Annotated in this window: 52 protein-coding genes, 1 tRNA gene and 2 pseudogenes (2 of these 55 running past the window's edge); 24 read left to right on the forward strand and 31 right to left on the reverse strand. The window is 37.6% G+C overall.

The features are described from left to right. The 4 genes from H6F45_RS02970 to ureC all read left to right on the forward strand — a co-directional run. Nucleotides 1-850: the 3' portion of an AAA family ATPase gene (locus tag H6F45_RS02970; RefSeq protein WP_137667604.1), read on the forward strand. Its footprint begins 320 nt before the window's first position; 850 of the gene's 1,170 nt are visible here — the last part of the coding sequence; its start codon lies beyond the left edge, outside the window; the stop codon is at nt 848-850. Next, nucleotides 847-1,503 (forward strand): DUF4276 family protein, encoded by a 657-nt coding sequence (locus H6F45_RS02975; protein WP_096565124.1) that lies wholly within the window; start codon nt 847-849, stop codon nt 1,501-1,503. Before H6F45_RS02970 ends, H6F45_RS02975 begins: the two co-directional genes overlap by 4 nt. An 18-nt stretch (nt 1,504-1,521) precedes the next feature. Beyond that, nucleotides 1,522-1,827 carry an urease subunit beta gene (locus tag H6F45_RS02980; RefSeq protein WP_137667605.1) on the forward strand — a complete coding sequence of 102 codons (306 nt, stop codon included), beginning with the start codon at nt 1,522-1,524 and terminating at the stop codon, nt 1,825-1,827. Between the two features lie 64 nt (nt 1,828-1,891). Next, nucleotides 1,892-3,619 (forward strand): urease subunit alpha, encoded by a 1,728-nt coding sequence (gene ureC / locus H6F45_RS02985; protein ID WP_190346411.1) that lies wholly within the window; start codon nt 1,892-1,894, stop codon nt 3,617-3,619. A 187-nt stretch (nt 3,620-3,806) separates the two neighbouring features. Here the strand turns inward: ureC and H6F45_RS02990 are convergent, their stop codons facing one another. The 5 genes from H6F45_RS02990 to psbB all read right to left on the reverse strand — a co-directional run bounded on the left by H6F45_RS02990 (nt 3,807) and on the right by psbB (nt 10,464). Next, entirely contained in the window at nt 3,807-4,541 is a 735-nt protein-coding gene (locus tag H6F45_RS02990) for an HAD family hydrolase (protein WP_190346412.1), read from the reverse strand. A gap of 50 nt (nt 4,542-4,591) precedes the next feature. Continuing rightward, complete coding sequence (locus H6F45_RS02995) at nt 4,592-6,787, reverse strand: tetratricopeptide repeat protein (RefSeq protein WP_190346413.1); 2,196 nt, start codon at nt 6,785-6,787, stop codon at nt 4,592-4,594. A gap of 579 nt (nt 6,788-7,366) precedes the next feature. After that, complete coding sequence (locus H6F45_RS03000; protein ID WP_190346414.1) at nt 7,367-8,398, reverse strand: 30S ribosomal protein S1; 1,032 nt, start codon at nt 8,396-8,398, stop codon at nt 7,367-7,369. A 330-nt stretch (nt 8,399-8,728) separates the two neighbouring features. Next, complete coding sequence (locus H6F45_RS03005) at nt 8,729-8,836, reverse strand: photosystem II reaction center protein T (RefSeq protein WP_013192567.1); 108 nt, start codon at nt 8,834-8,836, stop codon at nt 8,729-8,731. Nucleotides 8,837-8,934: 98 nt separating this feature from the next. Continuing rightward, nucleotides 8,935-10,464 carry a photosystem II chlorophyll-binding protein CP47 gene (gene psbB, locus H6F45_RS03010; RefSeq protein ID WP_137667609.1) on the reverse strand — a complete coding sequence of 510 codons (1,530 nt, stop codon included), beginning with the start codon at nt 10,462-10,464 and terminating at the stop codon, nt 8,935-8,937. A 557-nt stretch (nt 10,465-11,021) separates the two neighbouring features. Here psbB and H6F45_RS26860 point away from each other — a divergent pair. The 9 genes and pseudogenes from H6F45_RS26860 (at nt 11,022) to H6F45_RS03055 (ending at nt 20,404) form a co-directional block, all read left to right on the forward strand. Next, entirely contained in the window at nt 11,022-11,153 is a 132-nt protein-coding gene (locus tag H6F45_RS26860) for a hypothetical protein (protein WP_277876950.1), read from the forward strand. 136 nt (nt 11,154-11,289) lie between these two features. Then, nucleotides 11,290-12,367: pseudogene (locus H6F45_RS03020) on the forward strand (transposase). A 24-nt stretch (nt 12,368-12,391) separates the two neighbouring features. Then, nucleotides 12,392-12,541 (forward strand): annotated as a pseudogene (locus tag H6F45_RS26340) (type II toxin-antitoxin system Phd/YefM family antitoxin); the annotation flags it as partial. Beyond that, nucleotides 12,538-12,744, forward strand: a complete 207-nt coding sequence (locus tag H6F45_RS03030; RefSeq protein ID WP_190346415.1) for a Txe/YoeB family addiction module toxin — start codon at nt 12,538-12,540, stop codon at nt 12,742-12,744. The pseudogene H6F45_RS26340 and the gene H6F45_RS03030, both read left to right, overlap by 4 nt. Nucleotides 12,745-12,844: 100 nt before the next feature. Continuing rightward, the gene (locus tag H6F45_RS03035; RefSeq protein WP_137667612.1) at nt 12,845-13,414 is read left to right on the forward strand and encodes a Uma2 family endonuclease; all 570 of its coding nucleotides are present in this window, start codon (nt 12,845-12,847) and stop codon (nt 13,412-13,414) included. 79 nt (nt 13,415-13,493) lie between these two features. Then, nucleotides 13,494-15,155, forward strand: coding sequence for an ABC transporter substrate-binding protein (locus H6F45_RS03040; RefSeq protein WP_190346416.1), 1,662 nt, complete (start codon nt 13,494-13,496; stop codon nt 15,153-15,155). A 198-nt stretch (nt 15,156-15,353) separates the two neighbouring features. Continuing rightward, nucleotides 15,354-16,379, forward strand: a complete 1,026-nt coding sequence (locus H6F45_RS03045; protein WP_137667614.1) for an ABC transporter permease — start codon at nt 15,354-15,356, stop codon at nt 16,377-16,379. 277 nt (nt 16,380-16,656) lie between these two features. Continuing rightward, nucleotides 16,657-19,710, forward strand: coding sequence for an N-6 DNA methylase (locus H6F45_RS03050; RefSeq protein WP_190346417.1), 3,054 nt, complete (start codon nt 16,657-16,659; stop codon nt 19,708-19,710). Between the two features lie 34 nt (nt 19,711-19,744). Continuing rightward, nucleotides 19,745-20,404 carry a hypothetical protein gene (locus tag H6F45_RS03055; protein WP_190346418.1) on the forward strand — a complete coding sequence of 220 codons (660 nt, stop codon included), beginning with the start codon at nt 19,745-19,747 and terminating at the stop codon, nt 20,402-20,404. Nucleotides 20,405-20,482: 78 nt separating this feature from the next. On the opposite strand, the gene H6F45_RS03060 is transcribed toward H6F45_RS03055, so the two are convergent. Further along, entirely contained in the window at nt 20,483-21,598 is a 1,116-nt protein-coding gene (locus tag H6F45_RS03060; protein ID WP_190346419.1) for an ABC transporter permease, read from the reverse strand. A 188-nt stretch (nt 21,599-21,786) separates the two neighbouring features. Further along, nucleotides 21,787-22,662, reverse strand: coding sequence for an Npun_R2479 family HD domain-containing metalloprotein (locus H6F45_RS03065; protein ID WP_096565103.1), 876 nt, complete (start codon nt 22,660-22,662; stop codon nt 21,787-21,789). A gap of 395 nt (nt 22,663-23,057) precedes the next feature. On the opposite strand from H6F45_RS03065, the gene H6F45_RS03070 reads away from it, so the two are divergent. Then, nucleotides 23,058-23,129, forward strand: a tRNA-Gly gene (locus tag H6F45_RS03070). A 108-nt stretch (nt 23,130-23,237) separates the two neighbouring features. On the opposite strand, the gene H6F45_RS03075 is transcribed toward H6F45_RS03070, so the two are convergent. Both H6F45_RS03075 and H6F45_RS03080 read right to left on the reverse strand, forming a co-directional pair. Then, complete coding sequence (locus H6F45_RS03075; protein ID WP_190346420.1) at nt 23,238-25,232, reverse strand: WD40 repeat domain-containing protein; 1,995 nt, start codon at nt 25,230-25,232, stop codon at nt 23,238-23,240. Between the two features lie 436 nt (nt 25,233-25,668). Beyond that, nucleotides 25,669-26,685 carry a sulfate/molybdate ABC transporter ATP-binding protein gene (locus H6F45_RS03080; protein WP_137667618.1) on the reverse strand — a complete coding sequence of 339 codons (1,017 nt, stop codon included), beginning with the start codon at nt 26,683-26,685 and terminating at the stop codon, nt 25,669-25,671. A 715-nt stretch (nt 26,686-27,400) separates the two neighbouring features. Between H6F45_RS03080 and chlP the strand changes: the two genes are divergently transcribed. Next, nucleotides 27,401-28,621, forward strand: a complete 1,221-nt coding sequence (gene chlP, locus H6F45_RS03085; protein ID WP_347237698.1) for a geranylgeranyl reductase — start codon at nt 27,401-27,403, stop codon at nt 28,619-28,621. Nucleotides 28,622-29,000: 379 nt separating this feature from the next. Here chlP and queA read toward each other — a convergent pair whose 3' ends face one another. Further along, on the reverse strand, nt 29,001-30,125 hold the full coding sequence (gene queA / locus H6F45_RS03090) for a tRNA preQ1(34) S-adenosylmethionine ribosyltransferase-isomerase QueA (protein ID WP_190346421.1): 1,125 nt from the start codon (nt 30,123-30,125) through the stop codon (nt 29,001-29,003). Nucleotides 30,126-30,360: 235 nt separating this feature from the next. On the opposite strand from queA, the gene H6F45_RS03095 reads away from it, so the two are divergent. Beyond that, nucleotides 30,361-30,750 (forward strand): hypothetical protein, encoded by a 390-nt coding sequence (locus H6F45_RS03095; RefSeq protein ID WP_096565090.1) that lies wholly within the window; start codon nt 30,361-30,363, stop codon nt 30,748-30,750. 94 nt (nt 30,751-30,844) lie between these two features. Here the strand turns inward: H6F45_RS03095 and H6F45_RS03100 are convergent, their stop codons facing one another. Continuing rightward, nucleotides 30,845-31,351: a YraN family protein gene (locus H6F45_RS03100; RefSeq protein ID WP_096565088.1), complete on the reverse strand. Its 507-nt coding sequence runs from the start codon at nt 31,349-31,351 to the stop codon at nt 30,845-30,847. A gap of 29 nt (nt 31,352-31,380) precedes the next feature. Between H6F45_RS03100 and H6F45_RS03105 the strand changes: the two genes are divergently transcribed. After that, a complete protein-coding gene (locus H6F45_RS03105; protein WP_096565086.1) occupies nt 31,381-31,884 on the forward strand; it encodes a pentapeptide repeat-containing protein in 504 nt (167 codons plus the stop codon). A 311-nt stretch (nt 31,885-32,195) separates the two neighbouring features. On the opposite strand, the gene H6F45_RS03110 is transcribed toward H6F45_RS03105, so the two are convergent. After that, the gene (locus H6F45_RS03110) at nt 32,196-33,131 is read right to left on the reverse strand and encodes a DMT family transporter (protein ID WP_096565084.1); all 936 of its coding nucleotides are present in this window, start codon (nt 33,129-33,131) and stop codon (nt 32,196-32,198) included. Nucleotides 33,132-33,437: 306 nt separating this feature from the next. Here H6F45_RS03110 and H6F45_RS03115 point away from each other — a divergent pair, with 306 nt between their 5' ends. Continuing rightward, a complete protein-coding gene (locus H6F45_RS03115) occupies nt 33,438-33,788 on the forward strand; it encodes a hypothetical protein (protein WP_137668382.1) in 351 nt (116 codons plus the stop codon). Nucleotides 33,789-33,882: 94 nt separating this feature from the next. On the opposite strand, the gene H6F45_RS03120 is transcribed toward H6F45_RS03115, so the two are convergent. Continuing rightward, entirely contained in the window at nt 33,883-34,881 is a 999-nt protein-coding gene (locus H6F45_RS03120) for a cyanophycin synthetase (RefSeq protein ID WP_137668381.1), read from the reverse strand. 394 nt (nt 34,882-35,275) lie between these two features. Between H6F45_RS03120 and H6F45_RS03125 the strand changes: the two genes are divergently transcribed. After that, entirely contained in the window at nt 35,276-35,512 is a 237-nt protein-coding gene (locus tag H6F45_RS03125) for a hypothetical protein (RefSeq protein ID WP_137668380.1), read from the forward strand. A 189-nt stretch (nt 35,513-35,701) separates the two neighbouring features. Here the strand turns inward: H6F45_RS03125 and H6F45_RS03130 are convergent, their stop codons facing one another. Then, the gene (locus H6F45_RS03130; RefSeq protein WP_096565076.1) at nt 35,702-36,382 is read right to left on the reverse strand and encodes a phosphorylase; all 681 of its coding nucleotides are present in this window, start codon (nt 36,380-36,382) and stop codon (nt 35,702-35,704) included. Nucleotides 36,383-36,661: 279 nt separating this feature from the next. On the opposite strand from H6F45_RS03130, the gene H6F45_RS03135 reads away from it, so the two are divergent. From H6F45_RS03135 to H6F45_RS03150, 4 genes are read left to right on the forward strand one after another with little or no spacing between them, the layout of a single operon-like run. Continuing rightward, nucleotides 36,662-38,404: an asparagine synthase-related protein gene (locus H6F45_RS03135; RefSeq protein WP_190346422.1), complete on the forward strand. Its 1,743-nt coding sequence runs from the start codon at nt 36,662-36,664 to the stop codon at nt 38,402-38,404. Nucleotides 38,405-38,408: 4 nt separating this feature from the next. After that, complete coding sequence (locus H6F45_RS03140; protein ID WP_137668378.1) at nt 38,409-39,707, forward strand: AAA family ATPase; 1,299 nt, start codon at nt 38,409-38,411, stop codon at nt 39,705-39,707. A gap of 14 nt (nt 39,708-39,721) precedes the next feature. After that, nucleotides 39,722-40,306, forward strand: a complete 585-nt coding sequence (locus H6F45_RS03145) for a hypothetical protein (protein WP_137668377.1) — start codon at nt 39,722-39,724, stop codon at nt 40,304-40,306. Between the two features lie 52 nt (nt 40,307-40,358). Beyond that, nucleotides 40,359-40,820, forward strand: a complete 462-nt coding sequence (locus H6F45_RS03150) for a DUF29 domain-containing protein (RefSeq protein ID WP_190346423.1) — start codon at nt 40,359-40,361, stop codon at nt 40,818-40,820. A gap of 16 nt (nt 40,821-40,836) precedes the next feature. Here H6F45_RS03150 and H6F45_RS03155 read toward each other — a convergent pair whose 3' ends face one another. The 16 genes from H6F45_RS03155 to H6F45_RS03225 all read right to left on the reverse strand — a co-directional run bounded on the left by H6F45_RS03155 (nt 40,837) and on the right by H6F45_RS03225 (nt 54,878). Then, nucleotides 40,837-42,135, reverse strand: coding sequence for a hypothetical protein (locus H6F45_RS03155; protein WP_190346424.1), 1,299 nt, complete (start codon nt 42,133-42,135; stop codon nt 40,837-40,839). 75 nt (nt 42,136-42,210) lie between these two features. Further along, nucleotides 42,211-43,446 carry a decarboxylase gene (locus H6F45_RS03160; RefSeq protein ID WP_190346425.1) on the reverse strand — a complete coding sequence of 412 codons (1,236 nt, stop codon included), beginning with the start codon at nt 43,444-43,446 and terminating at the stop codon, nt 42,211-42,213. Continuing rightward, complete coding sequence (locus H6F45_RS03165) at nt 43,413-45,128, reverse strand: asparagine synthetase B family protein (protein WP_190346426.1); 1,716 nt, start codon at nt 45,126-45,128, stop codon at nt 43,413-43,415. Before H6F45_RS03165 ends, H6F45_RS03160 begins: the two co-directional genes overlap by 34 nt. A 2-nt stretch (nt 45,129-45,130) precedes the next feature. Next, entirely contained in the window at nt 45,131-45,748 is a 618-nt protein-coding gene (locus H6F45_RS03170) for a DUF3859 domain-containing protein (RefSeq protein WP_190346427.1), read from the reverse strand. Between the two features lie 464 nt (nt 45,749-46,212). Further along, nucleotides 46,213-46,974 carry a phycobilisome rod-core linker polypeptide gene (locus H6F45_RS03175; protein ID WP_096565065.1) on the reverse strand — a complete coding sequence of 254 codons (762 nt, stop codon included), beginning with the start codon at nt 46,972-46,974 and terminating at the stop codon, nt 46,213-46,215. Between the two features lie 147 nt (nt 46,975-47,121). Further along, a complete protein-coding gene (locus H6F45_RS03180) occupies nt 47,122-47,865 on the reverse strand; it encodes a phycobilisome rod-core linker polypeptide (protein WP_096565063.1) in 744 nt (247 codons plus the stop codon). Continuing rightward, complete coding sequence (locus H6F45_RS26865; protein WP_272110720.1) at nt 47,847-47,969, reverse strand: hypothetical protein; 123 nt, start codon at nt 47,967-47,969, stop codon at nt 47,847-47,849. The genes H6F45_RS03180 and H6F45_RS26865 overlap by 19 nt, the downstream gene beginning before the upstream one ends. A gap of 7 nt (nt 47,970-47,976) precedes the next feature. Further along, nucleotides 47,977-48,816, reverse strand: coding sequence for a phycobilisome rod-core linker polypeptide (locus H6F45_RS03185; protein ID WP_096565061.1), 840 nt, complete (start codon nt 48,814-48,816; stop codon nt 47,977-47,979). 187 nt (nt 48,817-49,003) lie between these two features. Continuing rightward, the gene (locus H6F45_RS03190; RefSeq protein WP_096565059.1) at nt 49,004-49,612 is read right to left on the reverse strand and encodes a HEAT repeat domain-containing protein; all 609 of its coding nucleotides are present in this window, start codon (nt 49,610-49,612) and stop codon (nt 49,004-49,006) included. 109 nt (nt 49,613-49,721) lie between these two features. Continuing rightward, nucleotides 49,722-50,546 carry a HEAT repeat domain-containing protein gene (locus H6F45_RS03195; RefSeq protein WP_137666389.1) on the reverse strand — a complete coding sequence of 275 codons (825 nt, stop codon included), beginning with the start codon at nt 50,544-50,546 and terminating at the stop codon, nt 49,722-49,724. 10 nt (nt 50,547-50,556) lie between these two features. Further along, nucleotides 50,557-50,799 (reverse strand): phycobilisome linker polypeptide, encoded by a 243-nt coding sequence (locus H6F45_RS03200; RefSeq protein WP_096565055.1) that lies wholly within the window; start codon nt 50,797-50,799, stop codon nt 50,557-50,559. A gap of 50 nt (nt 50,800-50,849) precedes the next feature. Continuing rightward, nucleotides 50,850-51,710 carry a phycobilisome linker polypeptide gene (locus tag H6F45_RS03205; protein WP_190346428.1) on the reverse strand — a complete coding sequence of 287 codons (861 nt, stop codon included), beginning with the start codon at nt 51,708-51,710 and terminating at the stop codon, nt 50,850-50,852. Nucleotides 51,711-52,066: 356 nt separating this feature from the next. Continuing rightward, a complete protein-coding gene (gene cpcA / locus H6F45_RS03210) occupies nt 52,067-52,555 on the reverse strand; it encodes a phycocyanin subunit alpha (protein WP_096565051.1) in 489 nt (162 codons plus the stop codon). Nucleotides 52,556-52,658: 103 nt separating this feature from the next. Further along, nucleotides 52,659-53,180, reverse strand: coding sequence for a phycocyanin subunit beta (locus H6F45_RS03215; protein ID WP_096565049.1), 522 nt, complete (start codon nt 53,178-53,180; stop codon nt 52,659-52,661). Nucleotides 53,181-53,741: 561 nt separating this feature from the next. Beyond that, nucleotides 53,742-53,936, reverse strand: a complete 195-nt coding sequence (locus H6F45_RS03220) for a hypothetical protein (RefSeq protein WP_190346429.1) — start codon at nt 53,934-53,936, stop codon at nt 53,742-53,744. 21 nt (nt 53,937-53,957) lie between these two features. Next, complete coding sequence (locus H6F45_RS03225; RefSeq protein ID WP_190346430.1) at nt 53,958-54,878, reverse strand: RluA family pseudouridine synthase; 921 nt, start codon at nt 54,876-54,878, stop codon at nt 53,958-53,960. A gap of 1,068 nt (nt 54,879-55,946) precedes the next feature. On the opposite strand from H6F45_RS03225, the gene H6F45_RS03230 reads away from it, so the two are divergent. Further along, nucleotides 55,947-57,026 (forward strand): response regulator, encoded by a 1,080-nt coding sequence (locus H6F45_RS03230; RefSeq protein ID WP_096565045.1) that lies wholly within the window; start codon nt 55,947-55,949, stop codon nt 57,024-57,026. A 59-nt stretch (nt 57,027-57,085) separates the two neighbouring features. Here H6F45_RS03230 and cobA read toward each other — a convergent pair whose 3' ends face one another. After that, nucleotides 57,086-57,671, reverse strand: partial view of a uroporphyrinogen-III C-methyltransferase gene (gene cobA / locus H6F45_RS03235; protein ID WP_096565043.1) — the 3' portion only. It continues 161 nt past the right edge of the window; only the last 586 of its 747 coding nucleotides appear in the window; the start codon falls outside the window, past its right edge; its stop codon occupies nt 57,086-57,088.

The following is a 57,671-nucleotide window of genomic DNA, read 5'->3' on the forward strand; positions in this document are numbered from 1 at the left end:
ACGAGTAGAATCATCTCAACCTTTTAGCGATAAATATAGTAATCCATACATATATATGGATATTCAAGGTAATAAAGGAGTGGTGCAAAATCCTGATACTAAAAAATTTACACAGCAAGAAATTGCCTTAAAACGACCTAATCAACTTGCTTTAAGTGCAATGACAAATCCATCATTAGAAACTTTATATAACTTACGTGACTATATTCGAGAATGGAGATTTTATAGTTCATTTAATATAGCAAATGATAAAATTCGGAAATCAGTACCCATTGAACAACAACCGATTTTACATGAGGATGCAGGTAATTTAAGTTCAGTTCTTTTCTCTTTAATGACTGAACATATAACAGCATTTGATGAACTACAACAACATTTACGTTCTGTCATTCCTGGTTTTAAAGGTTTAAAAGTAAAAGCACGAGGGGGACCAGGAGAAGTTATAGCATTTTGGCAAGAATCAGGAGTTGATCAAGAATTAAGTTTAGCTGATTTATCAGATGGAATTTTGCGGTTAATTTGTTGGATTTGTTTATGTGTACAACCAAATCCACCATCTTTAATTTGTATTGATGAACCAGATCAAGGTGTACATCCCCGTACACTTCCGGTTCTAGCTGGTTTATTTGAAAAAGCATCTGAACGCACACAAATTTTATTAGCAACTCACTCATCTTATTTTCTCACACAGTTTGATATTTCTCAAATTGCTGTACTTAGAAAAGAAAATGGAGAAGCAAAATTTATTAAGCCTGGAAATTCGCCAATTTTAATTGATATGCTTGATGATTTCGGTTCAGATGAAATAGAACAATTACACCGTAGCGATGAACTAGAGAGACTTCCATGAGAATTTTAGTTTATGTTGAGGGGACATCTGATAAATCAGCAATGGAAGCATTACTAGCACCATTAATTGAAGAGAAACTAAACCAGGGTATAAGTATTGAATTTTTTGCTGTTAAAGGTAATGATAATAGTAGAGGTGGAGATGCTAAAAAAGATTTATTAACTCAAACTCCAATTAGAGCAGTGAATATTCTGAAAAATCAGCAAGATTCAACTGTAGTTATTATACCTGATTTATATCCTAAAAATAAAGGGTTTCCTCATGAAACCTGTGCAGAATTAGTACAAGGAATTTTCAATAATTTTGAACAAGCATTACACCGCAAAGGAATTAATGATCGCCGATTAGAAGAACGCTTGAAAGTGTTCTGCTTTCAGCATGATTTAGAAGCATTAATTTTAGCTGCTGAAAGTGAATTATCAAGTATCCTTGGCATTAATAATATAACACAAACATGGACAATCCCAGTTGAAGACCAAAATCATGACATTCCACCTAAAAGAATAGTAGAGGAGATATTCAAAAACTATGGTAAACGTTATAAAGAATCTATAGATGCACCAAGAATTTTAGGAATTGCTAGATATCAAGATATAGCAGAACTATGTCCACAAGCTTTTAAACCCTTTGTACAATTTTTAGAAAATTTGTAAATTAGGAGACATCCAGTTATGATCCCCGGAGAAATCATTACCCCCCCAGGAGAAATCGAACTCAACGTAAATCGTCCCACCACTAAATTAATAGTAGCAAACACCGGAGACAGACCCATACAAATTGGTTCACACTTTCACTTTTATGAAGTCAATAACGCCCTACAATTTGACAGAGAAAAAGCACGAGGAATGAGATTAGACATCCCCGCAGGAACAGCAGTCAGATTTGAACCAGGAGACGAAAAAGAAATCACCCTTATTCCCCTAGTTGGTAGTCGCCAAATATACGGATTCAACAACAAAATAAACGGAAAACTCTAAACCTCTCTCTTAAACCTCTCTCTGCGCCTCTGCGCCTCTGCGTGATAAAAAAAGGATAAAAAAAATGCCCTACAGAATGAACCGCCGCGCCTACGCTGACACCTACGGACCAACAGTAGGCGACAAAATCAGACTAGCAGATACTGAACTATTTATAGAAGTAGAAAGAGATTTTACAACTTATGGTGATGAAGTAAAATTCGGGGGTGGTAAAGTAATTAGAGATGGCATGGGACAATCTCCAATTGCTAACGCCGATGGTGCTGTAGACTTAGTAATTACTAATGCTTTGATTCTCGATTGGTGGGGTATTGTAAAAGCAGATATCGGCATTAAAGATGGCAAAATTCACAAAATTGGTAAAGCCGGAAATCCCTATATTCAAGATAATATAGATATTATTATTGGACCAGGAACAGAAGCATTAGCCGGTGAAGGAATGATACTCACCGCAGGGGGAATAGATACCCACATCCATTTTATCTGTCCTCAACAAATAGAAGTAGCGATCGCCTCCGGTATCACTACTATGATCGGTGGAGGAACAGGACCAGCTACGGGAACAAATGCCACAACTTGCACACCAGGACCATGGAATATTTACCGAATGCTGCAAGCTGCTGACGCTTTCCCTATTAACTTGGGATTTTTAGGAAAAGGTAATACCAGTCAACCCCAAGCACTGAGGGAACAAGTAGAAGCCGGGGTAATAGGGTTAAAACTCCATGAAGATTGGGGAACAAACCCTGCAACTATTGATACTTGTTTAACCATTGCCGATGAATATGATGTACAAGTAGCAATTCACACTGATACATTAAACGAAGCCGGTTTTGTGGAAGATACCATCGCTGCTTTTAAACATCGTGCTATTCACACCTACCACACCGAAGGCGCTGGGGGAGGACACGCACCGGATATTATTAAAGTTTGTGGACAAACCAACGTTTTACCATCTTCTACTAACCCCACCCGTCCCTATACAGTTAATACCTTAGATGAACACCTAGATATGTTAATGGTGTGTCATCATTTAGATCCTAGCATTCCCGAAGATGTTGCCTTTGCTGAATCCCGTATTCGTAGAGAAACTATCGCTGCTGAAGATATTCTGCACGATTTAGGCGCGTTTAGTATGATTGCTTCCGATTCTCAAGCAATGGGAAGAGTAGGAGAGGTAATAATTAGAACCTGGCAAACTGCCCATAAAATGAAAGTTCAACGGGGAACACTCTCCCCTCACCTTGTAGGAGAGGGGTTGGGGGAGAGGTCAGACAATTTCCGCGCTAAAAGATATGTTGCGAAATACACAATAAACCCAGCCATTACACATGGTATTGCTGACTATGTTGGTTCTGTGGAAGAGGGAAAAATTGCTGATTTGTGTTTATGGCAACCTGCGTTTTTTGGTGTCAAACCAGAAATAGTTATTAAAGGGGGAATGATTGCTTGGTCACAAATGGGTGATGCTAATGCTAGTATTCCCACACCTCAACCTGTGCATACTCGCCCGATGTTTGGCAGTTTTGCCGGTGCGCGTCATGCAACATCATTAACGTTTGTTTCTCAAGTCGGTTTAGAAAGAGAAATTCCCCAAATGTTAGGCTTAAAAAAATCAATTGTTGCGGTTTCGGGAACTCGACAAATTACTAAGCGAGATATGAAATTAAATGATGCCTTACCGCAAATTGAAGTAGATCCAGAAACTTATGAAGTTCGTGCAGATGGGGAATTATTAACCTGTGAACCTGCAACGGTTTTACCAATGGCGCAAAGATACTTTTTGTTTTGACTCCTCTACGGGCGAAGTAGGGGCGAAGCATTCGGAAAATAGCCTGTTCAGAAAATTTATAATTAGTCGCCCGAATGCTTCGCCCTTACAGGAAAATAGGCTTGGAGAAAAATTGATAATTTGTCGCCCGAATGCTTCGCCCCTACCACTCCTGACTCCTGACTTTTGACTCCTGACTTTTGATTTTCTATGCTTCTAAAATCTGAATTTCATTAAGTTGATTAATTACCACATCTGCACCTTTAACATTATCTGTATTATTAACCCAAGTAATACCAATACAACCGGCAGCTTTAGCATGACGCGCCATTTGCATATCACCCACTGAATCGCCTACCATCAAAGTAGCTCCCGGTGGTATGCCTAAAGTTTGGCAAGCCTGTAAAAATAATATTGGATCCGGTTTACTCGGACCTTCATCAACTCCCATTTCTAATTGCAGGTAATCTCTGAGATGATGAGTGATGACAAATTTTTGCACTTCCCCAGTGGTTGCGGCTGAAAGAATACCCAGTTTTAATCCTGCTGCTGATAGTGATCTTAAAACATCCAAGACACCTGGGAAAAGAGGTGCGGGAGTTTGACTCACATATTGATCAGCTTCTGCTAAGGCTTGACGAGCAATTTTTAAAGACTCAAACCAACCTCTTCCAGTTTCAGCTATGTAAGCAGCAGCAGCTACTTCGGTTTCTTTGCGACTAGCTACAGACATTAAACCAGCAGGATCTAAAATATTGCCATTAATACCAAAAGCCATTAATAAAGGTTCGCCAATACCGGGAATTTGCGCGTCTATGATCCGTGCTGCTTTTTGTCCGAGCGATCGCAAATAGGTTTCTGAGTCTTCCAATGTACCATTTTTGTCAAATAAAATCGCTTGAATATGAGAAAAGGTGATGTCTCTACATTTGATAGTTATCATTTAATCCCTGACTCCTCTAACAACTGTAAATCATATATGAAAATTTTATTTCAATTGAATAAATCCGATAATGACCATACTTTTACGGTTTTATCATAACCACCACTTACCAGAGTTTTACTATCTGGACTGAAAGCAAGTGATTCTACAAAAGATAAATGACCATAAAGTGTCATGATTTTTGTGCCGGTTTGCAAATCCCACAATTTAATTGTTTTATCATCACTACCACTAGCAAGGATTTTTCCATCTGGACTGAAAGAAATAGTTGTAATTGGCGCATAATGACCAGTAATAGTAATAGTTTTCAGTGGTTCTATCTTCCACAATTTAATTGTTTTATCATCACTACCACTAGCAAGGATTTTTCCATCAGGACTAAAACTAATAGTCCGAATCGAATCTGAACGACCACCAAGAGTTTGAATTTCTTCTCCTGTTGCTATATCCCATAATTTAACTGTTTTGTCATCACTACCACTAGCAAGGGTTTTTCCATCTGGACTAAAACTAATAGTCCGAATCCAATCTGAATGACCAGTAAGAGTTTGAATTTCTTCTCCTGTTGCTATATCCCACAATTTAATTGTTTTATCACTACTACCACTAGCAAGGATTTTTCCATCAGGACTAAAACTAATAGTCCGAACCCAATTAGAATGACCTATTAGGGTTTTAATTTTTTCTTCTGTTTCTATATCCCATAGTTTAATAGTTTTGTCATTACTACCACTAGCAAGGGTTTTTCCATCAGGACTAAAACTAATAGTAAGAACAAAACCTGAATGCCAAGCAAAAGTTTTAATTTCCTCTCCTGTTGCTAGATTCCATAATTTAATTGTATGGTCATCACTACCACTGGCAAGGGTTTTTCCATCAGGACTAATAGCTACTGAATTAACAGCAGCAAACATCCCTTCATGATGAAGATTATAACGAGTAGTACATGATGGATTACTAATTTCTGTAAAATCAGGATTAAGATTTAGTGCTTTCTGACAAAATTCAGTAGCTTTTGTGTAGTCACCTAAAGCAGCTAAAGCAACTCCTTGGTTATAGTAGGCTTCCACATAATTATTATCTAGTTTAATCGCTTCCCTAAAATCATTGACTGCCTTTTGATATTCTTTTAAATTTAAGTTAGCTATACCTCTTTTATAATAAGCATCAGCATAATAATTAGCTGCATCTTGGCTCTTATTATCAATTACTTTAGTAAAATTTTGAATTGCGTCTTGATAATTTTTTAATTCTGCATTAATAGAACCGAGTTTAAAATTTGCAACTGGATGTTTAGGATCACGGTATATAATTAACTCGTTCAAATCTGCAAGTGCTTTGTGAAGTTCTCCCTGTTGAATATAGATAGCAGCACGACCTATATAACCATTCGCAAGGTTTGGGTTACGGTCAATTGCAGTATTGAAATCATCGAGAGCTTTTTCATATTCTGCCAGTTTAACATAAACAGTGGCTCTTCCCAGCAATGGATCAATATATCTAATTTTATCCTCGTTAATATGTTTTAGTTTGGGGTCAACTTCCATTGCTTTATTATAATTTTCTATTGCTCTTTCCTGATATTTTTTTGCTTGTTCATGATATCTTTTGGCTTGTTGCAAATACCTTTTTGTATTATGATTATCAATACCTTCTTCTAATGTTTTATATTCCATTACTGTTTGCAAATCACCTAGTTTAGAATAAATTTGACCTAATGCTACGTAGGCTTCTGCAAAATTTGCGTTTTTAGCTAATGCTGAATTAAAATATTTAATTGCTTCATCATCATCATTATCTTCTATGGCTTTTACACCCTTTTCATAAGAAGATAATGAACTATATATAGGATCAGATTCTTTATAGTTATTCTTGATAAAATTAATTTCTACTTTATCCACAACGAAATTAATATTACCTATTAAAGATAGGGAAGGCGCAAGATTAATTGTTGGTGCTAAATAGCTTATTAAACTTGGATTGAAATTAATTTGTAAATTTTTTGATAAATCAAATAGCAATTTTAAAGAAGCCCGAAAAATAGAATTATCAGATAATAAGGGAGCTTTAACATAAAAATTATCTGATAACGCAGAATTGCTTAAAGCTCTAGCTGATATGACAGTATGAAAAGACAAACCAGGGATAGGGATACTAATTTCTGTCATACTCATAATTAATGACAGCAAGATGCAAAATGTAAATTTTAAGAATTGCTGCACTTTACTTAGATTCATTTGAGTCATATAATTTGTACTTCAAAAATAAACTTTTATAATCAATTAAGATATTTATGAAAGTGTTAATACTCATAGTTAGCTTTCTATAAATTTAATTATGAGTATTAATTAAGTCTATATTATACACTTAATGGTAATATTATCACTTCATACTTGTATATACAACAATAACACTCTTACTGTTTCTAATAAAATATTCTGATAATTTATTCTGAGAATTGTAACCACATTCTCACTCTTACATAAGGGGAATTAGGCAAAAAACACTAATAAAATAGGCTCAAACCTATACCCCAATTGACTTTGACATGGTTTTGATTAGTTTATTGGTATATTTGGTTTCCAGGCGTTTTTGGTTATTTGATTGATGTATTGACCTTATCTACGCAAGGGTTTGAGTCCTGAGGGTGATAAAAAAGAAAATAGGTGTAAGGTTTCGCTATAAGATTCAGTGGTAAGTGAGCGACTTGTACTGAGAGAAGTCTAAGTAAGCCTGGCGTTAGTCCTAAAATTATGAACACAAAAAAAGAGGGATATTCCCTCTTTATTAATACTTGGTTGTAAATAATCACAACTACAGATATATTACTCTTCAATAGCTGCTGGAATTTCCTCTTCAACTTCAGTTGCTGCTGGAATTTCTGCTTCAGCTACAGCTTCTACTCCTTCAACTGGTGCAGCTTCTGCTGCTTCCGCTGGTGCAACAGCTATACCCTGCTGTTTAGCTAACATTTGTTCCCTATACTTAGCTGCCATTTCTTCAGCCTTATCATAGACCAAATCGCGGTTCTTGATCATATCACCGGGTTCTGGTTCTAACTGCTTGGTAGACAGCGAAATGCGTCCTCTTTCTGCATCCAAATCAATGATCATGACTTTCAATTCATCATTGACATTAAACACGCTGTGAGGTGTGTCAATATGCTCGTGGGAAATCTCAGAAATGTGGAGTAGTCCGCTAACACCGCCGATGTCAATAAATGCACCGTAGGGTTTGATACCGCGAACAGTACCAATTACTACTTCGCCAACCTCTAAGCGGTTCATCTTGCGCTCAACCAGCGCCCGACGATGGGAGAGAACCAAACGGTTGCGTTCTTCATCTACTTCTAGGAATTTTAAGGGTAATTCTTCCCCTACCAATTCTTCTTTTGGTTTGCGGGTACTAATATGAGAACCGGGGATAAAACCACGTAGTCCCTCAATGCGTACCAATGCGCCCCCACGATTAGTAGCAAACACACCAGAACGGACAGTAGCATCTTCTGCCTGTAATTGCCGTACTCTTTCCCATGCTCTCATGTATTCAATACGACGAATGGACAGGGTTAACTGACCATCTTCGTTTTCATCAGTGAGGATGAAAAATTCCCGTGTTTCGTTTGATTGTAAGACTTCTTCCGGGGCATCAACCCGGTTAATAGACATTTCCTGTATAGGTATGTATGCTGCTGTTTTAGCACCAATGTCAATCAGAGCGCCGCGCGGCTCTATACTAAACACTGTACCTGGTACTATATCACCAGGGCTGAAGTGATAATCGTACTTATCAAGTAGAGCAGCGAAATCTTCGTGAGTAAATCCAATTTCTGTAGCGGTTAAATTCTGATTGACCATGCTGTTTTGTTCCTGGTTCTAGTCTCCGTAAGTTTTTGTCACAATTAATGATGTATATGCGAGGGCTTTTAAATAAGTCTACACTTACATCCTTGTTAATCCTAGCGCAGAAGAGCTAGGTTCACACATATTATCTTCCAGATATGATATTATATCACATCCCAAAATTTTTTTCACTTTTTGCAAGTTAGGGGTCAGTAGTCAGCAGTCAGCACTATATCAAAATATTATCCGTTGCCACATAAATATGCAGCAACGGATTTGAATCTTACTTAAAAAAGTGTTAAGTCTGAGATAGCTGAAAGCTAACCGCTGACAGTGTTTAACTTCTTAGTCTTTCTCTTTTCTCTCAAAGCGGGGAGGTTCGCGAAATGCGATCGCAAAAAAGAGAACACCTATTGCTAGGGTCAAAATCAAAATGTATGCAACGCTTTCCATATTAGGATTTCCTGCCTATCCAGCCAGTAATTTTAGTTTACCAAGCAGAGTAAAAAGCATGAAGTCATAAAACTTCATACTTTTTACTTCATGCTTGTTTAAGCTTCCTTACGAACACGAGTGGTCTTGTCACCCACTTTCTGGAACAGACCCCACTCTACTTGTTCTTCTAGATCCGCTTCTACACCTGCGAATACATCGCGGTAGATGGTTCTAGAACCATGCCAGAGGTGACCAAAGAAGAACAAGAGCGCAAAGACAGCGTGACCAAAGGTAAACCAACCTCTGGGAGATGTACGGAATACACCATCAGAGTTTAAGGTTTCGCGGTCAAATTCAAAGATTTCGCCGCCTTGAGCCTTACGAGCATATTTCTTCACATCGGCGGGATCTGTGAATGTTTTACCATTTAAATCACCACCGTAGAAGCTAACAGTAACGCCTGTTTGCTCGAAGCTGTATTTAGATTCTGCCCGACGGAAAGGAATGTCAGCGCGGACAACTCCATCTTTATCGGTCAAAATTACAGGGAAGGTTTCAAAGAAGTTAGGTAGACGACGTACTGTGAGTTCGCGTCCTTCTGCATCTGTGAAGACTGCGTGACCTTGCCAAGATTGGGCAATACCATCGCCTTTAACCATTGGACCGGTACGGAATAAACCACCTTTAGCGGGGCTATTTCCTACATAGTCGTAGAAGGCCAATTTTTCGGGGATTTGTGACCAAGCTTCGGACAAGCTTGCACCGTTAGCAACACTATTTTGCACACGGCGCTGAATTTCTTGACGGAAGTAACCTTGGTCCCACTGATAGCGGGTAGGTCCAAACAGTTCGATGGGGGTGGTAGCGTTACCGTACCACATAGTACCAGCAACTATGAAAGCAGCGAAGAATACCGCAGCGATACTGCTGGAAAGTACGGTTTCAATGTTACCCATCCGTAGGGCTTTGTAGAGCCTTTCGGGAGGACGAACTGTGAGGTGGAATAAACCAGCAATAATACCAACTACACCAGCTGCAATGTGGTGAGCTACGACACCACCGGGGTTAAAGGGGTTAAACCCGGCTGGTCCCCATTCTGGTGCTACTGGTTGGATGCTACCAGTTATACCGTAAGCATCGGAAACCCACATCCCAGGTCCAAATAGACCGGTTAAGTGAAAAGCACCGAAACCAAAGCAAAGTAAACCAGATAAGAATAGGTGGATGCCAAACATTTTTGGCAAGTCTAAGGCGGGTTCGCCTGTGCGGGGATCTCTAAATAGTTCTAAATCCCAGAAAACCCAGTGCCAAACGGCTGCTAGGAATAATAAACCAGAAAGAACGATGTGAGCAGCAGCCACGCCTTCAAATGACCAGAAGCCAGGATCTACTGCTGTGCCACCGGTGACGCTCCAGCCGCCCCAGGATTCGGTTACGCCTAAACGTGACATAAAGGGAAGTACGAACATCCCTTGTCTCCACATGGGGTTGAGAACTGGATCACTGGGGTCGTAAACAGCCAGTTCGTAAAGTGCCATTGAACCAGCCCAGCCAGCAACTAGGGCTGTGTGCATCAAGTGTACAGAAATCAGTCGGCCTGGATCGTTCAGAACCACTGTATGTACTCGGTACCAGGGTAGTCCCATCGACTACGCTCCTCCTCGAAGAGTTAGTTTGTTTACAAAGCAATTTTCTTACTGAGGTTCTGAGGGAGGTAAACTACCACCCAGAAGTCTCTCTGAGTTTTTGTTATTGCCAGTCTTGAGTTTAACCACAGATTACTCTGTAGTTTATTATCGCTTATTCGCTGTCACAAGTTAATTCCCTGAGTTCGTGACTTTCAGGAAGTAGCTGTTTTGGCGATCAGCAAAAATGAGAATATTTTAAAAAGTGTAACTATTGATGGAACTCTTTGCAAGCTCCTAAATAGATGTGATTAGCTAGTTTTTGCATCAGATACCCCTACTCATGCCCACAATGCTACTATTTATCATCTGAGGCACTGGTTAAGCTTAAATTATTCTAAATATACAATAAAGCTGTTCGTTTGGTATAAAATTAGGACTATGATTCCCATGGCGATCGCTTGTTGAAAAATAACATAACTTATATTGACGAGATTTACACATTCCTGTCCTTGATTTTAATGCTGAAATTTATAGGCTATAATTCAACCACTATTCAACAAATAAAGGAGGATAAAATGGATGCAATTACTACTCAGCAAGCAAGTCAAGACTTAGATAATTTAGTAGATCGGGTTATTGCAGATGTAGAACCAACAACTATTTGTAACAGGACTTACGCAACTGGCACAGCGATCGCTAATTATTAGTATATGTGTACTGCAATAATGAAGATGTTATTGAATCAGACTGATTGAGAATTGTTAATAGTAATAGATTAAATAAATGACGGGTATTAATTTTATGAGAGAATGATGATAGGGTGCATTAAGAAATTAATTAACGATGAAATTTACTAAACTTAATTACTGCCAGTATTTACTTAGCAGTCAAATCAACTACACAATGACTAATCTAGCAGAACATTTAGACAATATTAGTCACGATAAAATTAATTATTATTGAAAAAATGAGAAATTGACTCCTCGGTTACTTTGGGATAATGTGAAAGATATAATTGTCCCGGACGAGAATGCTTATATTATATTTGATGACACAGTTTTAAACAAAAGATTTTCAGAAAAGATTGAAATAGTGCGAAGGCAATATAGTGGAAATGAGCATGGCATCGTCAAAGGAATTGGAATAGTCAATTGTATATATGTTAATCCTAAAACTCTCAAATTTTGGGTAATAGATTATCGTATTTTTAACCCTGACAATGATGGTTTAAGTAAAGTTGACCATGTGAAAAATATGTTGCAAGGGCTTGTATATCAAAAGGTTCTGCCATTTGATACAGTTTTAATGGATACTTGGTATGCAGTTAACAATTTAATGCTTTTTAATGCTTTATATTGATAGTCTAGATAAAGTTTATTATTGTCCTTTAAAGATTAATCGTTTGGTTGATGATAGTTTTGGCAAAGAAAAATATAAAAATATTGAATCATTGTCATGGAGTGAAGATGAGTTAGAATGTGGTAAAATTATCAAGATAAAAGCATTCCCCTCTGAGAAAAAAGTGAAGCTATTCCGGGTTACTATCTCTACCGATAGAACGGACTATATCGCAACTAATGATATATCTCAAAGTTCTATGGATGTTACACAACAGGTGTGTAAAATCCGTTGGAAAATAGAAGAGTTTCACAGGGAGATAAAACAATTAACTGGCATTGAATCATGTCAGTGTCGCAAAGGTCGTCTTCAAAGAAATCATATAGCTTGTGCTATGTTGGTTTGGCTAAGACTAAAAAACTTAGCTTACAACACAGGTCAAACTATTTATCAAATTAAGCATAATTTGCTTTCTAATTATTTAATAGGACAACTAAAACGTCCAGATATTGCTATGTCAATGGTTTCGTCTTTAGGCGCTCGGTGCAGCGTAGCCGCACCATCGCTTGTGCCAGTTGCGTAAGTCCTATGTAATAACAAAGGTAACAAGGCCATTTTAATTTCTCTAGAGGAATTTTCATCATGGCAAGAGACATTATATTTACTGTCAAATCCTGTTAACGCCAAGCATCTTCTTTCTTCAATTCAATCAGCAAAAGCAGGTGATATTATTGAGAGAGACTTAATAGAAGAATGAAACTCACATTTACAGAAGCTGCATGGAATGATTATTTGTGGTTTCAAGATACTGATAAAAAACTCTTAGAAAGAATTAACACTCTGATTAAAGAAATTCTGCGAACTCCGTTTGAGGGTATGGGTAAACCAAAGCCATTGAAAGCTAATCTATCAGGTTATTGGTCTAGGCGCATCAACACCGAACACCGTCTGGTTTATTAAGTGTTAGAAGAAAACTAGAAGAAAACTAGAAGAAAACATAATTATTGTAGCTTGTCATTTTCATTATCAGGATTAGATATTAAGTACGGGAGAAACAGCAATGACAGTGGCAATTGCTAAAAAGATGACCTTTGAGGAATTTCTCAACTATGACGATGGTACGGATACTTTATATGAATTGGAAAATGGAAAATTAATTCCCATGCCTTCGGAAAGTGATATAAATCAACGAATAGCTATATTTCTATTGATCTATTTTTCTCAATTAGGTATCCCGTCTTCTCGTTTACGGATGAAAGCTGAGATAGCTGTAAATAGTAGAAGTGTAGGTGTGCGTATACCTGATGTGGTAGTTTATTCTGAAGAGTTAGCGGTGGCAATGGCAGGAACTACTCGTTCACTGGTATATATGGATATGCCACCACCATTATTAGTTGTTGAAGTGGTCAGTCCTAATCAGGCTAATCGTGATTATCGCTACAAGAGATCCGAATATGCGGCGCGGGGTATTCCTGAATACTGGATTGTTGATCCCATTACTCAAAAGGTGACAGTGTTGGAATGGGTAGAAGGTTTTTATGACGAGCAGGTGTATGAAAATGACAGCTTGATAGTTTCTCCCATATTTCCAGAACTCAAGTTGACTGCTGCTCAAGTTTTACAAGGATGAAAATCTTTGATATGAAAAACAGCTTATATAAATATAACATATATATTAAGATGATTAACTGCTGATTTTAGAAAAATTAATGTTGATAACTGGGTTTTTCAGGTCTATAAGACGGTTGGGTAAGGTAACAAAATTCCTGTCGTTGTTCTCCTTGTGTTTCTTGCTGGCTGTAAGCTGTACTCCAAGTCCCCAACCAACTACACCACCTAGTCCTGGTGCGGTGAATACTCCTGCTGGTGATGGTAGGATTACTATCGGGACAACAGCAAAACCGAGAACCCTTGATCCTGCTGATGCTTATGAGTTAGCATCCTTGGGTTTAGTCTTTAATATGAGCGATCGCCTATATACTTATGAACCAGGTAGTACAGAAATTAAACCCCAACTAGCCACAGCTTTACCTAAAGTTAGTGAAGATGGTTTAACATACACCATTCCCCTACGGGAAGGAGTAGTTTTTCACGATGACACACCTTTTAACGCTAAAGCAATGGCATTTAGTATCCAGCGTTTTATCGAAAATAAAGGTAAACCATCTTTTCTACTTTCCGATACAATTGAATCCGTGAAAGCTACAGGGGACTATGAACTTACAATTAAATTGAAAAAACCCTTTGCGGCTTTTCCCGCATTATTAGCATTTTCTGGAGTGTGTCCAGTTTCACCTAAAGCTTATGAACTTGGTGCGGGGAAATTTCAACCTAATACCTTTGTAGGAACTGGTCCTTATAAATTAGCCCAGTATGGTACAGATTCTTTAAGATTGGATGTTTTTGAGAAATATTGGGGAGAAAAACCAGCAAATAAAGGTGTTAATGTGCAAATTCAAACCAGTCCAGTGAATTTATTTAATGCTTTTAAAACTGGTGCAGTTGATGTTGCTTATTTATCTTTACAACCAGATCAAATTCGTAGTTTAGAAGATGGTGCGAAAAAAGGAGATTGGCAAGCTATCACTGCTCAAGGTAGTGTAGTTAGTTATATGGTGTTGAACAGAAATCAACAACCATTAGATAAACCAGAAGTGAGAAGTGCGATCGCCTCACTCGTTGATCGTCCATTATTAAATGAACGGGTATTATATGGTCAAGCAGATCCACTTTATAGCATGATTCCCACAACCTTCAATGTTTCCCAACCATTATTTAAAGAGAAATATGGTGATGGTAAATTTGAAGAAGCGAAAAAATTGTTAACTACCGCAGGTTTTTCCAAAGAAAAACCCGCCCAAATTCAAGTTTGGTATCCTGCAAGTTCACCCACCCGGAGTTTAGCAGCACAGACATTAAAATCCTTAGCTGATACTAAAATGGACGGGATATTACAACTAGAAGTTAAAACCGTAGAAGGGGCAACATTTTTCAAAGAAATTTCCAAAGGTTCATATCCCATCGCTTTGCTAGACTGGTATCCAGACTTTTTAGATCCAGATAATTATGTACAACCATTTTTATCCTGTGAAAAAGGTTCAGAAGCTAAAGGTTGTGAAGATGGTGGAAGTCAAACTCAGGGTTCTTTTTACTATAGTGAAACAATGAATAAACTCATTGATCAACAACGTCAAGAACAAAACCCAGAAACGAGAAAGAAAATCTTTACTGACATTCAAAATCTAGTTTTAACTGATGTTCCTTACGTTCCCCTATGGCAAAACAAAGATTATGTATTTGCCCAAAAAGGCGTAACAGATGTCAAACTTGATCCTACTCAAAACTTGATTTACAGAACAATTAAGAAGTAGTTCTTAGTCATTAGTCATTAGTCATTAGTCATTAGTTATATTTATCCTGACTCCTGACTTCTGTACGGGCGAAGCATTCGGAAAATAGCCTGGGACAAAAATTTACAATTAGTCGCCCGAATGCTTCGCCCCTAAGACTCCTGACTCCTTCAACTCCTTGAACTCCTGAACTTCCTGAACTCCTGACTCCTAATAAATATGTCCCGTTCTAAAGCCTTACAATATTACATAGTTTCTCGGTTGCTATTTGCACCACTGCAACTATTAACTATTATCACCATTGTTTTTTTATTATTAAGAGCCACTCCTGGAGATCCAGCAGATGCAATTCTTGGTGGACGTGCGCCAGAAAGTGCTAAGGAAGAACTCAGAAAACAACTAGGTTTAAATTTACCCATCTGGTTACAATATCTCAATTATTTGGGAAATATACTACGTTTTGATTTAGGAACTTCCTTAACCAGTCGCGGTCAAAATGTGTGGGAAATTATCAGCCAACATTTTCCAGCTACAGTAGAATTAGCCGTTTGTAGTATGCTGGTAGCTTTAATTGTGGGAATTTTAGTAGGTACACTTTCCGCCTCTCGTCCCGGTACTTCTTTTGATGTTGGTGGGCGTTTATTTGGCATTATTACCTATGCACTCCCCATGTTTTGGGCGGGAATGTTATTACAATTAATATTCTCAGTTCAATTACGTTGGTTTCCTAATTCTAATCGTTTTCCTCCTAATATTTCCCCACCTCCAACTCTTACTGGTTTATATACAATTGATAGTTTATTAAGTGGAAATGTAAGTAATTTTTTCACAGCTTTACATCATTTAGCTTTACCCAGTATCACTTTAGGAATTTTGCTCAGTGGTATTTTTGAACGTATTGTGAGAGTGAATTTAAAACAAACATTAAAAGCTGATTATGTAGAAGCAGCTAGGGCGCGAGGAATCCCGGAAAATAAGATTTTAATATCCCATGCTTTAAAGAATGCCTTAATACCTGTAATTACAGTCTTAGGATTAACATTTGCTTCCCTATTGGGAGGGGCAATTTTAACAGAAGTAACATTTTCTTGGCCAGGGTTAGCAAATAGATTATATCAAGCTATTTCTGAACGGGATTATTTTACAGTGCAGGGTATTTTAGTATTTTTTGGGGCAATTGTTGTGACTGCGAGTATTTTGATTGATATTCTCAATGCTTATGTAGATCCAAGAATTAGATACTAGGGAAGACAAAAAATTAATCCTATCTTGTGGTGCGGGTATCCTGCCCGCTTTTTTGCATGATTTTTATTTACCCCAGGTCAAAAATCATAACTGACTACTAACTACGATATTAAGTTCAGTTTTTGCATTTATAAACATTTATCAGTTAAAATAAAATATTGACTTCATACATATTTCTTAGTATTCTTGTTCTATCTTATAGAAGATAATGGATTTAGCCATAAATTTGTCATGAGTTTAATGTGTTCAGTTAACTAAAGAAAAAGGAGAAGTTCTTTTGCAGTTAGAACAACTCTTAGACGTAATTAACTATACTCAGTCGGCAAACTACTGTGATAGCAGTGTTCAACATGACCCCTCGACTGAGCATACATTCCGTGCTGCAAAACAAGCCGGTGTAAAGGGAACTTATGTTTTTCACACCAGTCCACCCAGTGATGAAATTTTACCTCCTAGACCTGCCGTTCATGTTGCAGAAGCCAAAACACCAGAAGAAGCCAGAGATATTCATCGCAAACTTTGGAATCTTGGTAACGCACCATTTTTAATAGTAATTCTTCCCCATCAAATTAGAGTTTATACAGGTTTTGATTACGACCAAGAAGAAGAGAATCAAGGCTTAATAAATACAGTTGATGCTAATATCGCCGATATTAAATCTAAATTAGATTATCTTTTTGCTGAGTCAATAGATTCTGGTAAACTGTGGCAAACTCAAGCTAAAAATCTTATTCCTGAAAGGCGCGTTGATCTACATTTGCTTAACAATCTTGAAAAGTTAGGAAAGAGGTTAGAAGAAAAAGGGGTTAATATATCAATTGCTCACGCATTAATTGGTAAGTACGTCTATATTCGATATCTTTGGGATAGAGGAATTTTATCTAACAAGTGGTTAGAAGAAAATAATATCAACCTTGATAGTGTACTTAGCCGTAATGCCACTTTAACGGGTTTTAGGAAGCTAGTTGAAGCTTTAGAAAAACGCTTCAATGGTGATATTTTCCCTCTACCATTAAAAGGTAAAGAAGCACCAGAAGATGAAATAATTTCCTTAGTAGCTTCTGTATTTAAAGGAGATGATCCTATTTCTGGTCAACTTCATCTTGACTTTGATATATATGATTTTTCTTATATTCCTGTTGAAACACTATCTTCAATATATGAGCAGTTCCTCCATGCACAAGGTAAAGGAAAAAAAGTCGGTGCTGTTTATACCCCTGAGCCTTTAGCAGACTATTTAATTTCGGAACTTAACTATACTAAAAATCTCAAAAAAGGAATGAAAATTCTTGACCCATGTTGCGGCTCTGGAATTTTTTTAGTGTTAGCTTATCGTAGATTAATAGAAATAGAATTAGCTCAAAATCCAAATAAAAAATTTCATCCTACACAACTTAAACAAATTCTTGTAGACAATATTTATGGTATTGAGCGAAATTCTGATGCTTGCTATGTAACAGAATTTAGTTTAATTTTAACGATGCTCAACTATATTGAGCCTCCAGATTTACATAAGAACAAATATTTTCAATTTCCAGCATTACATAATTATAGAATTTTTGAATGTGATTTTTTCGATAATCAAGCTGAAATTTTTCAAAGTAATTTAAAGTTTGATTGGATTGTAGGGAATCCACCCTGGATAGAACTTAAACCGGATACAAAAGGTGAAGAATTAGCACGCAATTGGATTAATAACAATTATGTTTCTCGTCCAGCTACGGGTAACAGAGTTTGTGAAGCTTTTAGTTGGCGAGTAACTGATCTTCTAGATGATAAGGGTTGTGCAGGTTTACTTATACACGCCAAGAGTTTATTTAACCATGAGTCTGAAAAATACCGTAGAAACTTTTTTCAGCAACATGAAGTTGTAAGAATTACTAACTTTTCCAATTTGGCTTATGTTCTATTTGGCAAAAGGGGAGAAGCACCTGCGGCCACTGTAATTTATAGGAAAGCTAAACCGGAACAAGAAAAACCACCAATTGTTCATTATGCTCCTTTTGTCATTAATCAAATTTCTAATCGCCCTTGGAAGGAAGATAAAAAAACTTCAACTTGGATAATTACTATTAATGAGAATGAAATAGAAACCGTTTTACCTGATGAAGCAGAAACTGGAGAGGCTATTGTTTGGAAACTAGCCTTGTGGGGTAGCTACCGTGATAAAAGAGCAATTCAGCGTTTACGCCGATTGTTTTCAATTAGTTTGGGTGAATTAATTACAGAAAAAGGTTGGTTTCTTCATCAGGGATTGCCATTAAAAGACAGTTCAATCTGGTATGGTAAAGATAGAAGTAAAGTTGAACCTGCACCTTATCTTGAAGGACGCAAATACCTTAATGCCAATTTAATGGTCAGGTCAAAGCTTCGTTTTTCTATTCATGATGAAGTATTAGAAATAATTACACCACAAAAGTGCTTCATAGCAAAAGGCAGAAAAATTGGTTTAAAAATCTCATCTGCTCCACATCTAGTTCTAACTCCCAATTACTTTGTGTTTAGTAATAAAGAGTTCGTGATTACTCATCCCAAAGTAGGTCTATCAGCAAGCAGCCATGATGCCGATTATTTACGCGCTCTTGCTGTTTTCTTTAGTTCAAGTATTAGTAAGTATTACCTCTTTTTCCAAAGCTCTTCATGGGGTGTTGATAGCAGTATTATTAGTCCCAGAGACATTAAAAATATTCCAGTTCCTAATTTATCATTAGAACAAATTATAGCATTAGCAAATCTGCAAAAAGAACTAGCTTCTTTAGAGATATCTTATTTGCATGAAACAGATTTGGTTAGAGAAAAACTAGATCAGGAACTTCAGGAAAGACTGGATATAGAATTGGAAAACATAATTAAAATTCCTAGAAATATAAGTATTTTAGCAAGAGATTTTTGGCGGGTTAAATTTAAACTTAACAAAGGTAAAGCAGTTAATTCAGCTACCGTAATACCAACAGAAGAAGCATTGCTAAATTATGGGCAATGTTTAGCAAATGAATTAGATGATTTTGCAGATGGTAGCAGTGTACATCACAAAGTTTCTATAGTCTACTCTGAGAAAATGATCATTTGCACAGTAGAAATCATTAAATCAAATAGCTTAATAAATGTTACTGTTGAACGAGAAAATAAACAATTATTATCTTTTTTGGTAGAAATTCATCAGAAGCTAAGAGAGCAATTTAGTCAATGGGTGTACATTCAACGTGGTATACGTATTATAGATGGTTCAAAAATTCATATTTGTAAATCTCCTCGCTTGATTGACTGGACAAAAACACAAGCCTTAAATGACTCTGATGACATTATTGCTGAAATTCTTTCTTACAGATAGAGGTAAAAACTAATGATAATGGAGCAAGATATAAATGACACAAAGACAGCCTGATCCAAATTGGATTGCCACTTATGATAGTTTCTTTCGCAGAGACGCACATCAGCTACTTGCATGGGGCTATGAAGATGCTCGAACTAATATTAATCCCACATTAGAAGAAACTGTGATAACAGGCTTCATAGCTGAAAAAATAGATAAAAGGTTTGATGATCCTGATACTCCATCTCGTTTTGACCGTTATTATTTGAGTGAAGAGAAGCCAATAACGGGTGAAGGTAGGACTGGAAAGTCTAGGCGCAGGTTGGATCTTGTAGTTGAATGGAGTGGGTGTAAACCACGTCCCAAATATGTTTTTGAAGCAAAACGTTTGCGTAAAGGGGGATATCCCATAAGTAAATACACAGATAAAGAAGGATTACAAGAATTTATAGCTGGAACTGCTTATGCTGCTCAATATCCAGAAGCGGCTATGATTGGCTACATTCAGAGTGATAATTATGAATATTGGATTAAAGAACTTCAGAGGAAATTTACTGAATCTAACAATGGTCTTTCTGTAATACAACAATTGAAACCAATTCAGGTTATTGCTTCTTTCCCCAATGAGTGGATGAGTCAGCATGATCGCTTAACAGGAATCCCAATAACTGTCTATCATATTTTCCTTGATTGTTCTGAAATTTCCATCTAAGAAAATAGAGTTAGCGATCGCTCTAACAAGATTCAAGATATCAATATAGAATGAATGCGATCGCATTTTACCACTTATTTATCTTTGCAAACTGCGAGGATCAAGGGCATCTCTTAACCCATCACCTAATAAATTGAATGATAAAACAGTCAGAATAATCAAAATAGCAGGTGATAAAACTAGCCAAGGTTGTAAGACTAAAATTGAAGCATTACTAGCTAAAGAAAGCATATTTCCCCAAGAAGGATCAGGTTGTTGAATACCTAAACCAATCAGACTTAACACTGCTTCTGCACCAATAAAACTCGGAATGGTCAGAGTAGCAGAAATAATTACATAAGTGGCAGTTTGGGGTAAAATATGACGGAGAATAATATAAATTGGCTTACCTCCCATTGCCAGTGATGCTTGGACAAATTCTCTTTCTTTAATTGATAAAACTTGACCACGAATTACTCTAGCTAAACCTGCCCAACTGATCACAGAAGTAATTACAACTATTAATAAAAAGCGTTGTGTACTGGTTAATTGAGGGCTGAGAACTCCTGATAATGCTGCTAACAAATAAATGCTGGGAAAAGTCATTAACACTTCTGCTAAACGCATAATCACACTATCAATTACACCTCCAAAATAACCAGAAATACCACCGATTATTAAACCCAAAGGATAGGTAATGATGATGCCAAAAATCCCAATAAATAAACTAATCCTACCACCATAAAGCAGACGGCTAAATTGATCCCGTCCTTGTTCATCAGTACCTAAAATATTAAATTTGGCTTCACCTGTAGAACCAAATAAATGCAAATTTAGGGGAATACCAGGAATAATAGTAACTTCATCCCATTTGGTAGGTAGGGGTAAACTGAGTTGAAATAATCTATATTCTGGACCGGAAACAAATAAAGCCAAAGGTGAAGGCTGTTTAAAATCTACAATTAACTTACGTTCCCCTGTTTCTAGATTTGTATCTCCTTGAATTGCTGGATAAATATGGGGTCCGATAAATTTACCCTCTGGAGAAACCCAATAAATGCGGGTAGGTGGCAATAGCGAACCATTTGGCTGTGAATCATAAGGATTATAAGGTGCGATAAAGTCAGCCCCAATGACTGCTAAATAGAACACTAATAGTATAATTGCCCCAAATCTTGCTAAGGAATTTTTTTTGAGTTTTTGCAACCAATTCATAATTTTTTTGACAAAACTTATTTACAAAACAATGAATGATAATTAATAGAGTTAGTAATTCATTCAGCTAAATCTCTAATGTATGTAAGTTTCTATTTATAGATCAGGTAAAAGTTAAGAGTGGCTAATTTCACAACTACCAATTACCCATTACCAGCCTGAAATATAAGCTACATAAATTTAGTGATTTAACCATTTAACTGTTCAGCTAAATACCTTATTTCCTCATTCTGTTTTTCATGTTCGACCACAAACACATTAGCATAAAGATTAGCTAAAACTTGTTTTCCTTGTTGTGTCAGTCCTAGATAACGCAATCCTTCTTTGATATAAGGATAGACACCATTCCAGTAAAATTTGGCGTAGTTTTTACGTAAGTCTCCAGGATTTTTATAACCTAAAGCTTTATTCACTCCGGTTTCTTCAAATTCATAAAATAAACTTGTAATTTTTTTCAGGTAACGGGGATCACTTAATTGCCCAATCAAATCAGCAGCACGTACTATGCCGGCAAAATGAGTGGTATCTTGATGATCATCGGCTCTAGGAACTGGAAACCTGGTTAGTTCAATATTGTTCTTGATCACTTCTGAATCTATCAAAGGATGTCCACCAAATCTTTCATCAATAAATAGTTTAGCCCGATCTACATGATAGGGTGTGAGACTAGCATCAGAAGCACCAGGAGGAAGAGCAACCATGTTGCCATTTTGTCCTGTAGCATATAAACTTTCTGCTTCTTGATCTTCGCGGCAAACTCCTTTGACATAACCAATATCGTGACACAATAAGGAGATAATCACGTGCAACCAATCTTCGCTGGAAACTCCTCCTTCTCGGATGTGTCTACCACGCAAAATTTCTTGTCCGACGAGGGTAACGAGAACAGAGTGTTCCACATTGTGATATAAAGCATCACTGTTGGCGATGTTTTCCAAAGCCATGTTACCAGCCCAAGCTATGATGTCTTGATAATCAGTTTTTAAACCGCCGTAGGTACGTCGATAACCTTCTCGCAGTTGATTTACAAAAGCATCAATGATAATTTCAGTGGTATTGAACATAGAGGATTAGAGGATTCTCAGGGTATATATTTTTATAATCATGTTTATCTGTTGCAATTTCGTTCAATGTAAATCCTTTATCTTACCAGTTAAAGGGGCGATCGCTTTCTAACTCTAAAAAAGATAAAACTTTTCACGTTTATGAAGCGCATCGAATAAATAACCAAGTTACTATACTCAGAGACTTTGGTGCTTCTGACTGCCATTGGATTCAGTTTACATTATCTATCTCAATTTTTCCTAGCAACCCAAGAATTTCATTTATAAGTTATCATCCTTTGCTATTAACTGTCTTGTGTCTCTTCCCTCCTATTTGTTCTAGAAAAATCCGTTACTGATTTTCGCGGAATTTATGATATAATAGCCCATAGACTAGATTTCCATACTTGTAATCTGCGGGTGTAATTCAGTGGTAGAATGTCTGCCTCCCATGCAGAATGTCGTGGGTTCGAGTCCCATCACCCGCTTTCCAAATTTATTGTCCTATTTTCCCAAATATAATAAATGTAAGAGTAAACGCTACAGTTTTTTATAGCAGTGAAGAGGGTTTTACTCTTGACTCCTGCTATATTAGGTTATTGCTCAGACTGCCAAATCCTGATTGTATGATCAGCACTACCACTAATTATCTTATTTCCGTCAACATTAAAAGCTACAGAATGAACAGTTGATAAATGTCCTGAAAGAGTATTTATCAGTTCTTGACTATACAGATGCCACAGCTTAATTGTATTGTCACTACTGCCACTAGCTAGAATTTTTCCATCAGGACTGAAAGCAACACTTGTGACTGCATCTGTATGACCATCAAAGGTATGAATCAGTTCTCCTGTAGACAGAGACCAAAGTTTAACTGTATTGTCATGACTACCAGTAGCAAAAATTTGATTATCAGGACTAATAGCTATAGTATTAATCACATCTGAATGTTCAGTAATACTATTTATTTCTGAACCTTTTTGGGTATTCCATATTTTGATAGTCTTGTCAGCATCACAGCTAATTAACTTTTGTCCATCTCCACTGAAAACAAGAGAATTAATATAATTTTTATGCTTAGTGATAGTATATATTAATTTTTCAGTGTTTAAGTCCCATAATTTGATAGTTTTATCCATACTTGCGGTTGCCAACAAATTACCATTAGGAGCAAAAACAACTGAAGTTATACAACCAGAATGCTCAATGAATGTTTTACTACTCAGAGCATACCATAGCTTAAAAGTTTTATCATAGCCGCCACTAGCAATGATGTTTCCATCAGCAGAAAAGGCTATTGAGGAAACATAGTTGGAATGACCCGTTAAGTTTTGCAGAAGTTCTCCCGTTTGGATATCCCAAATTTTAATACTTTTATCTGCACTACCACTGGCAAAAGTTTTTCCTTGGGGATTGATAGCTATAGAAAAAACATAATTTGAATGACCATAAAGAGTATTGACACAACGCCAAATTATTGGTTTTTCTATTTGAAGAAATACTAAATTTTTCAATTCATAGTTATAAACTTCCCTATATTTTTTGATAACAACTCTGAGTTTTTCTAACATTTCATTAGTCCAGATTGTGGGAAAATCTGCACTTAATTTAAATAATTGAGGTTCATAATTTGGATCAATATTCAAATAATACCAATCCGCCAAGAATGCTGCTAATAACTTGTGTAGGACGACAATAGTTTGCCTAATTGCTCGCAAACTCTTGGTTTCATCATTACTATCATCCTGAATATTTTCTTTGAATTCTTCCCAGTTCCAAGGTTCAAAAGATAAAGATACTGGTTCTTGAAGACCCCAAAATTTCACATTGAAATAAACTTCATGATCTGTGATATCAGTGTAAATAATTGCTGTGGGTACGGCCGATAAAATTGTCTCTAATTGTTTGACTTCAGCATCAAAAATTGAACGCTCAAAATATTTTCCATAAAATTCTACTGGGCAATAATCACCAGATAGGGGATAGTATTTCTCTAAAAATAATTTTAGTTGATTACGAATTTCCTTTTTCAGACTATCACGGAATGATATAGGAAAGTCATCGCTAATATCTGGTGGAGGCACTAACATCAATAACCGTGGTTTCTTTTGTTCATCTATAAAAATTCTCTGTGCTTCATCACGACTTAAAATGCCTGGCCATTTCTGCTGGTCAAAAATCCCTTGAATTTCTTTTTGCTTCAAATCAATTTCTTTAGCAGTTGTTTCTCTACTTAAATCTAGATATAATGCACTTAACTTACTCCTGTCCTCTATTTCTTCCCGCTTCAGTCTTAGTAATTTTTCTTCTCTTTCTGATAATAATGTTACTTCTATTTCTGAACTATCCGAATTATCTGAATTAATAGTTGTTTCTTGAATTTGCAGAAATTCCTGCCTTCTAGCTTCTCTGCGCTGATAGTAATCCATTTCTGCTTGGATTACCCGCTGATCTTGTCTAACTTTTTGCAGTGTCGCGGATAAATTGATCTGGTTTTGTTTAAGAAGAGTTTGGCTAGTAAAGGCTGAAATAATTTTGTTAGTAGTATTATTTACAAAATCAACAGCTGCACCAACGATATCAAATGTCATATAAGTTATCAGGCTAAGAACAATGAACACTTAGTCAATTTTAACCATTAGACATCTCCGAAAATTACATAAGCATAACCTGAAACCCATTCGTAGGGACAATTCATGAATTGTCCCTACATCTTTTTCGGAGAGGTCTATTCAATTCCCTGATGTATCCGGATAAAATAGGTTGCTTTAGTATTAATTATATTAATAACAGAAAAACCACTCCAGAAGTACAGGCAAGGGGTAAAGTTTAATTTTAATTAATCTTCTCCTGGAGTGGGTTTGGGGTTAAGTTGACCTCTAAATAGGGTTTGCTGAAAAAGTCTCTTCGTGAGGGCTTGGAGACAGGAGCAAGAATGAATTATGATGGTGTTCCATGCTTTTTTGCTGTCTACTTATCCTTGTTAGTTCGATTTGAGAGCCTTTCTTGCAGAACTAGCAATTTACGTTAAATAGAATAATAAAGCGGGAAAGATTTTGCATCTTTGGGCTTGACATAAACTCGCTCTTGTGGTTCTAATTTTAACTCATCAAAACGTTCCCGTGTTAAATGAGCAGTAAAATTTTGCCCATCATCCAAGGTTAATTCTACTTGAATTTCCCAACCCAAATGAATGACACGATTAACTATAGCAGATGCAGTTGTACCATTCGCATCTCTTTCGACAATTACATCTTGGGGACGTAAAAATATTTCTGGGTTAGCTGAGTCGAAACCACTGCTTTGAAAAATCTTGGCAGAACTCGGTAAAACATTCACAGGACCAATGAAACTCATTACAAAAGCCGAAGCAGGATGATCATAAATTTCTGCGGGTGTTCCTACTTGTTCTACTTTTCCTTTGTTCATAACTACGATTTCATCAGAAACTTCCATAGCTTCTTCTTGATCGTGAGTTACAAACACGGTGGTAACGTGAACTTCGTCATGGAGACGGCGTAACCAAGCACGTAAGTCTTTACGCACTTTAGCATCTAACGCCCCAAATGGTTCATCTAGTAATAATACTTTAGGTTCTACGGCTAAGGCTCTGGCTAAGGCTACTCTTTGTCTTTGTCCTCCTGAAAGTTGAGAAGGATAGCGATCGCCTAATCCACTTAGCTGCACTAATTCTAACAGTTGTTCTACTTTACCGTGTATTTTCTTTTTCGGTGCTTTGCGAATTTCTAAGCCAAAGGCGATATTTTGCCTCACGGTTAAGTGCTTAAATAAGGCATAATGCTGAAATACAAAACCAATATTTCGCTCTTGTACACTTTGATAGGTAGCATCTTTCCCAGTGAGAATGATTTTACCACTATCCGGCATTTCTAACCCCGATATTAACCGCAGTAGTGTAGATTTACCAGAACCAGATGGTCCTAGTAATGCCACCAGTGAACCACTTTTGATTTCTAGACTTACCTGATCTACAGCCTGGAAGCTGCCAAATTGCTTAGACACATTTTCAACTACTATGCCCACTGGTTTTATACCTCTGTGACTAATCTACGGTTTAGGAGTAGAATTACTGTAGTTTTATTTATATCATAAATGGGGAATAGGGAATAGGGAATCGTTTCCGGTATCTTACCAACTACAACCGCCACAATCTAAAGCACCGCAATCAGGAGTAATATTGATTAATTCAGGACAATTACAAGCGGTATCAGTACAATAGACATCTTCAAAATAGAATGTATTAATTTGTCATAAGTTGTAGGGGCGAAGCTTATGGGCGATAATTTAACGGAAAAATCAGACATATAGATATTCCATAAGCTTCGACCTGCCCCCATAAATAAGTTCCATAATTTCTTTTCTGAAGATGTCTAATTAATTCCTATATCCACAACATCAAAAATATCCTGACAAGATGATAGGGGTGTTTTTGGCTGAGGTTTCCTGTTTTGTTGATTGTCTGTTTGTGTTGGTGGTTCTAGTGCCCAGTCACCAGTCCCCAGTTCCCAGTCCCCAGCCTAAACCAGAAAACCAACAATTTAGTTAATATTAGAATTTTTTGTAGTTATCATTTACAAAAATCTACTCATAACCCCTGATTGAGTATTTTTACTTGCGTTTTTATGACGAAATGTTAAGGAATATTGCAATTCTGTCAAAACATTAAGCTTGAGCGTCATATCAGCCGAAACTCCATGATAGGATGCTTTCGGTAAATGTGAAGATTGGGAGTAAACCTTTGACATTACGGGTTGCTGTTGTGGGTTCGGGCCCAGCCGGTTCATGCGCTGCTGAGACATTAGCAAAAGCTGGCATTGAAACATATTTATTTGAGCGCAAGCTAGATAACGCTAAACCTTGCGGGGGTGCTATTCCCCTGTGTATGGTAAGTGAATTTGATCTACCTCCAGAAATCATTGACCGTCAAGTGCGGAAAATGAAAATGATTTCTCCCTCTAATCGTGAGGTAGATATCAATCTGGTAAATGAAGAAGAATATATAGGAATGTGCCGTCGTGAGGTTCTGGATGGTTTTCTCCGTAACCGTGCGGCTAAATTAGGCGCAAACTTAATTAACGGTACAGTTCAAAAACTGGATATACCCACCAATAACAATGATCCCTATACAATTCATTATTTTGATCATGCCGTAGGTGGTGATAGGGGAGAACCTAAAACCCTAAAGGTAGATTTGATTATTGGTGCTGATGGTGCTAACTCCCGCATTGCTAAGGAAATGGATGCAGGGGATTACAATTATGCGATCGCCTTCCAAGAAAGAATTCGCATTCCTGAAGACAAAATGGCCTACTACCATGACTTAGCGGAAATGTATGTAGGTGATGATGTTTCTACTGACTTCTACGCTTGGGTATTTCCCAAATACGATCACGTAGCAGTTGGTACTGGCACAATGCACGTTAACCAACGAGACATCAAGAAATTACAAGCTGGTATTCGCGCCCGTGCTGCGGAAAAATTAGCTGGTGGTAAAATCATCAAGGTAGAAGCTCACCCCATTCCTGAACATCCCCGTCCTCGTCGTGTAGTTGGCCGGATCGCTTTGGTTGGTGATGCTGCGGGTTATGTTACCAAGTCTTCTGGTGAAGGTATTTATTTTGCAGCGAAGTCTGGGCGGATGTGTGCAGAAACCATTGTTGAGGTTTCTAACAATGGTGCGCGTATTCCTTCTGAGAAAGAGTTGAAACTTTACATCAAACGTTGGGATAAGAAATACGGACTCACTTACAAAGTGTTGGATATTCTGCAAACCGTGTTCTACCGTTCCGATGCTACCCGCGAAGCGTTTGTAGAAATGTGTGATGACATGGATGTACAACGGCTAACTTTTGATAGCTATTTGTATAAAACTGTTGTTCCAGCTAACCCCATTACACAATTGAAAATTACAGCGAAAACCATAGGTAGTTTGTTACGTGGTAACGCACTTGCTCCTTAATGGGTGACTGGGGACTTGGGACTGGGGACTGGGGACTGGGAATGTTAATTTTTTATTTTTTCTCATTCCTGGATATCCTGATTGCTGTAGGGGTTTAGCAAAAGCTGATTTTTCTCAACTTGAGGTTAAAACCATCACCGGACTGGGAATAAATTCCCAGTCTCATAGTAAAAAGCATTTGGGTGATAATTTGACGGAAAAATAAGACATCTAGATAACCCAAGTTGCTAGTTATGGGGAAGAGCGATAGCTACGCTGCACTTCGTGAACGCTAGGGTGAAGTTTGGGAAATAATTAGGGAATAGGGAATAGGGAATAAATCAAGTCAAAAGTCAAAAGTCAAAATTAATAAGTTTTGCCTCCTGCCTCCTGCTTCCTATCACCAATCACCAGCATTAATAGTTGCTTGAGGTAAGATCAGCATGGCATCACCAAAGGAATAAAAACGATATCGAGATGCGATCGCTTGTTCATAAATTTTTAACAATCTTTCTCTACCAATCAACGCACTTACCAGCATCAATAAACTAGAACGGGGTAAGTGAAAATTCGTAATCAAACCTTGTACCACTCGCCATTGATAACCAGGATAGATAAATAAATTTACCTTGCCCACATAAGGTTGTAAATCCCCTGATTGTGCCGCACCTTCTAACGCCCGGACTACTGTAGTACCAACGGCAATAATTCGCCCTCCAGCAGCCTTAGTAGCCTTAATTTGTTCTACTGTAGCATTACTAACTTCAATCCATTCTTCGTGCATTTGGTGAGTTGTTACATCTTCTACTTCCACTGGACGAAAAGTACCCACACCGACGTGCAAAGTTAAAAAAGCTTGATTAATGCCAATATCGCGTAATTTTTGTAAAAGTTCTGGTGTAAAGTGTAACCCGGCTGTGGGTGCAGCGATCGCCCCCTGTTCCTGGGCATAGACAGTTTGATATTGTTCATCAGCAGCAGAGGAAGCATTAATATAAGGAGGTAAAGGTATTTCCCCGAACTTCTCCAATACTTGCACCAAAGGCACATTTTCCGGTAAATCAAACTGCAATAACCGCCCCCCAGTGGCTTCATCTCTTTCTACAACTGTGGCTGTTAGTTCATTACCCGCAGCTAATTTTTGCCCATCAAAAATAATCTGAGTTCCTGGTTTAAAGTATTTTCCCGGCTTCACCAAAGCCAACCAACGGTTATGCTGTCGTTCTTCCAACAGCAAAACCTCTACCTCCGCACCCGTAGATTTGCGGCCATATAACCTGGCTGGAATAACTTTCGTATTATTCATCACTAACAAATCCCCAGATTTGAGTATTTCCACTAAATCTCGGAAAATGTAATCAAGTGCTGGTTTTTCTACTCCCGTACTCAGGGAATCTATCACCAACAAACGAGAACTATCTCTAGGAACAGCCGGGTTTTGGGCAATTAATTCCGTCGGTAGTTCATAATCATAGCCAGATAAAGAACGGTCTAAATCCACACCTTGATTTTCTAAGTTAGACATTTTTCTAAAAGGTAAACAGGGAATAGGTAATGGGTAATGGGCATTGGGCATTGGGCATTGGGCATTGGGTTATTCATCCTCCCAGTCACCAGTCACCAGTCCCCAATCACCAATCACCAATCATCAAAATTGGGTAAATCTCCCCATATAAAAACGGGGACTTTTACCCTAGCAGGAACTATCCTTGAACCAGGAAGATATAGATGTAGGATTAGATTTGATCCCAAACACCATCATGGAATATTTATATTACCTGGCAAATGCTAGTCTAACGCTCAGGGTAGTTCAACACCTGCACAACAGACCCCAAACTCCTGTTTCTTTTATCACCGTAATTCATCAAATTGATGGTTGGGTAGTGAGGATTAAACTTAGAGAACCGATCTCAGCCCAAGAAGACGGTGATTTTCGGGCTTTCTTCAATGAATTAGGAATTAGTTATGAGCCACCTATGAGGATACAAATGGCACTTTGGAGCTTGGAGGCGGGACAGTATCCCGTGGACGTAATGCGTCGCTACCAAGTAGCTATTGTATCTCATGGTAGTCCAGAAAAAGAAGAAATCGAAGCATTCAGACAACAGTTTGTCCAAGGTTTGGGCTATTGTCCAGAAACTTTGGCTTGAAAATAGGTGACAGGTGACAGGTGACAGGTGACAGGTGACAGGTGACAGAAGGAAGTTTACCAATTACCAATTACCAATTACCAATTACTAATTATCAATTTATGGTTGATAGATCAAAAGCTGCTGGAATGTATTCGAGCAGCTTAAAGTCATATCCTGGTATTGATAAATTAGCTAGGGTTTCTGGGGTAAATCTTGCCCCCTGAAGATTTTGGGACAAGGGTTGACAAAAGACAATAGCGACATCAAAACGACAAGAATAATCAGCTTTTTCAGGATACTGATCTAAAAATATTCCTGCTGTGTGACAGAGTTTTGCTTGTTTTTTTGGGGTGATAGCGTTTCTACCTCCAGCATCCCAACTACCAGCACTGCGGGTTTTTACCTCTACAAATGCCAGTATTGAGTTTTGATGATTGGTAGTTTGCTTGTTTGCTGTTTCTTTTGTATCATGGTACTGGGCAATAATATCAATTTCTCCCCAGCGACAAGAAAAGCGACGGTGCAGAATTTCCCAACCTGTAGATTTTAACCACTGTGCTACTAGGTCTTCTCCTATGTTACCAATATCAGCATAATTAGATGGAGGAGGTTTAGACATGAATTAATAAACCCAATACAAAAAATACCATGAATATTAAGTATCGTTTTTTGTCACTTATCCTCAGTTTACTGCTTTGGGCGCTCATTCCCATAACGGCATTAATAGGTTTAGCATCACCAGCTTTAGCACTAGAATACAACAAAGAAATTTTGATAGAAGCAGATTTTTCTGGACGTGATTTAACAGACTCTAGCTTTACTAAGGCTAACCTTCGTCAGAGTAATTTTAGTGGTGCTAACTTGCGTGGTGTGAGCTTTTTTGCTGCAAATCTAGAATCAGCAAATTTAACGGGGGCTGATTTAACTAATGCTACCTTGGATTCTGCACGTTTGATTAAAGCCAATTTAACTAATGCTGTTTTGGAAGGTGCATTTGCGGCTAGTGCCAAATTTGATGGTGCTATAATTGACGGAGCAGATTTTACTGATGTGTTGCTGCGTTCAGATGAGCAAAAAAAATTATGCAAGTTGGCTAAAGGTACTAATCCTGTCACGGGTAGGGATACAAGAGATACTTTATTCTGTCCGTAGTTACTACTATTCGGCTATCAGCAGTCAGGAGTTAATGGTCAGCTTGATCAAACATTGTGACTCCTGTGTAGGGGTTTAGCAATGCTCATTGGTGTCAACTCAAACCACAAATAGCTTTTTTGTTTAGCTTCCAAACCCGCCCGGAACTTAAGTTCCGGTCTAAGCTAGAACGTCGATTCAGTAATGCTAGGTAATCTGTTTTTACTGTTTTTACCTTGTAGGGGCGAAGCATTCGGGTGATAACCTATCGCTGAAAGCAGTTCATATTCTGTCCGAATGCTATACGCCCTTACGATTAATAAATCGGTGTTCTAGAGAATGTTTCTAACTGAGATGGGTGAAGTGATGGAAGCTAATAAACTAATTCCGAAAATTGCAATTATTACCCCTATAATAGCTCTCAAACTGACTTTTTCACCCATAAAGATAGCAATGGGAATTACAAGTATAGGGCTGGTTTGCATGAGGGTTGAGGCAATACCCACGTTAGTTAATTTAATGGCTGTTTGTTGTAACCAAATTCCTAAATAAGTGCCTAAAAAAGCAGCTAAAAAACTGGCTAATATAACTCGTTTTGACTGCCAATAAGGATATACAAAGACGTTATTTCTCTGATTGGGCAAAAATGCCCAAATTAAAATTATTAATACTCCGGCAATTAATCTGAATAATGCTGCCCACAAAGGGGAAATATTCGTACCTGTAAATGCTGCACGGGAAAAAACAGCACCGATGGCGTTAGCTACTGCTGCTAACAAACCTAACCCTATTCCTGGCCATAGTTGTGTGGTTGCACCTTCACCATTATTACTGACTCTTTCGGTAACAACCCAAGCAACACCTAAAATCGTGAGTAAAATACCACACCAAGCATTGATGTTCAGACTTTCTTGGAGAAAAATTGTAGCAGCGATCGCACTCATGGGAGGGGCTAAAGTTCCCAACAGCAAAACCCGACGTGCGCCTAGTCTGTTAATAGCTGCTAAAAAAGCTGTATCTCCTAAACCAATACCTGCTGCACCACTGAGGAGTAGAAATAATAAGTTTAAGGGTGCAAGGGTGGGTAAAAAATCACCGCTGATGACGATTGTAATTAGCAACAGGGCGATCGCTATTATGCCTTTGATTAAATTTAGCTGTAAGGGCGGAATGCGTTGCCCTAATACTCCATATACCACGGAAGCGATCGCCCATAAACAGGCAGCAGACAAGGCTGCTAATTCACCTCTACCATTAGTTAAGCCAATAACTAAGAAACTATTAAAAATGATCTTAACTCCCCAAATAAGCCTGGAAACTATTTTTATAATATATCAAATATATATTAAATAATAATGGCACTCAAAATTAGCACTCTCAGTTCACAAGTGCTAATTTTTTAAAAAATTTTAAAAAATTTTAAAATCAGTAGATTGAACTTGTAATTTCTGTTTTTTGGCGTTATATTTGAATATATAGCAATCATATTTGATGCTGAAATCACTCATAAAAAATTAAATAGTTTACAGATTCCAGTCAATAGACTAACAACTCAACAGATTTGGAGGATGGGCATGAACTATACTTTTGACATTGTAGGAGTATCTCCAATTTTATACTTTTTCAATCACCAACAACAAAGTTTAGAAAAACCTCTACACCAAAAAGTTGAATATTTGGGAACTCAAACTTGTACATTAGATGCGTTTCTAGAATCTGTAGAATCAGTTCCAACTGCTGGTAGTTGGAATTTAGATCAAGTGGTAGATACAGTGATTGAATTTTGGTTGAATAATGCAGAGACTATTCAATATTGGAAAACTAGATTACAAGATGCTGGTAAAGATAATTTGCTGGTGGCTAGAGTTGGGGAAATTACAGCTTTACAAGCAGAATTTGAATCTCTGTTAGGTAAAAATTGGTGAGTCATTCGATTTTGGATTTTAGATTTTGGATTTTGGATTGAATCTACTCCTGACTCCTGACTCCTGACTCCTAACTCCTAACTCCTTACCACATTTATTCGTTTTCTAATGCTTGCAAAATTTTCCGATATAAATCTTCTACTTTCTGTATTTGCTGCTCTCCCAGTAAGGCATAATGAGCTAAACCAGGGGCGCTATTAATTTCCAACAGAGTATAATCTACAGTATAATCTACTATGGGTTGAGTAATATCAGCGGTGAGAATATCTACACCTGCTAATCTCAAACCCATATCTTTAGTGATATTAATCGCCAATTTTTGAAAATCAGGATGAATATTTTCCGTGAAGTCTATTGCATCACCACCTGTAGATAGATTTGCGTTGTCTAAAAGATAAATTAAAGTATCTTCAGCAAGTACACTATCAAAGCTCAGATTTTGTTTGTTTAATTTCTTGATAATGCGGAAATCTTCGACATCAATTAATATTTTTTCCCCTGTTTTGATTAACTGTTCACGTTTATTTTGTAGTAATTCTAAAATAGTAGATTTACCATCACCAGTGACAGATAAAGGTATTCTTTGATAAGCCGCTATAACTTCATTATCTAAAACTAAAATCCTAAAGTCATTACCTTGATAAAATCTTTCTACAATTAAGACAGACTGAGTAGCAAGTATTTTTTCTGCTACTTGATAATATTCCTGTTTATTATATACTTTAGTAACTAAAATTCCTAAACTGAGATTTAAAGGTTTAACAATTACAGGGAATCCTAATTCTTGGGCATAGTTCCAACCATCATGGATATTTCTGGGGTTGGCGACTTTTGCACACATTTTATCATTAAAAAATGTTTTTCCTTCCGTAACTTGATAACCAAGTTTACCCAAAAAATAATTAGAAAAGGCTTTATCTTGTGCTAAATTTGCCGAACCAAAACCATTAATATTGAATCTCGTGTTATCAAAAACGGTTATTTTCCCATTTTTAAACGTAATATGTCCAATTAGTTCATATTCAGGTTCTATTAAAATAGAAGCGCCCATTTCTGTAGCAACTTTTTTTAAAATTGATGCAGTGAATTTCATACAACATTCCTGTTTAATGTATCAGATGATTTCCCAGATTAGTAGGGGGCAATACGCAATATATATTCTCACAAATTGTAGATTCATGCTACAATGATTTACAAATTGATATGTAATTTTGTCTAAGTAAGAGGTAAATTTTTAACGAAAAATGTTGTTTTATTTACCAAGCATTCAGCACTGTTAATATTAACTTTATTTGTGTATCGTGAAAATTCTGGAAATAATATTTTCTAGGTTTTATTGCCTAGTAAAAACAAATTGTTGCACTAAGTATTGACAATCCAAGAATTATGTAATAACAAAGTGGCATCATCAATTAAAGGCGCTAGTGTTATTCCCCCTAAGAGACACACTAACGCCAATCAATCAAATTCATACGGATAATATAATCATGCCACAAAACACAGATGACAAAGATACCAAATCAAAAAATCCAGCAATTTCTTATAGAAATCGGCTGAATAGTTGGGCTATAGCTCGTGTGGTTGCGAATCAAGAGCGTATAATTATTGCCAGATTCCGTAGTCGTTCAGATGCAGATGGTTATATTCAGCACTTGCGTCAACTCATACCTGATGGTTCTTTCGAGATTTTCTTTGATTCTCAACGGGAAGCAGCAGCGATTTAAGCTTTGAGTTATCAATTGATAATTGTTTGATTCAACGTTTAAAAACTTCGCTTTACAGGGTAAAAAGCCAAAAATTTCGCTTTTTCAAGCCTCTCCTTTCAACGGAGAGGTAATTGTCAATTTTTCATTGTTAATTGTCCATTATTGAAGTGATCCTCAGATTCCCGACTTCGCAAAGAAATCGGGGATCTATATCCGAGTTGAGGAACTGGCTAAACAGTAAGCTACGGTTTCTAATATTTTGAGTGCTTGTAAGGAACTACGAATCAAGCGGGTAGCAGCTAGGGGTTTACGGATGAATGTTAAGGCCAGGGGTAGAGGTTGAAGTGAACCATCGGCACTAATGGCTGTTGTCAGGTCAGGTATATCATAGAGAGTATCATCACTAACGACTCGTAATATTGCGGTTGATATCCCCAGTGGCTGGAAAAATTCTAAGAATGTGAATCCTTCCATATCAACAACATCAGCGCCAGATTGTAGATGTAAATTTTGTTTTTCTGCTGCTAGGGATATGACGCGATCGCTCGTTAATCCCTGAACAAAAGCTACTTTATCCCCAAGTTGGTTATATATCTCTGTGATCAAGGTGCGATCGCACTTTTGCAGATTTCTTTGATACATACAATCTCGATAGAGAACTATATCACCAACCTTGTAATGCTCATTTAAACTGCCACATAAACCCATTAGCAGCACGCGTTGATTGAGTTGATTTAAATGTTGACAATTTTTTTCCAAAAACTGGTACAGTGATTTCATTCCCAGGGGTATTGCTATCACCTGCGGTTGCAAACCTTTAACACGACTTAAACCACGACAAACGGCTTGGTTTTCTGCTCCTTGGGGTACTAAAATTGTGTTAATCATTCCTGTTATTTTTAATAAGCTGTTACACAGCTAAATTGTATAATCCTAATATTCTGAACTCTTGTTTAACAGGCAAGATGCCTGTTCCACTTATACAAATTAAATGCACAACAGCTTACCCTTTGGTAATACCAATTCTGTATGAAGATGCGCTAAATTATATAACGAACCGCAAAGGACGCAAAGAACACAAAGAAAGAGGTCAGAAAATTTAGCGCAGGCTCATAAAGAAACGGTATAAACTGCTTTGTGTCTAAGTGCCTTCATAGTTAATTTAATATGTTTTTTAATCTTTTTCAAAATCCTCAATCAGTAAATTCTAATTTGGAAGTAATACCTACTTGGTATGTAGCTTATGGAAAATTAGATAATAATGTAGATGCTTTAAAAGCAAATGTTACCTGGCAAGATCAACAATTTGCTGTTATTTCTGCTTCCGAAAATTTTGCCATTAGTCTTAACGAAAGATTTGTATTAGTTGGTGATATATGGTTAAGTAATCGTTTAGAACTCCTCCAAAGAATAAATATTGATTCTACCCAAAAAATCAGTAATCAACAAATAATTGTACAACTTTGGGAAAAGTATAATTTTCAATGTTTAACCCTATTATTAGGGATGTTTAACTTAGTAGTGTGGGATCGAGAAAAGCAAGAATTATATTTAGTCAGAGATGCCATAGGTAGTCGAACTTTATATTATACAACTAAAGGTTCAACTTACTGGATTGCTCCCAAATTAACCACCCTTGCACCTCATAGAAACAATGACTTAGATTTAATAGCATTAAGAGATTATCTTTATTGTGCATTTGTTCCAGGAGAAAGAACACTTTGGCAAAATGTTAAAGAAATGCGTCCTGGTACACTTATAGAAATGCCTTCAAATCAAGTTTATCATTATTGGCAACTCCAAGAAAAAGTAATAGATGTTAATCAACCTTTAGAATGGTATAGCGAGAAATTAAATGCTTTATTAAAACAAGTTATCAAAGAATATTTACCAGAAAATCAACCTTTAGGAGTATTTCTTTCTGGTGGTTTAGACTCTAGCAGTATTACCGCATTAGCAGCAAAATTACATAACGCACCAGTGCATACTTATTCCATTCATTTTGGTACAGAAACACCCAATGAATTAGAATTTTCTAGCTTAGTTGCACAACATTGTCAAACACAACATCACATTTTAGAAATTACCTTTCGGGAAATGTGGGAACGTTTACCAGAAACAATGTTATATTTAGATGATCCTATCGGTGATCCTTTAACAGTACCAAATTTATTAATAGGTAAACTAGCGAGAGAAAATGTAGAGATTACATTAAATGGAGAAGGAGGAGATCCTTGTTTTGGAGGTCCAAAAAATCAACCAATGTTGATTAATAGTTTATATGGTACAATTAATAATCAAGATGCTTTAACAGCTTATTTAATATCTTTCCAAAAATGTGCTTTAGACTTACCACAACTATTAAAACCGGAAATTTGGCAAAGTGTAAAAAACGAATCTTCTGTGTTTTACCATGATTTAAATGCCGATGCTAATTATTTAAATAGATTAATGAAATTGAACATTAAATTTAAAGGAGCAGATCACATTTTAACAAAGGTGAATAACTTAACTCAAGCAGCAAATTTACAAGGTTTATCACCCTTATTTGATCAACGAGTAGTTGACTTGAGTATGCAAATTCCCCCAGAATATAAACTTTCAGGAGTGGAAGAAAAAGCAGTTTTGAAAAAAGCAGTCAGTGATATTTTACCAGATACAATTATTCAGCGTCCTAAAAGTGGAATGATGGTTCCTGTACAATTAGGATTTAGGAAATATTGGCAAAAACAAGCGCGGAAATTGTTGTTAAATAGAAATAGTGAGATTTCCGCTTATATTAATCAGGATATTTTGCGAAACTGGTTAGATTTTAAAGGTGATATTTGGGGGCGTTATGGTGTTAAACTATGGTTATTGGTAAGTTTGGAAATTTGGTTGCAGGTAAATACATCAGTATTAAAGAAATAGTCAAATGTTAAAAGAACTTCATTTAAGGTCTGTTGGACCATCTGCTCAATTTGATGTTGAATTTGCCGATAGAGTTAATATCTTTACTGGTGATAATGGACTAGGTAAAAGCTTTTTATTAGATGTTGCTTGGTGGGTACTTACCGGAAATTGGGTAGAACAAATTGCTTATCCACAAAGAAATACAGAACAACACCCAGAAATTATATCCCAAATTGAAACTAAATATGGTTTAAAAGATTATCAAAGTGGATTTAATTTTTCTGAACAACAATGGTTAAAAAACCAGTTACCTCCTGAACTAAACGAGGTAGTTATTTTTGTTAGAGTTGATGGTAGTTTCTCAGTTTTTGACCCTCTTCGTAGTCGTGAGAGTGCTTATAATTTTACTACAGATACTCTTTGGAATGGCTTAAAGTTCAAAAGAAAAGTTATTTGTAACGGTATAATTCAAGATTGGGGAACATGGCAAAATAAACCACAAAAATCACCATTTCAAATTTTATCTAATGTAATCAAAAAACTTGCTCCCCATCCAGATGAATGGATAGAAATAGGAGAACCAACACGCGTATCTGTAGATGATGTGAGAGACATTCCTACAATTAATCTTCCTTACGGTAATATTCCCATTACCCAAGCATCAGCAGGAATGAAGAGAATTTTGGGACTTGCTTATTTATTAGTATGGACTTGGTATGAACACCTAAAAGCTGCTGAACTAACACAGCAAGAACCAATGAATCAAATAGTTTTACTAATTGATGAAATAGAGTCTCACCTGCATCCTCGCTGGCAAAGAGTCATCTTACCATCTGTTTTATCAGTAATCAATGATGTATTACAAGATATGCCTTTTGTCACTACTCCGCCTATTTTTATTCCTTACCGCATCGAAAATATACAACAAAATATGAAAATACAAACTTTAGTTACTACTCATTCTCCACTGGTTTTAGCTTCATTAGAACCACTTTTTGATGAAGATAAGGACAAATTATTTCTATTTGAAATGCAAGGAAAAGACGTTGAACTGAATGAAATTTTCTGGACTAAACAAGGAGATACAGTAGGATGGTTAACTTCCGAAATATTTGGACTAAAACAAGCGCGTTCTCAAGAATCAGAAATTGCTATTGAAGCAGCAGAAGCGTGGATGCGTCATAATGATATGAGCGATTTTCCCGAACATTTGAAAACACAATCACAAATACATCAAGAACTGCTAAAACTTTTACCAGGACATGATCCATTTTGGCCGCGCTGGATAGTCACAGCAGAAAGAATCAATTCAGGTTTATAAGACTTATACTAAAGATGTTAAAGTTTAATCCACCACTAGAACCGCAAGATTTTGATGAAAAAGTGCGACAACCTGGTAATAATTGGTTAGCAAAAAATACAGATCATAAAAAAAGACCTATAGATTATTGGTCAAAATTCAAAAGTGATTTAGCTGATGGTTTTAATAATCTTTGTGGTTATAGTGTCATGTATGAACCTGTAGGAACTTTAGAGCATTTTTTATCTTGTGAAAATCATCGTCATTTAGCTTATGAATGGAGTAATTACCGTTTTGCTTCTGGTTGGATTAATAGTAGTAAAGGTACTCTTGATCACCAAGTTCTTGATCCCTTTGAAGTGGAAGATGAGTGGTTTGAAATTTTGTTACCTTCTCTTCAGTTAGTTGTTACTGATAAAGTACCACCTGAGAAACTAGAAAAAGCAGAATTTACTTTAAAAAGATTACGTTTGCAAAATGGCTCACAAGTGATGCGCCAGCGTCAAGTATGGTATAATTTATATTGTGCTGGTAGTATTGACTTAGAAGGGTTAGAAAAAATGGCTCCTCTAATTGCTCGTGCAGTTAAAAAACAACAAGCAAATTCTGACAAAGAATAATTAATTATATATTTGAGAAAATCAAGTAAAAATCACTCCAGGAGTAAGAGTAATGATACAAAACATACCAAAACATGATATTTTATATGAAACCGATTTTCTTGCTTGGTGTGAAAAAACAGTTACTCAACTCAAAGCAAAAGATGTAGAAAATCTTGATTTTGAACATTTAATAGAGGAGATTGAAAGTCTGGGAAAAAGCGAAAGACGGGAATTAAGAAATAGATTATTAGTTTTGATAGCGCATATTCTCAAACGGATGTATGTTAACAGTTCTGAAAACTTCAATGGATGGGAAGTAACTATTGTAGAACAACGAAAACAAATCAAAGTTTTATTGAAAGAATCTCTTAGCTTACAACCTTATCTAGCACAAATATTTACAGAAGTTTATGCTGATGCTTTAGATATTGTTTCCGTTGATTATAAACAAACAGATTTTCCTGATACATGGCCATTTGATTTTGGTACAGATTTACTTTTATCTGCAAAATATTGGGAGCATAATCTGTAACTTGCATTCTAAACATTTAACCAAAACTTTCCACCATATAAATATCATTACCTGAATCAGCAACTACCATAAAACTACTATCATCACTTGCTAAATTCAAACTTCCAGAAATACCACTTCGCAGAACTTTAATCAACATCTGTGGTGAAAAAGATTCTAATTCTACAAAATTACCTGCATCCAACCAAGCTAACTCTTCCGCAGTTAAATTCTGACGAATTTCTAACGGTAATTCTTTGGATTTTTTAGCTAAATACTCTGCATTTTGAATAAACATACCTCGCTTATTAGCAAGAATTTGACGCGGTAATAAACCCACATCAATAATAGTCACCTCACTATTTAAAAACCAATTTTCACTGGTGCGGAGATGATAGACCAAACTCACACCTTTAGGACTACAATCATGGAATGCAAAAACTTGTAAATTGGGGTTTCTGCGTAGCATTTCCATTGTTGTATTAAAAATGCTTTGGGGATAACCATTAACACTAAGAATTGCACAGTTATTTTCAAAATGGAAATTATTAGCAATTAATAATTGTGCAATGTTAGCACTATCACAAACAACCAATCTATCAAAACTATAAGCAGTCACATCGGGGTTAATAGATGCAGGTGAAATTTGATTTTGTGGTTCAGGTAAAATTCTATCAATCATACCATTAACTGTTTGCCAATTTTCCAACCAACCATCTAAATTGGATTGAGTAACTAAAAATTCCTGTGGTAAATTTCCCACTCTTCCTAACTGTCTAGTTCCTAAAAATATTGACAACATTCCTAAAATGACCAACATACAAAAAATAGGAAACGAGTTTACGGTTAAACTTACCAATATTCCCAATACTAGAATTAATATTCCCACAATGCGTAAAGTTTTAGCACTTGCTTTGCGACTTGCAGTAGTTAATTTACTTGATTTGGTGTTATTAAATAAGTAGAAAATAGTCGCTGCTTGATAAACTAAATTAGCAACCAGAAAAGAATTAGGTAAAAAAGCACTTGTTATTCCTCCGACAAAGAGAGTAACCCAAATATTGAAAAAGAAATATAAAAACACAAAACTACGGGTTTGAAATGCTTTGTTTCGGATGCGATTATCTAAAAAATATAAAAGCTGCTTAGCTGTAAAATATAAAGTATCATTAGCAGAAATATCTGCCAATATTTTAGCAAACATGGGATCTGTAATTTTCAAAGTCCCCATTGTTGTGGGTTCAAAAACAAAAGGATGATGACATTGTTTACATCTTCCGTTGTTTGCTGTTCTATCTTTTAAATTGTTATCAGTTCCGCAGTTAATACATTTCATAAGTTTTTTGGTAATGGGTAATTGGTAATGGGTAATTGGTAATGGGTAATTGGTAATGGGTAATTGGTAGGATATTTAAACTATTTGATTATTCAGTAAAACACTGTAATCTTCTCGTTTTCTAATTAACCGATGAGTACCATTTTCTAATAACACCTCCGCAGGTTTAGGACGATGTAAAAAATGAGAAGACATAGCATAACCATAAGCACCCACATCTAAAATAGCGATTATATCACCAATTTCTAAAGCGGGAAGTTGGCAGTTTTTAGCTAAATAATCCCGTGAATAAGTCGTATTTCCACAAACATCCGTGATATAATTTGTGATATACTTTTCATAAGTTTGATTTTTCCAACTTACAATTTCTCGATAACCTCCATGAACAGCAGGAACAGAAAGATTAGCTACTGTAGAATCTACACCCAAAACTTGTTTATTACCTTGCCATTTTACAGATACAACTTGAGCTAACAAAGTTCCAGAACCAGCTATAGCAGCGCGTCCTGGTTCAATAATCAAATTAATATTTTTCCCTAAATTGCCAATTCTTTGACTTAACTCATCTCCAAAAAATTCCCAATTAAAAGCAATTTTATCATGATGATAGGGATAACCAAAACCACCACCAAAATCTAAATATTGCCAATCTGGTAAATTTTTTGCTATGGATATTACCTCATCAATAACATTAGTAAAAGCAGAAGTCGCATTAGTTCCCGTACCCCGATAAAAATGCAATCCTGTAATTTTTAAACCAGCATCTCTAGCAATAGCAACAGCCTGATCAAAATCTGCTATACTAACACCAATGCGACTATCTTCAGAAACATTCAACCTTAATCCAATCTTTAAATCTTCCTTCTCTTTGTGTCTTTGCGTCTTTGCGTGAGATAATAAAACCTCACACAACAAACGCAACTGAGAAATACTATCTAAATTTAAAGTATTTACACACCAATTTAAAACCTGTTCCATTTCCTCCCGACTTAAATTACTACCACTATAGACAATTTCTGAAGGTGTAAAACTAGCATTTAAACCCAAATAAATATCACCTGGTGTATTAGCATGAAGTCCCCAACCAGCATTTTTAAATATCTTCAATAACGCAATATTCCCGTTAGTGACACTAGCAAAATAAAACCGAGTTAGAGGATAATGGAAAGAGTTAGTAATATGGGAAATAGTTTGATTTAAAATATTGCCATCATAAACATATAAAGGAGAACCGTAAATATTTAATAATTCCTCAGCAAGTTCTTGAGAAAATGGAGTTAATAATTTTGCAGTTTCTTGTAATGTTTCCATAAACCACGAGGTAATAAAAACGGATGCTTCCAAGACTTTGATCCTAGTTTTACACCAAAAACGTGAAAATACCAAAGTTCCCACATAATAAGTAACCAAAGTATCTCACCTATGCGTCGTCCTTGAATATGTCCTCCCAGTTCTCCGGTAATAATTTTTGTTGCTATATCAGGGTAAAAAATATTTTCCGCTTCTAGTATACCCGGATTTAACCAATTACCAAGATCATGCCAAAAATTATTTACACACCAAGAGGTTAGGGGAACACCCATACCCCGCTTTTGTCTCCAGACTATTTCCGATGGTAGCAAATTTTCTACAGCGCGTTTCAAGATATACTTTTCACAAGCACCTTGTAAACAGAGTTCACCAGATAGCTGAAAAGTCCATTTTGCTAAATTTAAATCACAAAAAGGCGATCGCACATTTAAACCATGCACAAAACTTAACGCAGTTGCACGGGGATGAATATTTTGCGCTCCCTTTAACATCAAACTAGCACGACGCAGACGATGTAACAACGAAGGACAAAAACGACTATCTAACCCATCCAACAGCCATTCCTGAGCATTTAAACCTTGAATCTGAGCATAAATATCCGGTTGATACACCCTAGATTCATAACCCCAGAGACGGTGAAAAGTTCGCAAATATTGTGAAATAAAATCTTCATTTTTATGGGGATGTTCACCTTGATAAATACCCGCAGCAATTAAAGGTTTATTAGTCCAACCGGCAAATAATTGATCACCACCTTCACCATTAAAAATCACTTTAGTTTCTTGAGAAGCAACTTTATTTAAAAGATATAAAGGAACAGTCACACCATCACCAAAAGGTAAATCTAAAGCTTTAACAGTAGGAATAATTGCGTTTTTAATATTTTTCGGACTTGCATCAACCTTAATAATAGGAATATTCAAAAACTCTGCCACCTGTTTCCCATAACAATACTCAGAAACTCCAAATTCACCAAAATCTAAACTATAAGCGCGAACCTTCACCCCCAATTGTACCAACAAAGCAGCAACAATAGAAGAATCCAAACCCCCAGAAAGAAAAACCCCCACAGGTTCATCTTTTACATCAGCAACTTGCCTTTCTACCGCATTTTTTAATAAACTTTGTAATTGAGAAACTGCGGTATTTTCATCTGTAATTTGTTCCTGAGATTCATACCATTGATAATTGTAATTATTTATTACCTGATAATTACCAACGTTATCAATATTAAAAATCACCTCAGTTCCCGCACCGACAGAAAACACCCCACTAACAGAAGTTACAGGAGTAGGAACATAAGAAAAACAAGAATAACCATATAAACCAGAAATACAAACTTCCGGTTTATCCATTATTTCCAAAAGCAAATCTAACCGAGAAGCAAACCAAACAGTATTATTTTGACAACTCCAAAATAAAGGAACTTTACCAAAAACCTCCCTACCCAAAATCAAACTATCATCTTCCACCCTCACCCAAACATCAGCATCAGAAAAACTCGAAGCAGAAACAGCAGCAATAGTATTTCCTTCTATCTCCGGTACAGACTCACAACCCACATAAACCACATTCCAAACAAACCTTTCTCCCTCCCCTCCTCTCTCTGCGTCTCTGCGTCTCTGCGTGAGTTTTTCTTCCTTCTTCTCACCCCAATAACCGATAAAATGATAGGATAACATAACTATTGCACAACAAAAATTTCTTCACTAATTTTTCTCCCATCCAGCAACATTTCCACCTGCCAATTACCCACAGGTGCAGTAGAATTAATCGTATACTTACAATGAGTATTCCAAATGGAAGTAGTTATATCTTTAGTATCATAAGCATTTTGTTTCACAATTTTTCCACTAGGATCAATCCAATTACAACTAAGAGATAACCTTTTACCTATCGGTGCATCTTTCAAAGTTACACGATAAAAAACTTCACCATTAGCTTGACGAGAAACAGTTTTTATATCAACTTCATCAGCCAAAGTAATTCTATCTTGTTGAGCAGAAACATTAGCTAATAAGGAAGCTTGTTGTTGATTAAAAAATACTAAACTTCCAACAGTAATAATAATTGCCCCAACCACCCCAAAAGCTATCAACTTATTACGACGTTGTTGCACCTCTAAAGCTTGACGACGACGCAACTGAATCAAAGCTTCATCTAACAACTCTGGAGGTAAATTTAACTCTTGTAAAATTTGCTGAATTTGCTGTTGGTCAAATTCAGCTTCTTGACGTAATTGTAAACCTTGAACTTCAGCAATAATTTGATTTAACTGTTCCTGCGTTATTCGCTGGTTCATATTGCAATCGACTTACTTTTTTACTGGTGGATAAAAGATAATAGGATTTAAGTGTGATTTATGTCAGCAGTCAGGAGTCGTAGGAGCGAAGCATTCGGAAAATAACCTGTGATCAAAATTGATAAGCTGTTACACAGCTAAATTGTATAATCCTAATGTTCTGAACTCTTGTTTAACAGGCAAGATGCCTGTTCCACTTATACAAATTAAATGCACAACAGCTTAATTTATCGCCTGAATGCTTCGCCCTTAACAGAGCTATTTTTTTATTTTTTTCATTTTCAGCAAGCATTATCTTTGTTTTTCCAACCTCCTACCTTCTGCCCCTAAAACCAAGGGTCCAGTTTTCACCTAACACCATAACTAGCTAACATAGAAACCGCCAACTCGTTATCATATCAAAGTAAAAACCAGACCCAGTAGAAAGTTTAGGTAATCAATAGGTAATTAGAGAATTACCGATTTTAGCGTCTACCACGATAAGGAACTTCATTCAAGTAATCAATGTCAAAAGAAGAGATTCTTTGAGCATAGTTACCCTTACCAGACAGAGAAGCGGCCATATCTGCAAACTTGCCAGGATCGCCTTCTCTGAGACGTTTTGTTTTCGCCTTTGCAGTGTAGAAGTTTTCCAACACAAAGCGCCAGTCGGTTCTGACTGTACCTGCTGTTTCTTGGAAGTCCACACCGTAACGAGGAGTAACCAAGTTATAGGGACGACCTTCCATGCGTTTACGTTGGTAAGGTACGGTGTTATCACCAAAGTTTTGGTTATATTCTTCGCTGTCTACCAAAGCATCAACAAAGCCATCAAAACCCTTAGTACCAATAACAATTGACCAAGCAATTTCTTCTTCTTTGTTGTAAGCAGAACGACCCAAAATCCGCTTGAGGGTGATATCTACTAAACGGTAGTTGTTGTTAACAGAAACAACTAAACGATAGAAAGCTTCGGATTTAGCTAAACCACGAATGAAGTCTTTAACAGACAAAGAACCATTTTTCAGTTGAGATTCTAAAGTAATTTGGCGGTTAAACTTCAAAATTTCATGTTCGCTGAAAACTTGGCGATAGGAAGCCCAAATGATGCTTTGAATGTCAGTGTAAGAACTAACATCTTCTAAACGGTAGATATAAGGAGTATCTTCGTTTTTATCAGCAACACCGAAACTGCTAACGCGGTGGTTTTGGGTAGATGGTTTGTATTGAAGTAATGGCAGTGCCATGCTGCGTCTTTCCTCTTGTTGATAAATTCGTTTCGTTTAAAAACAGAATTGGGTTTGTTTCAAAACAGAATTAGGTTTGATCACTCAAATTCCCAATTCGCACTTTAACTATTTTCCCGCATTAGGTTACATACCTAATTAAGAGATTTAACGAACTGGGAAACTAGCACTAGGACTGATAGACACAGGAACACCTGTGGGTACTGTTTCCCTAGTAGTATCGGGAATTGCAATGTTAGCTGTGCTAACTGGTGTGTAAGTAACAATCCTGATATTAACAGCAGCAGCCATTTTCATGAAGTCACTGATACTACCGGGTTTGTAGCGTTCAGCTTCTAGCTTATCCCGCCAATAGTCAGCATAGCGGGGTGTGACTAAATTAAAGGGTCTATCTTTATAGCGTCGGCGTTGGTAAGGAACAATATTTTCCCCAAAGCAGCTTTGATACTCTTGAGAATCTATCAAAGCATCCACAAAACCATCCCAGCCATCGGTAGCAATTTTGATAGACCAAGCGATTTCTTCATCTTTGTTATAAGGCGCACGACCTAACAACCGCTTGAGTCCAATTTCTACTAAGCGATAATTAGAATTGGTTTTAATTACCAAATCCTGGAAAGCGTCAGATTTAGCTAAACCCCGGATGAAATCACGGACAGTAATAGCTTTATTTTTTACCTGAGATTCTAAATTACTTTGGCGGTAGAATTTGAGGATGACGTGTTCGCTAAAAAGTTGGCGATAAGCAGCCCAAATCAATTCTTCAACTTCACCACCAAAAGCATAATCTTCAATGCGGTAAACTCTGGGAGTATCTTCGTTGGGTACTTCGTAACCAGCAACCCGTTGGTTTTGTGAACTGGGTTTATATTCTAGTAAAGGTATTGCCATATTTTATGTTGTTTGTAAGTGGTAATGGGTAATTGGTAATGGGTAATGGGTAATTGGTAATGGGTAATTGGTAAACTTTTTCCTGTCCACCAGTCACCAGTCACCTATGCCCTAATTTTTCGCGATCGCCGGGATATAGCTGTAAGGTAGAGAAACTGCTACTGGTTTAATGGTTACTTCCTCTGTGGTGACATCCCGTGAAGTGTCGGGAATTTCCAAAGTTTTCACTTGAGAAGTCACAGCAGCAATTGTTCTTTGGTAGTTGCGTTCGGGAGTAATGATGTTTCCAGCCATTGCCAAGAAGTTAGCTGGAATAGCTTTGCGGATATCTTCAGTGGTGAGAGTTCCCGAAGTGCGGATGCTGTAGAAGGAACGATAACCAAAAGAACGCATACTTTGGGTATCGCGCCAATTGGCATTGTAACGGGGGTTAACTAAGTTAAAAGGACGTGAACCAAAGCGACGACGTTGATAAGGTACGATATCATCACCAAAGTTGTTGAGGTACTCGTCAGAGTCTAACAACGCATCAATAAAGCCATGTACGCCTTTGGTAGCAATAACAATAGACCAAGCAATTTCTTCATCTTTGTTGTAAGCTGCCCGTCCCACAAACCGCTTGAGGATAATATCAACTAAGCGATAGTTAGAGTTAACCTCTGCTACTTGGCTGCGGAAAACATCTGATTTACCCAAACCCCGGATAAAATCACGAACAGTAATAGCCCGGTTTCGCAGTTGAGATTCTAAAAATTTTTGACGATAACTGCTTAAAATCAGATGTTCGCTAAAAATCTGCCGATATCCTGCCCAAATAATTGCATCAACATCTTGATCTGATGTGGCGTAGTTCAGTTTATAAACGGTTGGGGTGTCTTCGTTGGGAACTTCGTAACCTTCGACACGCTGATTTTGTGAAGAAGGAGAATATTCTAAAAGTGGTATTGACATCTTGACTTTTACCTTGTTTTATGGTGATGCTGAAATTTAAAATCCCAAACTGGTAGAAGCTAATTGGCTAGAGTGTCGATTCAGTAATGCTAGGTAATCTGTTTTTACCTTGTAGGGGCGAAGCATTCGGACAGAATATGAACTGGTTTCAGCGATAGGTTATCACCCAAATGCTTCGCCCTGACGATTAATGAATCGGTGTTCTAGAAGCCAATTGAATGCGAGCGCAAACAGCTTTTTCACTATCATGAGCCAGCATTTCTTGGAATCGAGTTAAGATGATTTCTCGAACCTCCGCTATTTTTGCCAAAGACTGTAAACCAACAATGGCAGCATAACGAATTGACCAGTCTGTATCTTGACAAATTAACAGCAGTGTCTCTAAAGCGCGATTGATAGCTGTTTGACGTTCAGCAATGCCTAATTGAGACCAGTTTAAATTTCCTAATCCTTTAGCAGCAGCACGGCGCACACTAGGCGCGAAGTCTGTAGCAGCAGCGGTGATTAACACATCTAAAGCACGGGGATCAGCGATCGCTGCTAAGGTGCGAATCGAATAAGCCCGTGCGCCATAGTTATAATCATCAATTTGTTCTAGCAATTGGGGTACTGCTATTTCTCCCAATTCTGTGAGTCCTGCTACTGCCACCACCGCTGCTGCTGGGTTATTGTAACCAAAAACAGCGATTAAGGTAGAAATGGCCTCTGGATCTTTAGCTGCTGCTAGGTTCTTCACTGCTGTCACCATTTGCGCTGATGTTTCCGCTTGGTTGACAGCATTAATTAGTTCATTCATGTCTCAGTGGTCAGTAGTTGGAAGGTGACAGTAAGAAGGCAAGAGGCAAGAGGCAAAAGTTTATTCTTCCCAATCACCAATCACCAATCACCAATCACCAATCACCAACTTATAAAAGTGAATCCATCAGGTGCATGACTCGGACTGCCTGATCAGAAACGCAATCTAATCCATCCGCAAGTTGATGTTCTAACAATCCTTTAAGCGCCATGAGTTTAAAACTATTTTCTGCCTGAGCTTGGGCGATCGCATCAGCAGCAGCCATATACCCAATCGCTCCCAAATCCCCCAAAATAGAGCGCCGCAATTTCAGATCACTGCTTTGCATCATTGTCACCAAAAATTCCCCATACTGAGAATCTTGGGTGAGTTGATACATAGCCCTAGCTGCGGAGCATTGCACCCTTGTGACTGGATGCTCTAAAAAAGGCTGAATTAGGGAAATAGCCTCAGTTGCACCAATAGCTCCCAAGGCTTCTAACACTGCCTGATATGGTTGGGTAAGATGGGGGCGGCCTGGTACTTGCACGGCCTTGGCAACACCCCCATCTAGCATTTTGATCAGTGCTGCTAATGCTGCTTTAGCGTTCAGCATTGCTAAAGATTGGGCTGCTGCTTCCCGCACATAAAAATCTGAGCATTCCAAACACTGAATCAAGCCCGGTATAGCTTTAGGACTGCCCAATTTTCCTAATGCTCGGGCTGCATTTCTTCGGAGTGGATAACCTCCTAGTTCTGTTTTGTCAGCTTCATCCTCTAACGCTGTCATCAGTGCGTCTACGGCTTCTGGCTGACTGACTCGAAATTTACCCAACCACCAAGCGGCATAATAGCGGAGACTTAAATCTGATGATTGCAGGTTGGCGATCGCTTGCTCTGGTGTCAACTGCGCCCCATTTTCGGCAGAATATTCTGACGTACTGGGTTCTATCATGACCAGGGCTTTATGATTCTGCTACAGTCAAAGGTTCAATTTTGACAATTCTGCCACCTAAGCGGCTGATCCGCTGCATTTCTTCAGTCATCCGGCTGTAGGGTACGGTCATAAATACGCTACCGCTACGACGAATGCTGAAATTATTTTTGTCGGTTTCTTGGTTTTGCTTTAAGCCCACAACTTCATAACGAAATACACGGCTTGCAGATGAAGAAACGCTACTAGCACCAAGTGTAGTTTGACCGAACATTACTTCTAAATCTCCTCTTGATGGGGTATACCAACAAACAGCACTCTACCTTATGTGGATATAACGCTGACAATTTTGCCACCGGATCGGTGAATTTGCTGCATTTTGTCTAAAAGGCGCTCATAAGGTACAATGAAAGTTGTGCTGCTGCGGCGCACGCTGGGGAATCCTGGATTGCGTATGCCCGCTACTTCAATTCGGTAAACGCGATCCGATTGCCCTACAGCATTACCTAAGTTTTGTTTGGGAGCGTTATCCGCAGTGGGACGGAATGCCCAATTATTATTGCTACCGGATGGACCGACAACGGAGGAAGCTTTGTTACTTGCTAATTCCCTCGCCAAACGTGATTTGCTACCTTCTACCTGAGCAGTATCACTATTGGCATATCCACGGTACAAACGGAACATCCGGGTAAAACCAGCAGATGTTTGTCCTGGTTGAAAATCAAACCCGCGATAATATGGAACAACATTGTCGCCAAAGTTGTTTTGATACTCCATCGAATCTATATAAGAGTCGATTTCTGCATCGTAACCCTCGTTAATATATAAGTCTAAGTGGTATGTCACCTCAGACTCATCCAGAGGAGCGCGACCCAACAAATGTTTATAGTTGAGTTCAATCAACCGAGTTTGGAAACTGTTATAGAAGAATTTGGATTTGTAGAGTTCTGACTTAGCTATACTCCGCACAAACTCACGCACGCTCAAATTGCCATCACGCAAAAGTGACTCTGCACTCTTCAAGCGATCTGAAGCCAGAATATAGTCGTTTCCTAAAACTTGGCGATAAACGGCTTTGATCACCATTTCCACTTCTTCGCGGCTGGCTTTGGGGCGTAGTTCAACTCGACGTGAATCACTAAAAGGCTCAGTTCCCAGCCTAGACGCTGCTGCTGTAATTGCCATTGTTTTTCCCCTTTGATTAGCAATTTTGATTAGCAATACTGCTCTTTCTAACCAATTGCTGGTTGCATCAAGTTGGTTATTTGTTAGCTATAGCCACAGATAAGGTAATCAGGACATTAATTAACTGGTGATACAAACTTTAGTGATCAGAAAACTATTATCGCTGTCACCTGTCACTTGTCACCTGTCACCTGTCACCTGTCACCTAACATACATAAAACTATGCCCGGAGCGAGATCCAACTGCTAGGTGATTCAGTCTAGTCGAGTGAAAAGAGATTCCCCACGAAAACTGATTTAACCCCAAAGGGATAAACTTCATCCAGCACTTGTACCCTTCTCCGGGCAAGAAGCTATCTAGCTGAGAGCGTTGATAGCGTAGTCAATGTAGGTGTTAGCTTCGTTAGCAGCTTGGCCGCTCAAACCGTGGTTGCCTTTGATATATTTCAAAGCTTCAACATACCAGCTAGGAGACAAATCAAATGCGCTGTTGATTTCAGCCAAACCAGCAATTAGGAACTCATCCAAAGGACCTGTGCCACCAGCAACCAAGCTGTAGGTGATGATGCGGAGGTAGTGACCAACGTCACGAGCGCACTTAGACTTACCACGAGCATCAGCAGCAAATTGAGCGCCTGGTGTAGAGGTGGTGTAGGGAAATTTGCTGTATACGGCGTTAGTAGCACCATCAATCAGCTTTTGAGCGTTAGCTGTCAAACCACGAGCAGCTTCCATGCTGGCAGCAGCACGTACAAAACGACCGTTAACAGCTTGTAATTCTGTGTTGCTCAGGAAACGTCCTTGGGTATCAGCAGATGCGATAGCTTCGGTAATTGGGGTTTTCATGGTCTAATTTCTCCTTGATTGGTTTCGTATCTTGTTGGAATAGCTAGATTTTTAGCTGTGGACTACTTGTACTTGTTTGTACTTGTTGATTAAACAACGTTGATTAAACAACAGCAGCAGCAGCACGATCAAAGTAGCTTGCCAATTCAGAAACTAAAGAACTGCAATCACCTTTGGTGATACCGTTGGGATCGTTAACGATATTGATAGCAGCTTCTTTCATTTTTTGAACACCAACAGCTACGGAAGCACCAGGAGTACCCAAAGCTTGGTAAGTTTCACGTAAGCCATTTAAGCAACGGTCATCGAGAACACTAGCGTCACCAGCCAATGCAGCGTAGGTAACATAGCGTAAGATGATTTCCATGTCGCGCAGACAAGCAGCCATGCGACGGTTGGTGTAAGCGTTACCGCCAGGAGCGATCAATTGGGGCTGTTCTTCAAATAAAGCACGAGCAGCGTTGGTAACGATATCTTTAGCGTTGCTGGTGATGCGGTTAACAACGTCCAAACGCTTGCTACCAGCAGCTACAACTGCTGTCAAAGCATCTAGTTGTTCGGTGCTTAAGAATTCGCCTCTAGCGTCAGCTTGAGTAACAACCTTGGAAAATACATCTAATGTCATGGACTCTAATCTCCTAATTACTTAGTTGAGAGTTGTGTTGATTGAAACAGGTGCTGTTTTATCAATCAGGAATGGATGCTCAAAAACAATGAGTTAATCAAAGCTAAGTTGTTGTCTACTTCTTTTCTCATTTTCTCGTCTATCTTCCTGAAGGCAGAAATATGAGAATCAGAGGTAATTTTATGAGAAACCAGCCAACGAGATTGGATTGGTTGCCTCGTTTAACTTTGCTCTGTTTTTGAACCCCTCCAGATTAGTTTATACACTGCTATAGAGACTTTATTTGTTACAATTTATGAATAAATAAGATCAGGTAATAAGAAAAGCCTCAAGTCCTTTACATATAAGGGGTGTATACCCGAAAAGTTACTAATTTTCGTTACAAAACTTCATTAAGTTTGTAGATAAGAAGAAATTTTATACATTTTATATTAATTTAATGATTCTGAAACCATATACCAATACTCAACTACAGGTATTTTGGGATCATATCTAGACCCAGTAGTTTATATTAAAGAATGTAAAATTTACATTTCTAAATATTGTTGAGAACCTGTTAAATTAACCTCCCAGGGGGGATTTCAGGGAGGTGGGGACTGGGGACTGGGGACTGGGGACTGGGGACTGGGGACTGGGGACTGGGGACTGGGGACTGGGGACTGGGTAATGGGGACTAGGGACTGGGGACTGGGGACTGGGGACTGGGGACTGGGGACTGGGGACTGGGTAATGGGGACTGGGTAATATTATTCCCAATCACTAATCACCAATCACCAATCACCTACGACGGAGGACTTCTAATAGCGTTGTAAAGGTTTGGGGCAGAGGTGCGGTTACTTCAATCCAATCTCCAGAAATGGGATGCTGTAACTTGAGTCGCCAAGCGTGTAATGCTTGACCGGGCAAATTTACCCCCACAGAACGACCAGAACCATAAACAGGGTCGCCGACTATAGGATGACCGATTTTGGCACTGTGGACGCGAATTTGATGAGTACGCCCTGTTTCTAACTGGAAATGGATCAAGGTGTAGTTCCCCAGCCTTTCTTTCACTTGCCAATGGGTTATGGCTGACCTACCCCCCTCTTCTATGGGGACTATGGCCATTTTTTTGCGGTCTTGGGGATGACGACCAATGGGTAAATCTACAGTCCCGCTTTCGGTTTTTGGCGCACCGTAAACCACCCCTAAATATTCTCGGCGTGCTGTTTTGGCTTGTAGTTGTGCTTGTAGGTGTTGATAGGCGATATCAGTTTTAGCAATAGCAATCGCTCCAGTTGTATCTTTATCTAATCTGTGAACAATACCAGGACGTTGCACACCACCAATTCCCGGTAAATTAGGACAATGTGCCAACAAAGCATTTACTAATGTACCATCTGCGTGACCAGGTGCTGGATGAACTACCAAACCTGCGGGTTTATTGAGAATGAGTAATTGCTCATCTTCGTAGAGAATATCTAAAGGGATATCTTCTGCTACCAGTTCCAACGGTTGAACTGCGGGAATTTCTAAACAAATGCGATCGCCAAGTTTGAGATTTATTTTTTTAGATGTACAAACTTGATCATTGACTTGAACATGACCCTGTTCAATTAACTGTTGTACACGGGAACGAGATAAATCAGGTATTGCAGATGACAGATAACGATCCAGACGTTCAGTTTTCTCTTGGACTAAAAGATTAATAGCGGTCACAGTTGGTTAATTTTAAACAGCTAAGTATATGAAAATTCTACTGATATCAGGGAATGGTGATTGGTGATTAGTGATTGGGAATAATATTACCCATTACCCATTACCCAGTCCCCAGTCCCCAGTCCCCAGTCCCCAATACCCTAAATCATCCTGATAGTGAATTATGAAAGAGGAAAAGAATAAATTAAGCACTGTGTGAGTAGAAATAGTCCGGGATATAGTATAGCTAATTTACAGTACATTTGCTTTGTAGTCATTAGCTTTACTAGCTTAAAAGGACTATTGATTTTAAGCACAAACATCTTGTTTGATCAGCAAAATCAGGTGAAACATAGTATTTTTCAAGAATGGACAATTGACAATGACCTCTCCCTGAAAGTCAGAGGATTGAAAAAGCGGATTTTTTTTGGTTTTTTCCCCTTCAAAGGGGAGGTTTTAAACCTTGAATGAAACAATTATCAATTGTCAATTGTCAATTATCAATTGATAAACTGCTATTTTCATTACTAATTTTTGTATTAACTTGAATTTTTTATATTAGGTTTAAAATAGTTTTTTATTTCCCTGTTAAATCTATAGTAACGTGAAATTAGTAGGTAATTACTGAGCATCTACACATATACCACATAATCATTCAAGGCTGGAATACAACAAATTAGAAGTAATAGAGAAGGTGTAACTTTTCTGAACTTAATGCTTCTAAATCTTTGCTATTCTCATGTCTTACACCTTTATCTTATTAGGGAAATTAAAGTCTATAACATCCAATGATGTCGTAGATTGAGCATTGCCAACCAGCCCTTATGGAAAAAGTGCAGGATGTGGATTTTGCCCATATGACTGCTGATAGGGGAATGCTTAGATAAATTCTGCTTTTTGCCCAGGTGAGGGGTGAGTGGGGTGTGGGGTGTTGGGTATTGTGTGTTTAGAGAAAAGACTTGCTATACTCACTCCCATGTAAACCGTTATCTTTATCTGGCATTAAGTCCAAAAAGACCGGTGTGAATCCTCTACAGGTGATTCACAAATTGTGATGTCAAATTTTTATTTGTATTCAAATCCATGCTAATGAAAACGCTTCCTATTAGTAGATACAGATTTTTCCAAAAACTACAACCTCTATCCCTGTTGAAGAAAATCACCAGTAAGTCGGTTACTGGTTGTTTAGAGGTATTTAGCACTTCCGGGGCTTGGTCAATATATGTACAAGAGGGGAAATTAATTTATGCTTGTTACTCAGAGAAGATGTTTGAGCCACTGTATCGCAACTTGCAGAGGTTGACCCAGAAAAATTCTACTCTTCCCAGAGGTATTAATGAGCAGTTACAAAGCATCTTTGAAAGAGGTGTGGAAAATCAGGCTATTCCCAATCCAGATTATTTAGCTATTTGCTGGTTGGTGAATGAGCAATATATTAGCTCTATGCAAGCGGCAATGCTCATTGAACAATTAGCTCTAGAATTTCTAGATTCATTTCTGCAAATCGAAGAGGGAAGTTATGAGTTTATCCATGAAACCTTTTTGGATGATTTGCCCAAGTTTTGTCATTTGAATCTGCGCTTATTAGTGGAAAAGTGCCAGGCGGGGATAAAAGTTTCTCCTGAACAATTTTGGCAGTATAGTCAGCAATCTTCAGCAGGTGTCAGAGTTGCTACGGAGCAGTTTTGGCCAGACAATGAACCAAAGACACGCCCTAAAATTGAAGTACAATTGCCCCCAATTGGCAATAAACCACCAACTCCCAGCAAATATCAAAGATTTTATTCCCAACCCAAGGACAAAAAACATTACACAATTTTCTGTGTGGATGATAGTCCTTTGGTGTTAAATACTATTAAAAGTTTTTTAGATGAGCAAATATTTTCTGTATTTGGTGTTACAGATTCAGTAAAAGCTTTGATGGAAATTTTCCATACCAAACCAGATATGATTTTTCTGGATGTGACGATGCCGAATTTAGATGGCTATGAAATTTGCTCTTTATTGCGGAAACAGCCATATTTTAAAAATACACCTGTAATTATGGTGACAGAAAAAGCCAGCTTGATAGATAAAGCTAAAGCAAAACTCGTTAGAGCTTCAGCTTGCTTGACTAAGCCTTTAAATCAAAGTGATTTACTGAAAACGGTTTTTCAGCACATGATTTAAAGCAGATAATTGAAAGTAGATGATTGAAAGTAGAAAATATAAGTTTTTCTCGATCTAGATTACACTGGACGACAATTAGATAAAATACTGTGCATCTTGACTACTGCTCCAATGACTGCGATCGCTGGCGCACTAAATCCCGTCTCTTCAACTTGTTGCACAATTGTCCCTAACTCACCAATTAATTCTTCTTGTTCTGGCCGGGTTCCCCACCTCACCAAACCTATTGGAGTCTCTAGACTCAACCCAGATGAACTCAACTGTTCCACAATATAAGGTAGATTGTGGATACCCATATAAATAACTATTGTTTCTGAACCTTGGGCGATCGCTTGCCATTTTATAGTCGGTCGATACTTACCCGCCGCTTCGTGACCCGTTACAAATGTCACTGATGAACTATACAGACGGTGGGTTAAGGGAATACCAGCATAAGCCGCCGCTGCAATGCCGGCTGTGATCCCCGGCACAACTTCTACAGAAATTCCCGATTCTAGTAACTCTGCCATTTCTTCCCCACCACGCCCAAAAATAAAAGGATCGCCACCTTTTAACCGCACCACAATTTCATGATCTTGGGCTTTTTCAATGAGTAGTTGGGTAGTTTCTTCCTGTAAGAGCGAATGTCTCCCCATGCGCTTACCA

This window comes from Sphaerospermopsis sp. FACHB-1194 (assembly GCF_014696235.1).
GTDB classification, from domain to species: Bacteria; Cyanobacteriota; Cyanobacteriia; order Cyanobacteriales; family Nostocaceae; genus Sphaerospermopsis; species Sphaerospermopsis kisseleviana.

Excerpts from the sequence above, each read along its gene's own strand:
- H6F45_RS02975 (WP_096565124.1), top strand. The coding sequence starts at position 847 with ATGAGAATTTTAGTTTATGTTGAGGGGACATCTGATAAATCAGCAATG.
- H6F45_RS02980 (WP_137667605.1), top strand. The coding sequence starts at position 1,522 with ATGATCCCCGGAGAAATCATTACCCCCCCAGGAGAAATCGAACTCAAC.
- ureC (WP_190346411.1), top strand. The coding sequence starts at position 1,892 with ATGCCCTACAGAATGAACCGCCGCGCCTACGCTGACACCTACGGACCA.
- H6F45_RS02990 (WP_190346412.1), bottom strand. The coding sequence starts at position 4,541 with ATGATAACTATCAAATGTAGAGACATCACCTTTTCTCATATTCAAGCG.
- H6F45_RS02995 (WP_190346413.1), bottom strand. The coding sequence starts at position 6,787 with ATGACTCAAATGAATCTAAGTAAAGTGCAGCAATTCTTAAAATTTACA.
- H6F45_RS03000 (WP_190346414.1), bottom strand. The coding sequence starts at position 8,398 with ATGGTCAATCAGAATTTAACCGCTACAGAAATTGGATTTACTCACGAA.
- H6F45_RS03005 (WP_013192567.1), bottom strand. The coding sequence starts at position 8,836 with ATGGAAAGCGTTGCATACATTTTGATTTTGACCCTAGCAATAGGTGTT.
- psbB (WP_137667609.1), bottom strand. The coding sequence starts at position 10,464 with ATGGGACTACCCTGGTACCGAGTACATACAGTGGTTCTGAACGATCCA.
- H6F45_RS26860 (WP_277876950.1), top strand. The coding sequence starts at position 11,022 with ATGGATGCAATTACTACTCAGCAAGCAAGTCAAGACTTAGATAATTTA.
- H6F45_RS03030 (WP_190346415.1), top strand. The coding sequence starts at position 12,538 with ATGAAACTCACATTTACAGAAGCTGCATGGAATGATTATTTGTGGTTT.
- H6F45_RS03035 (WP_137667612.1), top strand. The coding sequence starts at position 12,845 with ATGACAGTGGCAATTGCTAAAAAGATGACCTTTGAGGAATTTCTCAAC.
- H6F45_RS03040 (WP_190346416.1), top strand. The coding sequence starts at position 13,494 with ATGTTGATAACTGGGTTTTTCAGGTCTATAAGACGGTTGGGTAAGGTA.
- H6F45_RS03045 (WP_137667614.1), top strand. The coding sequence starts at position 15,354 with ATGTCCCGTTCTAAAGCCTTACAATATTACATAGTTTCTCGGTTGCTA.
- H6F45_RS03055 (WP_190346418.1), top strand. The coding sequence starts at position 19,745 with ATGACACAAAGACAGCCTGATCCAAATTGGATTGCCACTTATGATAGT.
- H6F45_RS03060 (WP_190346419.1), bottom strand. The coding sequence starts at position 21,598 with ATGAATTGGTTGCAAAAACTCAAAAAAAATTCCTTAGCAAGATTTGGG.
- H6F45_RS03065 (WP_096565103.1), bottom strand. The coding sequence starts at position 22,662 with ATGTTCAATACCACTGAAATTATCATTGATGCTTTTGTAAATCAACTG.
- H6F45_RS03075 (WP_190346420.1), bottom strand. The coding sequence starts at position 25,232 with ATGACATTTGATATCGTTGGTGCAGCTGTTGATTTTGTAAATAATACT.
- queA (WP_190346421.1), bottom strand. The coding sequence starts at position 30,125 with ATGTCTAACTTAGAAAATCAAGGTGTGGATTTAGACCGTTCTTTATCT.
- H6F45_RS03095 (WP_096565090.1), top strand. The coding sequence starts at position 30,361 with ATGGAATATTTATATTACCTGGCAAATGCTAGTCTAACGCTCAGGGTA.
- H6F45_RS03100 (WP_096565088.1), bottom strand. The coding sequence starts at position 31,351 with ATGTCTAAACCTCCTCCATCTAATTATGCTGATATTGGTAACATAGGA.
- H6F45_RS03105 (WP_096565086.1), top strand. The coding sequence starts at position 31,381 with ATGAATATTAAGTATCGTTTTTTGTCACTTATCCTCAGTTTACTGCTT.
- H6F45_RS03115 (WP_137668382.1), top strand. The coding sequence starts at position 33,438 with ATGAACTATACTTTTGACATTGTAGGAGTATCTCCAATTTTATACTTT.
- H6F45_RS03120 (WP_137668381.1), bottom strand. The coding sequence starts at position 34,881 with ATGAAATTCACTGCATCAATTTTAAAAAAAGTTGCTACAGAAATGGGC.
- H6F45_RS03125 (WP_137668380.1), top strand. The coding sequence starts at position 35,276 with ATGCCACAAAACACAGATGACAAAGATACCAAATCAAAAAATCCAGCA.
- H6F45_RS03130 (WP_096565076.1), bottom strand. The coding sequence starts at position 36,382 with ATGATTAACACAATTTTAGTACCCCAAGGAGCAGAAAACCAAGCCGTT.
- H6F45_RS03135 (WP_190346422.1), top strand. The coding sequence starts at position 36,662 with ATGTTTTTTAATCTTTTTCAAAATCCTCAATCAGTAAATTCTAATTTG.
- H6F45_RS03140 (WP_137668378.1), top strand. The coding sequence starts at position 38,409 with ATGTTAAAAGAACTTCATTTAAGGTCTGTTGGACCATCTGCTCAATTT.
- H6F45_RS03145 (WP_137668377.1), top strand. The coding sequence starts at position 39,722 with ATGTTAAAGTTTAATCCACCACTAGAACCGCAAGATTTTGATGAAAAA.
- H6F45_RS03150 (WP_190346423.1), top strand. The coding sequence starts at position 40,359 with ATGATACAAAACATACCAAAACATGATATTTTATATGAAACCGATTTT.
- H6F45_RS03155 (WP_190346424.1), bottom strand. The coding sequence starts at position 42,135 with ATGAAATGTATTAACTGCGGAACTGATAACAATTTAAAAGATAGAACA.
- H6F45_RS03160 (WP_190346425.1), bottom strand. The coding sequence starts at position 43,446 with ATGGAAACATTACAAGAAACTGCAAAATTATTAACTCCATTTTCTCAA.
- H6F45_RS03165 (WP_190346426.1), bottom strand. The coding sequence starts at position 45,128 with ATGTTATCCTATCATTTTATCGGTTATTGGGGTGAGAAGAAGGAAGAA.
- H6F45_RS03170 (WP_190346427.1), bottom strand. The coding sequence starts at position 45,748 with ATGAACCAGCGAATAACGCAGGAACAGTTAAATCAAATTATTGCTGAA.
- H6F45_RS03175 (WP_096565065.1), bottom strand. The coding sequence starts at position 46,974 with ATGGCACTGCCATTACTTCAATACAAACCATCTACCCAAAACCACCGC.
- H6F45_RS03180 (WP_096565063.1), bottom strand. The coding sequence starts at position 47,865 with ATGGCAATACCTTTACTAGAATATAAACCCAGTTCACAAAACCAACGG.
- H6F45_RS03185 (WP_096565061.1), bottom strand. The coding sequence starts at position 48,816 with ATGTCAATACCACTTTTAGAATATTCTCCTTCTTCACAAAATCAGCGT.
- H6F45_RS03190 (WP_096565059.1), bottom strand. The coding sequence starts at position 49,612 with ATGAATGAACTAATTAATGCTGTCAACCAAGCGGAAACATCAGCGCAA.
- H6F45_RS03195 (WP_137666389.1), bottom strand. The coding sequence starts at position 50,546 with ATGATAGAACCCAGTACGTCAGAATATTCTGCCGAAAATGGGGCGCAG.
- H6F45_RS03200 (WP_096565055.1), bottom strand. The coding sequence starts at position 50,799 with ATGTTCGGTCAAACTACACTTGGTGCTAGTAGCGTTTCTTCATCTGCA.
- H6F45_RS03205 (WP_190346428.1), bottom strand. The coding sequence starts at position 51,710 with ATGGCAATTACAGCAGCAGCGTCTAGGCTGGGAACTGAGCCTTTTAGT.
- cpcA (WP_096565051.1), bottom strand. The coding sequence starts at position 52,555 with ATGAAAACCCCAATTACCGAAGCTATCGCATCTGCTGATACCCAAGGA.
- H6F45_RS03215 (WP_096565049.1), bottom strand. The coding sequence starts at position 53,180 with ATGACATTAGATGTATTTTCCAAGGTTGTTACTCAAGCTGACGCTAGA.
- H6F45_RS03230 (WP_096565045.1), top strand. The coding sequence starts at position 55,947 with ATGAAAACGCTTCCTATTAGTAGATACAGATTTTTCCAAAAACTACAA.